The 55285-nt window shown below is 70.4% G+C and carries 57 protein-coding genes (2 of these 57 cut by a window edge); 37 read left to right on the forward strand and 20 right to left on the reverse strand.

Features of this window, described 5'->3' with window-relative positions; genetic code table 11:
• The 19 genes from ABZ098_RS10360 to ABZ098_RS10450 all read left to right on the forward strand — a co-directional run.
• Positions 1-1421: the 3' portion of a trypsin-like serine protease gene (locus ABZ098_RS10360; protein ID WP_356589409.1), read on the forward strand. 376 nt of this gene lie to the left of the window's left edge; 1421 of the gene's 1797 nt are visible here — the last part of the coding sequence; its start codon lies beyond the left edge, outside the window; it ends in the stop codon at positions 1419-1421.
• Positions 1422-1628: 207 nt separating this feature from the next.
• On the forward strand, positions 1629-2735 hold the full coding sequence (locus tag ABZ098_RS10365; protein WP_356589152.1) for an LCP family protein: 1107 nt from the start codon (positions 1629-1631) through the stop codon (positions 2733-2735).
• A 139-nt stretch (positions 2736-2874) separates the two neighbouring features.
• Positions 2875-3093, forward strand: coding sequence for a 50S ribosomal protein L31 (gene rpmE / locus ABZ098_RS10370; protein WP_356589154.1), 219 nt, complete (start codon positions 2875-2877; stop codon positions 3091-3093).
• 103 nt (positions 3094-3196) lie between these two features.
• Positions 3197-4273, forward strand: coding sequence for a peptide chain release factor 1 (gene prfA, locus ABZ098_RS10375; protein WP_356589156.1), 1077 nt, complete (start codon positions 3197-3199; stop codon positions 4271-4273).
• Positions 4274-4314: 41 nt separating this feature from the next.
• Positions 4315-5160: a peptide chain release factor N(5)-glutamine methyltransferase gene (prmC, locus tag ABZ098_RS10380; RefSeq protein WP_356589158.1), complete on the forward strand. Its 846-nt coding sequence runs from the start codon at positions 4315-4317 to the stop codon at positions 5158-5160.
• A 52-nt stretch (positions 5161-5212) separates the two neighbouring features.
• Positions 5213-5860: an L-threonylcarbamoyladenylate synthase gene (locus ABZ098_RS10385; protein ID WP_356589160.1), complete on the forward strand. Its 648-nt coding sequence runs from the start codon at positions 5213-5215 to the stop codon at positions 5858-5860.
• A complete protein-coding gene (locus ABZ098_RS10390; protein WP_356589162.1) occupies positions 5857-6528 on the forward strand; it encodes a protein-tyrosine-phosphatase in 672 nt (223 codons plus the stop codon). The genes ABZ098_RS10385 and ABZ098_RS10390 overlap by 4 nt, the downstream gene beginning before the upstream one ends.
• 112 nt (positions 6529-6640) lie before the next feature.
• Positions 6641-7882, forward strand: coding sequence for a serine hydroxymethyltransferase (gene glyA, locus ABZ098_RS10395; RefSeq protein ID WP_356589164.1), 1242 nt, complete (start codon positions 6641-6643; stop codon positions 7880-7882).
• A 129-nt stretch (positions 7883-8011) separates the two neighbouring features.
• Entirely contained in the window at positions 8012-9319 is a 1308-nt protein-coding gene (locus ABZ098_RS10400) for an MraY family glycosyltransferase (protein ID WP_356589166.1), read from the forward strand.
• Positions 9320-9626: 307 nt separating this feature from the next.
• Positions 9627-10040 (forward strand): hypothetical protein, encoded by a 414-nt coding sequence (locus tag ABZ098_RS10405; protein WP_356589168.1) that lies wholly within the window; start codon positions 9627-9629, stop codon positions 10038-10040.
• A 225-nt stretch (positions 10041-10265) separates the two neighbouring features.
• On the forward strand, positions 10266-11096 hold the full coding sequence (gene atpB / locus ABZ098_RS10410) for a F0F1 ATP synthase subunit A (RefSeq protein ID WP_356589170.1): 831 nt from the start codon (positions 10266-10268) through the stop codon (positions 11094-11096).
• Positions 11097-11170: 74 nt separating this feature from the next.
• Complete coding sequence (gene atpE / locus ABZ098_RS10415) at positions 11171-11395, forward strand: ATP synthase F0 subunit C (protein WP_030545783.1); 225 nt, start codon at positions 11171-11173, stop codon at positions 11393-11395.
• A gap of 42 nt (positions 11396-11437) precedes the next feature.
• Positions 11438-11977 (forward strand): F0F1 ATP synthase subunit B, encoded by a 540-nt coding sequence (locus ABZ098_RS10420; RefSeq protein WP_356589172.1) that lies wholly within the window; start codon positions 11438-11440, stop codon positions 11975-11977.
• Positions 11974-12789 carry a F0F1 ATP synthase subunit delta gene (locus ABZ098_RS10425; protein WP_356589174.1) on the forward strand — a complete coding sequence of 272 codons (816 nt, stop codon included), beginning with the start codon at positions 11974-11976 and terminating at the stop codon, positions 12787-12789. Before ABZ098_RS10420 ends, ABZ098_RS10425 begins: the two co-directional genes overlap by 4 nt.
• A 125-nt stretch (positions 12790-12914) precedes the next feature.
• Positions 12915-14504: a F0F1 ATP synthase subunit alpha gene (atpA, locus tag ABZ098_RS10430; RefSeq protein ID WP_125189021.1), complete on the forward strand. Its 1590-nt coding sequence runs from the start codon at positions 12915-12917 to the stop codon at positions 14502-14504.
• Between the two features lie 21 nt (positions 14505-14525).
• Positions 14526-15443, forward strand: coding sequence for a F0F1 ATP synthase subunit gamma (locus ABZ098_RS10435; protein WP_356589176.1), 918 nt, complete (start codon positions 14526-14528; stop codon positions 15441-15443).
• Complete coding sequence (gene atpD / locus ABZ098_RS10440) at positions 15443-16879, forward strand: F0F1 ATP synthase subunit beta (RefSeq protein WP_356589178.1); 1437 nt, start codon at positions 15443-15445, stop codon at positions 16877-16879. Before ABZ098_RS10435 ends, atpD begins: the two co-directional genes overlap by 1 nt.
• Positions 16880-17012: 133 nt before the next feature.
• Entirely contained in the window at positions 17013-17387 is a 375-nt protein-coding gene (locus ABZ098_RS10445; RefSeq protein WP_007384727.1) for a F0F1 ATP synthase subunit epsilon, read from the forward strand.
• Positions 17388-17529: 142 nt separating this feature from the next.
• Complete coding sequence (locus ABZ098_RS10450) at positions 17530-17976, forward strand: DUF2550 domain-containing protein (protein WP_037721461.1); 447 nt, start codon at positions 17530-17532, stop codon at positions 17974-17976.
• Positions 17977-17993: 17 nt separating this feature from the next.
• On the opposite strand, the gene ABZ098_RS10455 is transcribed toward ABZ098_RS10450, so the two are convergent.
• The 3 genes from ABZ098_RS10455 to ABZ098_RS10465 all read right to left on the reverse strand — a co-directional run bounded on the left by ABZ098_RS10455 (position 17994) and on the right by ABZ098_RS10465 (position 21750).
• On the reverse strand, positions 17994-19820 hold the full coding sequence (locus ABZ098_RS10455; RefSeq protein WP_356589181.1) for a glycoside hydrolase family 18 chitinase: 1827 nt from the start codon (positions 19818-19820) through the stop codon (positions 17994-17996).
• Between the two features lie 119 nt (positions 19821-19939).
• On the reverse strand, positions 19940-20590 hold the full coding sequence (locus ABZ098_RS10460; RefSeq protein ID WP_356589183.1) for a response regulator transcription factor: 651 nt from the start codon (positions 20588-20590) through the stop codon (positions 19940-19942).
• The gene (locus tag ABZ098_RS10465) at positions 20587-21750 is read right to left on the reverse strand and encodes a histidine kinase (RefSeq protein WP_356589185.1); all 1164 of its coding nucleotides are present in this window, start codon (positions 21748-21750) and stop codon (positions 20587-20589) included. Before ABZ098_RS10465 ends, ABZ098_RS10460 begins: the two co-directional genes overlap by 4 nt.
• Before the next feature lie 150 nt (positions 21751-21900).
• On the opposite strand from ABZ098_RS10465, the gene ABZ098_RS10470 reads away from it, so the two are divergent.
• Positions 21901-22431 carry a hypothetical protein gene (locus ABZ098_RS10470; RefSeq protein WP_356589187.1) on the forward strand — a complete coding sequence of 177 codons (531 nt, stop codon included), beginning with the start codon at positions 21901-21903 and terminating at the stop codon, positions 22429-22431.
• Here ABZ098_RS10470 and ABZ098_RS10475 read toward each other — a convergent pair.
• From ABZ098_RS10475 to ABZ098_RS10485, 3 genes are read right to left on the reverse strand one after another with little or no spacing between them, the layout of a single operon-like run.
• The gene (locus tag ABZ098_RS10475; RefSeq protein WP_356589189.1) at positions 22428-23000 is read right to left on the reverse strand and encodes a cob(I)yrinic acid a,c-diamide adenosyltransferase; all 573 of its coding nucleotides are present in this window, start codon (positions 22998-23000) and stop codon (positions 22428-22430) included. The genes ABZ098_RS10470 and ABZ098_RS10475 overlap by 4 nt on opposite strands.
• Positions 23001-23013: 13 nt before the next feature.
• Positions 23014-23763: an ABC transporter permease gene (locus tag ABZ098_RS10480; RefSeq protein ID WP_356589191.1), complete on the reverse strand. Its 750-nt coding sequence runs from the start codon at positions 23761-23763 to the stop codon at positions 23014-23016.
• 7 nt (positions 23764-23770) lie between these two features.
• Positions 23771-24556, reverse strand: coding sequence for an ATP-binding cassette domain-containing protein (locus tag ABZ098_RS10485; protein WP_356589193.1), 786 nt, complete (start codon positions 24554-24556; stop codon positions 23771-23773).
• Positions 24557-24637: 81 nt separating this feature from the next.
• Between ABZ098_RS10485 and ABZ098_RS10490 the strand changes: the two genes are divergently transcribed.
• The 4 genes from ABZ098_RS10490 to ABZ098_RS10505 all read left to right on the forward strand — a co-directional run bounded on the left by ABZ098_RS10490 (position 24638) and on the right by ABZ098_RS10505 (position 29547).
• Positions 24638-25276, forward strand: coding sequence for a TetR/AcrR family transcriptional regulator (locus ABZ098_RS10490; RefSeq protein ID WP_356589195.1), 639 nt, complete (start codon positions 24638-24640; stop codon positions 25274-25276).
• A 140-nt stretch (positions 25277-25416) separates the two neighbouring features.
• Positions 25417-26265 (forward strand): 3-hydroxyacyl-CoA dehydrogenase family protein, encoded by an 849-nt coding sequence (locus ABZ098_RS10495; protein ID WP_356589197.1) that lies wholly within the window; start codon positions 25417-25419, stop codon positions 26263-26265.
• Positions 26266-26470: 205 nt separating this feature from the next.
• Complete coding sequence (locus ABZ098_RS10500) at positions 26471-26794, forward strand: STAS domain-containing protein (protein ID WP_031040714.1); 324 nt, start codon at positions 26471-26473, stop codon at positions 26792-26794.
• 230 nt (positions 26795-27024) lie between these two features.
• Positions 27025-29547 carry an ATP-binding protein gene (locus ABZ098_RS10505; protein WP_356589199.1) on the forward strand — a complete coding sequence of 841 codons (2523 nt, stop codon included), beginning with the start codon at positions 27025-27027 and terminating at the stop codon, positions 29545-29547.
• Positions 29548-29617: 70 nt separating this feature from the next.
• Here the strand turns inward: ABZ098_RS10505 and nucS are convergent, their stop codons facing one another.
• Entirely contained in the window at positions 29618-30289 is a 672-nt protein-coding gene (nucS, locus tag ABZ098_RS10510; protein WP_356589201.1) for an endonuclease NucS, read from the reverse strand.
• 255 nt (positions 30290-30544) lie between these two features.
• Here nucS and ABZ098_RS10515 point away from each other — a divergent pair, with 255 nt between their 5' ends.
• The gene (locus ABZ098_RS10515; RefSeq protein WP_123763098.1) at positions 30545-30937 is read left to right on the forward strand and encodes an SCO5389 family protein; all 393 of its coding nucleotides are present in this window, start codon (positions 30545-30547) and stop codon (positions 30935-30937) included.
• 85 nt (positions 30938-31022) lie between these two features.
• On the opposite strand, the gene ABZ098_RS10520 is transcribed toward ABZ098_RS10515, so the two are convergent.
• On the reverse strand, positions 31023-32051 hold the full coding sequence (locus ABZ098_RS10520; RefSeq protein WP_356589203.1) for an LLM class flavin-dependent oxidoreductase: 1029 nt from the start codon (positions 32049-32051) through the stop codon (positions 31023-31025).
• A 222-nt stretch (positions 32052-32273) separates the two neighbouring features.
• On the opposite strand from ABZ098_RS10520, the gene ABZ098_RS10525 reads away from it, so the two are divergent.
• Positions 32274-32615, forward strand: coding sequence for an ATP/GTP-binding protein (locus ABZ098_RS10525; RefSeq protein WP_356589205.1), 342 nt, complete (start codon positions 32274-32276; stop codon positions 32613-32615).
• Between the two features lie 4 nt (positions 32616-32619).
• Here ABZ098_RS10525 and ABZ098_RS10530 read toward each other — a convergent pair whose 3' ends face one another.
• The 7 genes from ABZ098_RS10530 to mce all read right to left on the reverse strand — a co-directional run bounded on the left by ABZ098_RS10530 (position 32620) and on the right by mce (position 42407).
• Entirely contained in the window at positions 32620-33498 is an 879-nt protein-coding gene (locus ABZ098_RS10530) for an ABC transporter permease subunit (RefSeq protein WP_356589207.1), read from the reverse strand.
• Positions 33495-34727: an ATP-binding cassette domain-containing protein gene (locus ABZ098_RS10535; protein ID WP_356589209.1), complete on the reverse strand. Its 1233-nt coding sequence runs from the start codon at positions 34725-34727 to the stop codon at positions 33495-33497. Before ABZ098_RS10535 ends, ABZ098_RS10530 begins: the two co-directional genes overlap by 4 nt.
• Before the next feature lie 112 nt (positions 34728-34839).
• Positions 34840-35610 carry an ABC transporter permease gene (locus tag ABZ098_RS10540; protein WP_356589211.1) on the reverse strand — a complete coding sequence of 257 codons (771 nt, stop codon included), beginning with the start codon at positions 35608-35610 and terminating at the stop codon, positions 34840-34842.
• Between the two features lie 2 nt (positions 35611-35612).
• The gene (locus ABZ098_RS10545; protein ID WP_356589213.1) at positions 35613-36572 is read right to left on the reverse strand and encodes an ABC transporter ATP-binding protein; all 960 of its coding nucleotides are present in this window, start codon (positions 36570-36572) and stop codon (positions 35613-35615) included.
• 154 nt (positions 36573-36726) lie between these two features.
• Positions 36727-37662 (reverse strand): cellulose-binding protein, encoded by a 936-nt coding sequence (locus tag ABZ098_RS10550; RefSeq protein ID WP_280849270.1) that lies wholly within the window; start codon positions 37660-37662, stop codon positions 36727-36729.
• Between the two features lie 183 nt (positions 37663-37845).
• Complete coding sequence (gene scy, locus ABZ098_RS10555) at positions 37846-41757, reverse strand: polarized growth protein Scy (protein ID WP_356589215.1); 3912 nt, start codon at positions 41755-41757, stop codon at positions 37846-37848.
• Positions 41758-41966: 209 nt separating this feature from the next.
• Positions 41967-42407, reverse strand: coding sequence for a methylmalonyl-CoA epimerase (mce, locus tag ABZ098_RS10560; protein ID WP_356589217.1), 441 nt, complete (start codon positions 42405-42407; stop codon positions 41967-41969).
• Positions 42408-42556: 149 nt separating this feature from the next.
• Here mce and ABZ098_RS10565 point away from each other — a divergent pair, with 149 nt between their 5' ends.
• The 3 genes from ABZ098_RS10565 to ABZ098_RS10575 all read left to right on the forward strand — a co-directional run bounded on the left by ABZ098_RS10565 (position 42557) and on the right by ABZ098_RS10575 (position 46101).
• Positions 42557-43759 (forward strand): acetyl-CoA C-acetyltransferase, encoded by a 1203-nt coding sequence (locus ABZ098_RS10565; RefSeq protein ID WP_356589219.1) that lies wholly within the window; start codon positions 42557-42559, stop codon positions 43757-43759.
• A 34-nt stretch (positions 43760-43793) separates the two neighbouring features.
• On the forward strand, positions 43794-44750 hold the full coding sequence (gene meaB / locus ABZ098_RS10570; protein ID WP_356589221.1) for a methylmalonyl Co-A mutase-associated GTPase MeaB: 957 nt from the start codon (positions 43794-43796) through the stop codon (positions 44748-44750).
• A gap of 124 nt (positions 44751-44874) precedes the next feature.
• Positions 44875-46101 (forward strand): MFS transporter, encoded by a 1227-nt coding sequence (locus ABZ098_RS10575; protein ID WP_356589223.1) that lies wholly within the window; start codon positions 44875-44877, stop codon positions 46099-46101.
• 8 nt (positions 46102-46109) lie between these two features.
• On the opposite strand, the gene ABZ098_RS10580 is transcribed toward ABZ098_RS10575, so the two are convergent.
• Positions 46110-46742 carry a PepSY domain-containing protein gene (locus ABZ098_RS10580; protein ID WP_356589225.1) on the reverse strand — a complete coding sequence of 211 codons (633 nt, stop codon included), beginning with the start codon at positions 46740-46742 and terminating at the stop codon, positions 46110-46112.
• Between the two features lie 198 nt (positions 46743-46940).
• Between ABZ098_RS10580 and ABZ098_RS10585 the strand changes: the two genes are divergently transcribed.
• Positions 46941-47600 (forward strand): response regulator transcription factor, encoded by a 660-nt coding sequence (locus ABZ098_RS10585; protein WP_356589227.1) that lies wholly within the window; start codon positions 46941-46943, stop codon positions 47598-47600.
• Positions 47597-49045, forward strand: a complete 1449-nt coding sequence (locus tag ABZ098_RS10590; protein WP_356589229.1) for a HAMP domain-containing sensor histidine kinase — start codon at positions 47597-47599, stop codon at positions 49043-49045. The genes ABZ098_RS10585 and ABZ098_RS10590 overlap by 4 nt, the downstream gene beginning before the upstream one ends.
• 13 nt (positions 49046-49058) lie before the next feature.
• On the opposite strand, the gene ABZ098_RS10595 is transcribed toward ABZ098_RS10590, so the two are convergent.
• The 4 genes from ABZ098_RS10595 to ABZ098_RS10610 all read right to left on the reverse strand — a co-directional run bounded on the left by ABZ098_RS10595 (position 49059) and on the right by ABZ098_RS10610 (position 51706).
• On the reverse strand, positions 49059-49535 hold the full coding sequence (locus tag ABZ098_RS10595; protein WP_356589231.1) for a MarR family transcriptional regulator: 477 nt from the start codon (positions 49533-49535) through the stop codon (positions 49059-49061).
• Positions 49536-49627: 92 nt separating this feature from the next.
• Positions 49628-50425: an AIM24 family protein gene (locus tag ABZ098_RS10600; protein WP_356589233.1), complete on the reverse strand. Its 798-nt coding sequence runs from the start codon at positions 50423-50425 to the stop codon at positions 49628-49630.
• Positions 50422-51072, reverse strand: a complete 651-nt coding sequence (locus ABZ098_RS10605; protein WP_356589235.1) for an AIM24 family protein — start codon at positions 51070-51072, stop codon at positions 50422-50424. The genes ABZ098_RS10600 and ABZ098_RS10605 overlap by 4 nt, the downstream gene beginning before the upstream one ends.
• 1 nt (position 51073) lies before the next feature.
• Entirely contained in the window at positions 51074-51706 is a 633-nt protein-coding gene (locus ABZ098_RS10610; protein WP_356589237.1) for an AIM24 family protein, read from the reverse strand.
• 286 nt (positions 51707-51992) lie between these two features.
• On the opposite strand from ABZ098_RS10610, the gene ABZ098_RS10615 reads away from it, so the two are divergent.
• The 6 genes from ABZ098_RS10615 to ABZ098_RS10640 all read left to right on the forward strand — a co-directional run.
• Positions 51993-52337, forward strand: coding sequence for a DUF3817 domain-containing protein (locus ABZ098_RS10615; RefSeq protein ID WP_356589239.1), 345 nt, complete (start codon positions 51993-51995; stop codon positions 52335-52337).
• Positions 52334-52627 (forward strand): MTH1187 family thiamine-binding protein, encoded by a 294-nt coding sequence (locus tag ABZ098_RS10620; RefSeq protein ID WP_053847384.1) that lies wholly within the window; start codon positions 52334-52336, stop codon positions 52625-52627. The genes ABZ098_RS10615 and ABZ098_RS10620 overlap by 4 nt, the downstream gene beginning before the upstream one ends.
• 168 nt (positions 52628-52795) lie before the next feature.
• A complete protein-coding gene (locus ABZ098_RS10625; RefSeq protein ID WP_356589241.1) occupies positions 52796-53548 on the forward strand; it encodes a hypothetical protein in 753 nt (250 codons plus the stop codon).
• A 5-nt stretch (positions 53549-53553) separates the two neighbouring features.
• Positions 53554-54270 (forward strand): DUF4166 domain-containing protein, encoded by a 717-nt coding sequence (locus ABZ098_RS10630; protein ID WP_356589411.1) that lies wholly within the window; start codon positions 53554-53556, stop codon positions 54268-54270.
• Positions 54267-54920: a TetR/AcrR family transcriptional regulator gene (locus ABZ098_RS10635; RefSeq protein WP_356589243.1), complete on the forward strand. Its 654-nt coding sequence runs from the start codon at positions 54267-54269 to the stop codon at positions 54918-54920. Before ABZ098_RS10630 ends, ABZ098_RS10635 begins: the two co-directional genes overlap by 4 nt.
• A gap of 35 nt (positions 54921-54955) precedes the next feature.
• Positions 54956-55285, forward strand: partial view of an SMP-30/gluconolactonase/LRE family protein gene (locus ABZ098_RS10640; RefSeq protein WP_356589245.1) — the 5' portion only. It continues 570 nt past the right edge of the window; only the first 330 of its 900 coding nucleotides appear in the window; the start codon lies at positions 54956-54958; the stop codon falls past the right edge of the window.

Raw genomic sequence — 55285 nt, forward strand, 5'->3', positions numbered from 1 at the left:
GCGGCGGCGCGGTCGTCGCGCCGACGAAGATCCTCACCGCCGCGCACTGCGTCAAGGGCGCCAACTGGGCCAAGGGCGGCTCCGTGGTGACCGGGGCCACCCAGCTGCTCTCCGAGGACGGCGACCTGCACGGCGGCACCGCCACGGCTGTCCTGCGGCAGTGGAACCACCCCTTGTACAACGAGGACACCATCGACAACGACATCGCGGTCCTGACCCTGGCGAACCCCGTCAAGGCCACCCCGATCCGCATGACGACGTCCACGGACACCGCCTCGTACGACCCCTCGACGACCGGCGCCAAGACCGCCAAGGTCTACGGCTGGGGACGTACCAGCTCCACCAGCCAGGCCATCTCCGAGACGCTGAAGACGGCCACGCTGCCCATCAAGTCGGACACGACCTGCGCCGCGGCCTACGGCTCCTGGTTCATCAAGGGGCACATGACCTGCGCAGGCCCGCCCGCCAGCGGCCGCGACTCCGGTACGACCGCCATCTGCAGCGGTGACTCCGGCGGCCCCCTCGTCGTGAACGGCCGGATCGTCGGCGTCGTCTCCTGGAACGTCACCGACTGCGTCGCCAAGGGCGCCTACAGCGTCTTCACGAAGGTCAGCAAGTACGTCGGCGCCGCCTACCCGCGCGTCGACGACAGCAACCTGAACCTCGACCACAAGGCCGACCTGTGGGTGCGCAAGTCCTCCGACAAGGTGGGCTACGAGCTGGACTCCAAGGGCACGACCCTCGGCACCCGGCGGCAGTCCTCGGTCGACGCGAGCGGGTGGAACCTCGTCCGGCAGACCGACCTCGACCGGGACGGCCACCAGGACCTCATGTACCGCGTCTCCGCCACCGGCGACGTCTACTGGCTGCGCGGTCTGTCCACACCCGGCACCTGGGCCGCCCCCAAGAAGGTCTTCACCGACTGGCGGACCCGCACCCGGATCGTCACCCCCGGCGACGTCACCGGCGACTACAAGCCCGACCTGCTCTCGGTCGACTCCGCGGGCGTCCTGTGGATCTACCCGGGCAAGGGCGACGGCGGCTTCGCGGCCCGGGTCAGGGTCGGCGGCGGCTGGAGCCAGTACAACCAGCTGCTCGGCCACGGCGACCTCACCGGCGACGGCAAGGCGGACGTGCTCGCCCGCAACAAGAGCACCGGCGACCTCTACCTGTACAAGGGCACCGGCAAGTCCGGCACGGGCGTCTTCGCGGCCCGCGTCAAGGTGCGCACGAACTGGAGCGGCTACAACGCCTTCGCCGCCGTCGGCGACATCACCGGCGACGGCAGGGCCGACCTGCTGGCCCGTACCGCGGGCGGCACGCTCTACCTGTACAAGGGCACCGGCAAGGCGACGAGCGAGATCTTTGCCACAAGGATCACCGTTGGTACCGGTTTCCAGCAGTACGACATCTTTGGCTGAAACCGCTGGTGAACGGGGCTCGCCCCGAGTCTCCTGTCACGTGCTGTGACCGCTGCTTCACGTGGTGGTCACAGCACGTTGTGCAACCCTTTCTCGAGTTTCGCCGTCTGACCAGGCGGAGCGACCATGGTGCGGTACGGGTCTTCAAGTGACCACGTCTGACCCTGAAAACAGGGGGTAACCGACCGGACGAGATTCGAGGAGCACATGTCAGCCGAGAGCACGCCGATACCCGGGAGTCCGGGTGGCAAGGGACGCCGCCGAAAGCCCCGCAGCAAGGGCAGCAAGGGCCTGCTGATCACGGCCTGGGTCGCCGCGGGGATCGTCGTGGTGGGCGGCACCGGCGCCGGCTACGTGTACTTCAAGCTCAACGGCAACCTCAAGAGCGTCGACATCGACCAGGTCCTCGGCAGCGAGCGCCCCGAGAAGGTCGACAACGGCTCCGAGAACATCCTCGTCCTGGGCTCGGACACCCGCTCCGGCTCCAACAAGGAGCTCGGCGGCGGCACCGACGACGGCAGCGCCCGCTCCGACACCGCGATGATCATCCACGTGTACGAGGGCCACAAGAAGGCCACCGTGGTCTCCATCCCGCGCGACACCCTGATCGATCGCCCGGAGTGCACCGACACCGACGGCAAGGAGCACGACGCCGCGTCCGACGTCATGTTCAACACCGCGTACACGACCGGCGGCGCGGCCTGTGCCGTCAAGACCGTCGAGACCATGACCGACATCCGCATGGACCACTACCTGGAGGTCGACTTCAGCGGCTTCGAGAAGCTGGTCGACGAACTCGGCGGGGTCACGGTCACCACGACCAGGAACATCAAGGACACCGACAGCCACCTGGACCTCAAGGCCGGCACGCACGAGCTGACCGGCGCCCAGGCCCTCGGTCTCGTCCGCACCCGGCACGGCGTCGGCGACGGCTCCGACCTCGGGCGTATCCAGCTCCAGCAGGCCTTCATCAAGGCACTGGTCAAGCAGGTCAAGAGCGTCGGCGTGCTGACCAACCCCAAGAAGCTGTACGACCTCGCCGACACCGCCACCAAGGCCGTCACCACCGACTCCGACCTCGGCTCGGTCAACTCCCTGGTCTCCTTCGCGAGCGGCCTCAAGGGCATCAGCCCCTCGGACATGACCATGGTCACCATGCCGGTCCGCTACGACCCGGCGAACCCGAACCGCGTGCTCGTGCAGGAGACCAAGGCCCAGCAGATCTGGACGGCCCTGGAGAACGACCGGGCGATCCCGAGGTCGGCCACGGAAGGCACCGCGACGGGCCAGGCCAAGGGCGTCGTGACCTCCTGAGGCTCCTGAGGAATAGATCGCGGCCACCCCTCGTTTTGGGGGATGCGGCCAGTGCTGGCAGACTGGTACGTCGGCCCCGGTTCACGCCCCCGCAGCCCGCGGACGGCGACCCGGCGCCCTCCCGAAACTAGGAGACACCTTGAAGCGCGACATCCACCCCGAGTACGTCGAGACGCAGGTCAGCTGCACCTGTGGCGCGTCGTTCACCACCCGCAGCACGATCTCCAGCGGCTCCATCCGTGCCGAGGTCTGCTCCGAGTGCCACCCGTTCTACACGGGCAAGCAGAAGATCCTCGACACCGGTGGCCGTGTGGCCCGCTTCGAGGCCCGCTTCGGCAAGGCTGCTGCCAAGAAGTAGCGAGCCACCAGCGCCGGTCCACGCCGCACTCCTCGGAGTGCGCCGGGACCGGCGTTTTTGGTCGCCCGCCCGCCCTCTTTCTTACGCAGTTCAGGAGCCCAAGATGTTCGAGGCCGTCGAGGAACTCGTCGGTGAGCACGCCGACCTGGAGAAGAAGCTCGCCGACCCGTCGGTCCACTCCGACCAGGCCAACGCGCGCAAGCTGAACAAGCGCTACGCCGAGCTCACCCCGATCGTCGCCACGTACCGCTCCTGGAAGCAGACCGGCGACGACATCGAGACCGCGCGCGAACTGGGCGCCGACGACCCGGAGTTCGCCGCCGAGGTCAAGGAGCTGGAGAAGGCCCGCGACGAGCTGACGGAGAAGCTGCGGCTGCTCCTCGTCCCGCGCGACCCCAGCGACGACAAGGACGTCATCCTCGAGATCAAGGCGGGCGCGGGCGGCGACGAGTCCGCGCTGTTCGCCGGCGACCTGCTGCGCATGTACCTGCGCTACGCCGAGCGGGTCGGCTGGAAGACCGAGATCATCGACGCCACCGAGTCCGAGCTGGGCGGCTACAAGGACGTCCAGGTCGCGGTGAAGACCAAGGGCGGCAACGGCGCCACCGAGCCCGGCCAGGGTGTCTGGGCCCGTCTGAAGTACGAGGGCGGTGTGCACCGGGTGCAGCGCGTCCCGGCGACCGAGTCCCAGGGCCGTATCCACACCTCCGCGGCCGGCGTGCTGGTCACGCCCGAGGCGGAGGAGGTCGACGTCGAGATCAACCCCAACGACCTGCGCATCGACGTCTACCGCTCCTCGGGGCCCGGCGGGCAGTCCGTCAACACGACCGACTCCGCCGTGCGCATCACGCACATCCCCACCGGAGTCGTCGCCTCCTGCCAGAACGAGAAGAGCCAGTTGCAGAACAAGGAGCAGGCCTTGCGTATCCTGCGCTCCAGGCTGCTCGCGGCGGCGCAGGAGGAGGCGGAGAGGAACGCCGCCGACGCCCGGCGCAGCCAGGTCCGCACCGTCGACCGCTCCGAGAAGATCCGCACGTACAACTACCCGGAGAACCGCATCTCGGACCACCGCGTCGGCTTCAAGTCGTACAACCTGGACCAGGTCCTGGACGGCGACCTCGACGCGGTGATCCAGGCCTGCGTCGACGCGGACTCGGCAGCGAAGCTGGCAGCCGCCTGACAGGCACGTACGCACGACCGAGTACGACACGGAGGACTTGCGTGAACCTGCTGCTCGCAGAGGTGGCCCAGGCCACCCAGCGGCTGGCCGACGCCGGCGTGCCCTCGCCGCGCAACGACGCGGAGGAGCTCGCCGCGTTCGTGCACGGCGTGAAGCGGGGCGAGCTGCACTCCGTGAAGGACGCGGACTTCGACGCCCGCTACTGGGAGACCATCGCGCGCCGTGAGCAGCGCGAGCCGCTCCAGCACATCACCGGCCTCGCCTACTTCCGCTACCTCGAACTCCAGGTGGGCCCCGGGGTGTTCGTGCCGCGCCCCGAGACCGAGTCCGTGGTCGGGTGGGCCATAGACGCCGTCCGCGCGATGGACGTCGTCGAGCCGTGCATCGTCGACCTGTGCACCGGCTCCGGCGCCATCGCGCTCGCCCTCGCCCAGGAGGTCCCGCGCTCCCGCGTGCACGCCGTGGAGCTGTCCGAGGAAGCGCTCCGGTGGACCCGTAAGAACGTCGAGGGCTCCCGCGTCGACCTGCGTCAGGGCAACGCCCTGGACGCCTTCCCCGACCTCGACGGCCATGTCGACCTCGTCATCTCCAACCCGCCCTACATCCCGCTCACCGAGTGGGAGTACGTCGCCCCCGAGGCGCGGGACTACGACCCCGAACTCGCCCTGTTCTCCGGCGAGGACGGCCTCGACCTCATCCGCGGTCTGGAACGGACCGCACACCGGCTCCTGCGCCCCGGCGGTGTCGTCGTCATCGAGCACGCCGACACCCAGGGCGGCCAGGTGCCGTGGATCTTCACCGAGGAGCGGGGCTGGGCCGACGCGGCCGACCACCCCGACCTCAACAACCGCCCCCGGTTCGCCACCGCCCGCAAGGCGATGCCGTGAGCCACTTCCCCAAGACTTCAGTGCAGTACGTGTACGAGGAGGCCCGCTAGATATGGCACGGCGATACGACACCAACGACGCGACCGACCGCACGACCGGTCTGCGCGAAGCCGCGTCCGCCGTCCGCCGTGGCGAGCTCGTGGTCCTCCCGACCGACACGGTGTACGGCATCGGCGCCGACGCGTTCTCCTCCGAGGCCGTCCAGGACCTCCTGGAGGCCAAGGGCCGCGGCCGCAACATGCCCACCCCCGTGCTGATCGGCTCCCCGAACACCCTCCACGGTCTCGTCACCGACTTCTCCGAGCTGGCCTGGGAACTCGTCGACGCCTTCTGGCCGGGCGCGCTCACGCTCGTCGCCAAGCACCAGCCGTCCCTGCAGTGGGACCTGGGCGACACGAGGGGCACGGTGGCCGTCCGGATGCCGCTGCACCCCGTCGCCATCGAGCTGCTGACCGAGGTCGGCCCCATGGCGGTCTCCTCCGCCAACCTGACCGGTCACCCGTCGCCGGAGACCTGCGACGCCGCGCAGGAGATGCTCGGCGACTCGGTCTCCGTCTACCTCGACGGCGGCCCGACCCCCGGCAACGTCCCCTCCTCCATCGTCGACGTCACCCGCGAGGTGCCCCTGCTGCTGCGCGCGGGCGCGATCTCCGCGGACGAGCTCAGGAAGGTCGTACCCGACCTCGAGGTGGCGAATTGACGGCCCCTGACGCGGGGCGTGGCATATGGGACGGGGAAGAGACGCGGACCTTCACAGGGCTCCCGCATGACAGCTTCCGCATCCTCCATGTCAGCACCGGCAACGTCTGCCGCTCGCCGATCACCGAGCGGCTGACCCGGCATGCCCTGGCGGACCGGCTCGGCGACCCGCTGTGGGGCGGTCTGGTCGTGGAGAGCGCGGGGACCTGGGGCCACGAGGGCGCGCCCATGGAGGCCAACGCGGAGACCGTCCTCGCCGAGTTCGGCGCGGACCCCTCCGGCTTCACCGGACGGGAACTGCTGGACGAGCACGTGATCATGGCGGACCTGGTCCTGACCGCCACCCGCGACCACCGCCAGCAGGTGATCTCCATGGGCCACTCGGCGGGCCTGCGCACCTTCACCCTGAAGGAGTTCACCCGTCTGGTGAAGGCGATAGACCCGGCGACCCTGCCGCCCCTGGAGGACGGCCTGGTGACCCGCGCACGCGCCCTGGTCCGCGCGGCAGCTGCTCTACGCGGGTGGCTCCTGGCCCCGACCGCCGAGGCCGACGAGGTCTTCGACCCGTACGGAGCACCGCTGACCTTCTTCCGCTCGATCGGGGACGAGATACACGAGGCGCTGGATCCGGTGGTGACGGCGCTGACGGGGGTTCCCGCGCGCACCTGACGCAGGCGGCACCGCGCTCACCGGTGCACCCGCAAGGACGTGACGACCGGGCACCCCACCCGCCCCGGGCCTACATTGGACGTACGTCACCGTCGACGCCCCGGAGCCCACCATGTCGGTCACCCATGCGCCCCAGACCGCCGACCTCCTCGCACGGCAGGACCCCGAGCTGGCCGAGATCCTGGTCGGGGAGCTCGACCGGCAGTCGTCGACGCTCCAGTTGATCGCGGCCGAGAACTTCTGCTCGCCGGCCGTGCTGGCCGCGCTCGGCTCCCCGCTGGCCAACAAGTACGCCGAGGGCTATCCGGGCGCCCGTCACCACGGCGGCTGCGAGATCGTCGACGTCGCCGAGCGGCTCGCCGTGGAGCGCGCGAAGGCACTCTTCGGCGCCGAACACGCCAACGTGCAGTCCCACTCCGGCTCTTCGGCGGTCCTCGCCGCCTACGCCGCGCTGCTGCGCCCCGGCGACACCGTCCTCGCCCTCGGCCTGCCCTACGGCGGCCACCTCACCCACGGCTCGCCCGCCAACTTCTCGGGCCGCTGGTTCGACTTCGTCCCCTACGGCGTCGACGCCGAGACCGGGCTCATCGACCACGACCAGGTCCGCACGCTGGCCCTGAGCCACCGGCCCAAGGCCATCGTCTGCGGCTCCATCGCCTACCCGCGGCACATCGACTACGCCTACTTCCGCGAGGTCGCCGACGAGGTGGGCGCGTACCTCATCGCCGACGCGGCCCACCCCATCGGGCTCGTCGCCGGGGGAGCGGCGCCCAGTCCGGTGCCGTACGCCGACGTCGTCTGCGCCACCACGCACAAGGTGCTGCGGGGCCCCCGCGGCGGGATGATCCTCTGCGGGAGCGAACTGGCCGAGCGGGTCGACCGGGCCGTCTTCCCCTTCACGCAGGGCGGCGCGCAGATGCACACCATCGCCGCGAAGGCGGTCGCGTTCGGCGAGGCGGCGTCACCGGCGTTCAGCGCGTACGCCCATCAGGTGGTCGCGAACGCGCGGGTCCTGGCGGCCCGACTGGCCGACGAGGGGCTCGTGGTGACCACCGGCGGGACCGACACCCACCTCGTGACGGCCGATCCGGCGCCGCTCGGCGTCGACGGGCGCACGGCCAGGGGACGGCTCGCGGCCGCCGGGATGGTGCTCGACTGCTGTGCGCTGCCTCACGCGGACGCCCGCGGACTGCGCCTCGGCACCGCCGCCGTCACCACCCAGGGCATGGCCGAGAAGGAGATGTCGAGGATCGCCGCCCTGATCGCGGGGGTGGTGCGCGGCGAGGTCGAGGGCGTACGGGCACGTGAAGAAGTGCGGGACCTGGTCGGCGGATTTCCGCCGTATCCGGCCTGAGCGGGGGTATCCGCACCTGCGTGCACAGCCGCACGTGCAACCATCGGCTCTACCCGGAAGTCCACAACCATATGCGTGCGTCGCTAGGGTGTGGGGCTGAGATGGCCAGCGAGACCTGTGGGGAAGCCTGTGCGTGAATACCTGCTGACGCTCTGCATCACGGCCGCGGTGACGTATCTGCTGACAGGGCCGGTACGGAAGTTCGCGATCGTGGCCGGAGCGATGCCGGAGATCCGGGCCCGTGACGTGCACCGGGAACCGACTCCGCGGCTCGGCGGTATCGCCATGTTCTTCGGACTGTGCGCGGGCCTGCTGGTCGCCGACCACCTGACCAACCTCAGCGAGGTCTTCGAGAAGTCGAACGAACCGCGCGCGCTGCTCTCCGGCGCCGCGCTGATCTGGCTGATCGGCGTCCTGGACGACAAGTTCGAGATCGACGCCCTGATCAAGCTGGGCGGCCAGATGATCGCCGCGGGCGTGATGGTCATGCAGGGTCTGACGATCCTGTGGCTGCCCATCCCCAGCGTCGGCTCGGTCGCACTGACCCAGTGGCAGGGCACCCTGCTGACGGTCGCGCTCGTCGTCATCACCATCAACGCGGTGAACTTCGTCGACGGCCTCGACGGTCTCGCGGCCGGCATGGTCTGCATCGCGGCGGCGGCGTTCTTCCTGTACGCCTACCGGATCTGGTACTCGTACGGCATCGAGGCGGCCGCCCCGGCGACGCTCTTCTCGGCGATCCTGATGGGCATGTGCATCGGCTTCCTGCCGCACAACATGCACCCTGCGCGGATCTTCATGGGCGACTCCGGCTCGATGCTCATCGGGCTGGTGCTGGCCGCGGGCGCGATCTCCATCACCGGGCAGATCGACCCGGACGCCCTGAAGCTGTTCGCCGGATCGGAGAAGGCGGCCGTGCACCAGACGGTCCCCGTCTACATCCCGCTGCTGCTGCCGCTGACCATCATCGCGGTGCCGGCCGCCGACCTGATCTCGGCGATCGTGCGCCGCACCTGGCGCGGTCAGTCGCCGTTCGCCGCCGACCGCGGGCATCTGCACCACCGGCTCCTGGAGATCGGCCACTCGCACAGCCGCGCGGTGTGGATCATGTACTTCTGGTCCGCGCTGATCGCGTTCGGCTCGCTCGCCTACTCGGTGAACTCCGCGTCCATGTGGATCGTGCTCGGCGTCGTGTTCCTCAGCGCGATCGGTCTGGTGCTGCTCCTGCTGCCGCGCTTCACCCCGCGCGCCCCGATGTGGGCCCAGCACATCGTGCCGCCGCGCTACCGCCGCCGCCGGCGGGACGTGGTCGCCGAGGCCGCGGAGGTGGAGCAGCGGGCTCCGGTCGCCGTGGGAGTGGCGGGTGTCAACGGCGCGACCGCGCTGAGCGCTCGTACGCACGTCCCCGAGAGGCCCAAGGCCGAGACGTCGCGCTGACGCTCAAGGTAAGAATCTGACTAAAGCATTGCCAACGCGTGGGAGTTCCCCGGGGCGACAAATCGCCCTTATATCAGACAACTCGGCCGCGTTTCTGCACAGACGCGCAGCTTCACTCTCATGTGTGACACCTGGCACACCTTCTAGGTAAAGACCGCATCAAATAGTTTGTGATACGGTTCACGAGAACCCGGGACAGAGCCGAAGGACCCTAGTGCGACGGTCCCTTGGCGTGAGGGTCACTCTCAGCCCGGGACTACGCTCGTCCATGACGACACACCCCCCCTTTGAAAGCGGAGTTGCCGCCATGCCGTCCAACGACGTCCGGATCCTGGCTCAGGCCGCCGTGCCCACGGCTGCCGTCGGCGCGGTCGCCGCCGTCGTCAGCGGCTTGGTCGTCGGTGGCAAGGGTGCGATCGGGTCGGCCGTCGCGACGGTGATCGTGATCCTGTTCATGGGTCTCGGTCTGTACATCCTGCAGCGCACTGCCAAATCGCTTCCGCACCTGTTCCAGGCGATGGGCCTCATGCTGTACGCGGCGCAGATCCTGCTGCTGTTCGTCTTCTTGGCCGCGTTCAAGAACACCACGCTCTTCCACCCCAAGGCCTTCGCGTTCACGCTGGTCGCCGGCACCCTCGCGTGGATCGCCGCGCAGACCCGTGCGCACATGAAGTCCAAGATCCTTTACGTCGAGCCCGACAAGACGGGGCACTCGTCGTGAGGGGTAGGGCCGGGATAAAGGGGTGTGAGATCTCCTGCTATCGTCCGGTGCCAACTGCGGCATCGCGGGCGCGGGCATCCGAGCTGACGCCTGCTCGAACGCGAGGCTCGATGCCCCACAGCCGCCCCCACATCCGTAACACCAGTCCAGTGCCGAACCGCGGCTGTGCGCCGCGCCGACACAACGAGGTTGCCGTACCTATGCGCCACGCTGAAGGAGCCCGCGGTGAGTGCTGACCCGACGCAGGTGCTCGCCTTCGAGACCGACTGCCATCTCTTCGACGGGTGTGGCTTCGACAAGGTTTCCCCGGGCCTGCACTCGTTCCTGTTCGAACCGCTCATGGGTGACGCGGACGGCAACGGCTTCTACTTCAACAAGCCGATGCTCCTCGCCCTGCTGGGTTCCATCATCGTGGTCGGCTTCTTCTGGACCGCGTTCCGCAGGCCGAGCGTCGTCCCCGGCAAGCTCCAGATGGTCGCCGAGGCCGGCTACGACTTCGTACGCCGCGGCATCGTCTACGAGACGATCGGAAAGAAGGAAGGCGAGAAGTACGTCCCGCTCGTCGTCTCGCTGTTCTTCTTCGTGTGGATGATGAACCTCTGGTCGGTCATCCCGGTCGCCCAGTTCCCGGTGACGTCGATCATCGCCTACCCGGCCGTCCTGGCCCTGATCGTCTACGTCTTGTGGGTCTCGTTGACCTTCAAGCGGCACGGTTTCGTGGGTGCCTGGAAGAACATCACCGGCTACGACAAGTCGCTCGGCGCGGTGCTGCCGCTGGCCATGACCATCGAGTTCTTCTCGAACCTGATCGTCCGCCCGTTCACCCACGCCGTCCGACTCTTCGCGAACATGTTCGCCGGTCACACACTGCTGGTGCTCTTCACCGTCGCCAGCTGGTACATGCTGAACGGCATCGGCATCGCCTACGCCGGTGTCTCGTTCGTGATGACCATCGTCATGACCGCTTTCGAGCTCTTCATCCAGGCTGTCCAGGCGTACGTCTTCGTCCTGCTGACCTGCTCCTACATCCAGGGCGCGCTCGCCGAGCACCACTGAGCTCCCCGGTTACCCACCCCCTAGCCGTCCGGTGGCCAACCCCCACCGGTCCGTACAGAGAAGGAAGAACTGGCATGTCCCAGACCCTTGCTGCCGTCGAAGGTTCCCTCAGCTCCGTCGGTTACGGCCTGGCGGCCATTGGCCCCGGCGTCGGCGTCGGCATCATCTTCGGCAACGGCACCCAGGCCCTCGCCCGCCAGCCCGAGGCTGCCGGTCTGATCCGCGCCAACCAGATCCTGGGCTTCGCCTTCTGTGAGGCGCTCGCCCTCATCGGTCTGGTCATGCCGTTCGTCTACTAAGACGAACCTGACGACCAGCCGTATTCGACGAAAGGCACTGATGTGAACCTCCTGGTTCTGGCGGCCGAGAAGGAGAACCCTCTCGTTCCGCCGTGGCCCGAGCTTGTCATCGGCCTGATCGCCTTCGTCATCGTCTTCGGCTTCCTCGCCAAGAAGCTCCTCCCGAACATCAACAAGGTTCTGGAAGAGCGTCGCGAGGCCATCGAGGGCGGTATCGAGAAGGCCGAGGCCGCGCAGACCGAGGCCCAGAGCGTCCTCGAGCAGTACAAGGCCCAGCTCGCCGAGGCCCGCCACGAGGCCGCGCGCCTGCGCCAGGAGGCTCAGGAGCAGGGCGCCACGCTCATCGCCGAGATGCGCGCGGAAGGCCAGCGGCAGCGCGAGGAGATCGTCGCCGCCGGTCACGCGCAGATCGAGGCGGACCGCAAGGCCGCGTCCTCCGCGCTTCGCCAGGACGTCGGCAAGCTCGCCACCGACCTGGCCGGCAAGCTCGTCGGCGAGTCCCTCGAGGACCACGCCCGGCAGAGCCGCGTGATCGACCGCTTCCTCGACGACCTCGAGGAGAAGGCCGAGGCCGCGCGATGAACGGAGCGAGCCGCGAGGCCCTGGCAGCCGCACGCGAGCGTCTCGACGCGCTGACGGACAACACGTCCGTGGACGCCGGCTCGCTCGCCGACGAGCTGGCCGCCGTCACCGCGCTGCTCGACCGCGAGGTGTCGCTGCGTCGGGTCCTGACCGACCCGGCGCAGGCCGGCGAGGCCAAGGCCGAACTGGCCCAGCGCCTGATCGGCACCCAGGTCGGCGGCCCCGCCACGGACCTGGTGTCCGGCATGGTGCGCTCCCGCTGGTCGCGCTCGCGCGATCTGGTGGACGCGCTGGAGGAGCTGGCCGACGCCGCCGACCTCACCGCCGCGCAGCAGCGGGGCACGCTCGACAACGTCGAGGACGAGCTGTTCCGGTTCGGCCGGATCGTCGCCTCGAACACCGAGCTGCGCGCCGCGCTGACCGACCGCGCCGCCACGGCCGCGGCCAAGCGCGAGCTGCTCCGCAGCCTGCTCGGTGGCCGCGCCGAAGCGACGACCGAGCGTCTGGTGACGCGCCTTGTGGCCGCGCCCCGGGGACGTAGCCTGGAGTCGGGACTCGAGTCCCTGTCCAAGCTCGCCGCCGATCGCCGAAACCGCATGGTGGCCGTCGTCACCTCGGCGGTTCCGCTGAGCGACCAGCAGAAGCAGCGTCTGGGCGGTGCCCTGGCGAAGCTCTACGGCCGTCAGATGCACCTCAACCTCGACGTGGACCCCGAGGTCCTCGGCGGGATCCGGGTGCAGGTCGGCGACGAGGTCATCAACGGCTCGATCGCGGACCGCATCGAGGACGCCGGCCGCCGCCTGGCGGGCTAGCAGCAACTTCATAGCAGTACCTACGGACGACGGCCCTGGTTGGGCCGTACATGAAGAATCCTGGGGGTCGCCCCCAGACCCCCAAAGTGAAACTTCGGGCCCAACAAGGAGAGCAGGGAACCCAGATGGCGGAGCTCACGATCCGGCCGGAGGAGATCCGGGACGCGCTGGAGAACTTCGTCCAGTCGTACAAGCCGGACGCGGCCTCGCGCGAGGAGGTCGGTACGGTCACCCTTGCCGGCGACGGCATCGCGAAGGTCGAGGGTCTGCCCTCGGCCATGGCCAACGAACTGCTGAAGTTCGAGGACGGCACCCTCGGCCTCGCGCTCAACCTGGAAGAGCGCGAGATCGGCGCCATCGTCCTCGGTGAGTTCAGCGGCATCGAGGAGGGTCAGCCGGTCTCCCGTACCGGTGAGGTCCTCTCCGTGGCCGTCGGCGAGGGCTACCTCGGCCGCGTCGTCGACCCGCTCGGCAACCCGATCGACGGCCTCGGCGAGATCGAGACCAGCGGTCGCCGCGCCCTTGAGCTGCAGGCTCCGGGCGTCATGGCCCGTAAGTCGGTGCACGAGCCGATGGAGACCGGCTACAAGGCCGTCGACGCGATGACCCCGATCGGCCGTGGCCAGCGTCAGCTGATCATCGGTGACCGTCAGACCGGCAAGACCGCCCTGGCCGTCGACACGATCATCAACCAGCGTGACAACTGGCGCTCCGGCGACCCGAAGAAGCAGGTCCGCTGCGTCTACGTCGCCATCGGCCAGAAGGGCTCGACCATCGCCTCCGTGCGTGGCGCCCTCGAAGAGGCCGGCGCGCTGGAGTACACGACCATCGTCGCCGCCCCCGCGTCCGACCCGGCCGGCTTCAAGTACCTGGCGCCGTACACCGGTTCGGCCATCGGCCAGCAGTGGATGTACGAGGGCAAGCACGTCCTCATCATCTTCGACGACCTCTCGAAGCAGGCCGACGCCTACCGCGCCGTGTCCCTGCTGCTGCGCCGCCCGCCGGGGCGCGAGGCCTACCCGGGTGACGTCTTCTACCTGCACTCCCGTCTGCTGGAGCGCTGCGCGAAGCTCTCCGACGAGATGGGCGCGGGCTCGATGACCGGTCTCCCGATCGTCGAGACCAAGGCCAACGACGTCTCGGCGTTCATCCCGACCAACGTCATCTCCATCACCGACGGCCAGTGCTTCCTGGAGTCGGACCTGTTCAACGCCGGTCAGCGCCCCGCGCTGAACGTCGGTATCTCCGTCTCCCGAGTCGGTGGTTCCGCGCAGCACAAGGCGATGAAGCAGGTCTCCGGTCGTCTGCGCGTGGACCTCGCCCAGTTCCGTGAGCTGGAGGCGTTCGCCGCCTTCGGTTCCGACCTGGACGCCGCGTCGAAGGCGCAGCTGGAGCGCGGCCAGCGCATGGTCGAGCTGCTGAAGCAGGCCCAGTACCAGCCGATGGCGACCGAGGACCAGGTCGTCTCCGTCTGGGCCGGCACCACCGGCAAGATGGACGACGTCCCGGTCAACGACATCCGCCGCTTCGAGAAGGAGCTCCTGGAGTACCTGCACCGCAAGGAGCAGGGCCTCATGACCTCCATCAAGGAGGGCGGCAAGATGTCGGACGACACCCTCACCGCTGTTGCCGACGCGATCGCCGACTTCAAGAAGCAGTTCGAGACCTCGGACGGCAAGCTTCTCGGCGAGGACGCCCCGGCCGCGGCCAAGTGACGTAAGGAAGGGACCTGACTCATGGGAGCCCAGCTCCGGGTCTACAAGCGTCGCATCCGATCCGTCACCGCGACCAAGAAGATCACCAAGGCGATGGAGATGATCGCCGCCTCGCGCGTCATCAAGGCGCAGCGCAAGGTGGCGGCCTCCACGCCCTACGCGACCGAGCTCACCCGCGCGGTCACGGCGGTCGGCACCGGTTCGAACACCAGGCACCCGCTGACCACGCAGGCCGAGACGGTCACGCGGTCCGCGGTGCTGCTCCTGACGAGCGACCGCGGTCTCGCGGGCGCCTTCAACTCCAACGCCATCAAGCAGGCGGAGCGGCTCACCGAGCGGCTGGAGCGCGAGGGCCAGGAGGTCGAGATCTACATCGTCGGCCGCCGCGGTGTCGCGCACTTCAACTTCCGTGAGCGCAAGATCGCTCAGTCGTGGAGCGGCTTCACCGACGAGCCCACGTACGCGGACGCCAAGAAGGTCGCGGCCCCGCTGATCGAGGCCATCGAGAAGGACACGGCCGACGGTGGCGTGGACGAACTCCACATCGTCTTCACCGAGTTCGTCTCGATGATGACGCAGACGGCGCTCGACGACCGTCTGCTGCCGCTCAGCCTCGAAGAGGTGGCGAAGGAGTCGAAGCCGCAGGGCGAGATCCTTCCGCTCTACGACTTCGAGCCCTCGGCGGAGGACGTCCTCGACGCCCTGCTGCCGCGCTACGTGGAGAGCCGCATCTACAACGCGCTGCTCCAGTCGGCCGCCTCCAAGCACGCCGCCACGCGGCGCGCGATGAAGTCGGCCACCGACAACGCGGGAGAGCTCATCACCACGCTCTCCCGACTTGCCAACGCGGCCCGCCAGGCCGAAATCACCCAGGAAATCAGCGAGATCGTCGGTGGCTCCGCAGCCCTGGCCGACGCGTCCGCGGGGAGTGACAGGTAATGACGACGACAGTTGAGACGGCCGTTGCCACGGGCCGCGTCGCCCGGGTCATCGGCCCGGTCGTCGACGTGGAGTTCCCCGTCGACGCGATGCCGGAGATCTACAACGCCCTTCACGTCGAGGTGGCCGACCCGGCCAAGGACGGCGAGAAGAAGACGCTGACCCTGGAGGTCGCCCAGCACCTGGGTGACGGCCTGGTCCGCACCATCTCCATGCAGCCCACCGACGGTCTGGTCCGCCAGGCCGCCGTCACCGACACCGGCACGGGCATCACCGTCCCGGTCGGCGACTTCACCAAGGGCAAGGTGTTCAACACCCTCGGTGAGGTGCTGAACGTCGACGAGCAGTACGAGGGCGAGCGCTGGTCCATCCACCGCAAGGCCCCGAACTTCGACGAGCTCGAGTCGAAGACCGAGATGTTCGAGACCGGCGTCAAGGTCATCGACCTTCTCACCCCGTACGTCAAGGGTGGAAAGATCGGTCTGTTCGGTGGTGCCGGCGTCGGCAAGACGGTGCTCATCCAGGAGATGATCTACCGCGTCGCCAACAACCACGACGGTGTCTCCGTGTTCGCCGGTGTCGGTGAGCGCACCCGTGAGGGCAACGACCTCATCGAGGAGATGTCCGACTCGGGCGTCATCGACAAGACCGCGCTGGTCTTCGGCCAGATGGACGAGCCCCCGGGCACCCGTCTGCGCGTGGCCCTCGCCGGTCTGACCATGGCGGAGTACTTCCGCGATGTGCAGAAGCAGGACGTGCTGTTCTTCATCGACAACATCTTCCGCTTCACGCAGGCCGGTTCCGAGGTCTCGACCCTGCTCGGCCGCATGCCCTCCGCAGTGGGCTACCAGCCGAACCTGGCCGACGAGATGGGTCTCCTCCAGGAGCGCATCACCTCGACCCGTGGTCACTCGATCACCTCGATGCAGGCGATCTACGTCCCCGCGGACGACCTGACCGACCCGGCCCCGGCCACCACCTTCGCCCACCTCGACGCGACGACGGTTCTGTCCCGTCCGATCTCCGAGAAGGGCATCTACCCGGCCGTGGACCCGCTGGACTCCACGTCCCGGATCCTGGACCCGCGCTACATCGCGCAGGACCACTACGAGACCGCCATGCGCGTCAAGGGGATCCTCCAGAAGTACAAGGACCTCCAGGACATCATCGCGATCCTCGGCATCGACGAGCTCAGCGAGGAGGACAAGCTGGTCGTCCAGCGTGCCCGCCGCGTCGAGCGCTTCCTGTCGCAGAACACCCACGTCGCCAAGCAGTTCACCGGCGTCGACGGTTCGGACGTGCCGCTGGACGAGTCGATCACCGCGTTCAACGCGATCTGTGACGGCGAGTTCGACCACTTCCCGGAGCAGGCGTTCTTCATGTGCGGTGGCCTGGAGGACCTCAAGGCCAACGCCAAGGAGCTCGGCGTCTCCTGAACTGCCTGAGTTCTGAGTGAACCCTGTGGTTCACACGTGAGGGGGCGGGGCACGTCCCGCCCCCTCATTCACGCCCACTAGACTTGTAACCAACACCCGGCAGACCCGCCGGGTGGTGACCCGAGGAGCCACCTTGGCTGCTGAGCTGCACGTCGCGCTGGTCGCGGCCGACCGAGAGGTCTGGTCCGGCGAGGCCACCCTGGTCGTCGCGCGCACCACGTCCGGCGACATCGGCGTCATGCCCGGTCACCAGCCGCTGCTCGGTGTGCTGGAGTCGGGCCCGGTGACCATCCGTACGAGCGATGGCGGGACGGTCGTCGCCGCGGTGCACGGCGGTTTCATCTCGTTCGCCGACAACAAGCTGTCGCTGCTGGCCGAGATCGCCGAGCTGTCGGACGAGATCGACGTCCAGCGCGCGGAGCGGGAGCTGGAGCGCGCGAAGGCGGAGGGCGACGCCGCCGCCGAGCGTCGCGCGGACGTACGACTGCGCGCGGCGACTGCGCGCTGAACCAGCGCGGAGCCGTATGACGTCACTCAGCCGCGGCCGGCACCGGAGCGATCCGGAGCCGGTCGCGGCTGAGGCAGATCTGGATGTTTTTTCCGTTCCGTTACCTATTGAAGGTACCTAGGAGACGAGGAGGTCGGTGTCGATGGTCCTCGCTCTGACTGTGTGCGGAATCGTCGTGGCCCTGGTGGTACTGGGGCTTTTCGTCTTCGGCCTGCGCCGCAGGCTCATCCAGCGCTCCGGCGGCACCTTCGACTGTTCCCTGCGCTGGGACGTCCCGGAGAAACCCGACACCAGCGGCAAAGGCTGGAGCTACGGCGTCGCCCGCTACAACGGCGACCGTGTCGAGTGGTACCGCGTCTTCTCCTACGCCTACCGCCCGCGCCGCGTCCTGGAGCGGGCCGCGATCGAGGTCGCCGGCCGCCGTCTCCCCGACGGGGAGGAGGAGATGGCCCTCCTCTCCGACGCCGTGATCCTGACCTGTCTGCACCGGGGAACCCGGCTCGAACTCGCGATGAGCGAAGACGCGCTGACCGGTTTCCTCGCGTGGCTGGAGGCAGCCCCGCCCGGTCAGCGCGTCAATGTCGCCTAGCTCTTTCGGGTGCTTTCCTAGGACAGTCCGCTGTTGATGGCGCTCACCAGCTCGCCGCCCGTGGTGTCGCCGCTGAACTCCCAGAAGAACGCTCCGCCCAGGCCCTGGTTCTTGGCCCACGTCATCTTCCCGGCGATCGTCGCGGGGGTGTCGTAGGACCACCAGTTGGTGCCGCAGTACGCGTACGCCGTGCCGGCGATGGTGCCGGTGGCCGGGCAGGACGTCTTGAGGACCTTGTAGTCCTCGATGCCCGCCTCGTAGGTGCCGGGTGCCGCGCCGGTCGCCGTGCCACCGGGGGCGGCCTGGGTGACGCCGGTCCAGCCGCGGCCGTAGAAGCCGATGCCGAGCAGCAGCTTCTTCGAGGCGACGCCCTTCGACTTCAGCTTGGCTATGGCGTCGGCGGAGTTGAAGCCCGCCTGCGGGATGCCGGAGTACGAGGTCAGCGGCGAGTGCGGGGCGGTCGGGCCCTGCGCGTTGAAGGAGCCGAAGTAGTCGTACGTCATCACGTTGTACCAGTCGACAAAGGCCGAGGCGCCGCCGTAGTCGGCCGCGTCGATCTTGCCGCCGTTGGAGCCGTCGGCCGTGATGGCCGCGGTGACCAGGTAGTTCGAGCCGAACTCGGTGCGCAGCGCGGACATCAGGTTCTTGAAGGCCGCGGCGCCCGAGGTGTCACAGGTCAGACCACAGGCGTTCGGGTACTCCCAGTCGATGTCGATGCCGTCGAAGACATCGGCCCAGCGGGGGTCCTCCACGACCGCCTTGCAGGACTTGGCGAACGCGGCCGGGTTCTGCGCCGCCTGGCCGAAGCCGCCGGAGTAGGTCCAGCCGCCGAAGGAGTACAGCACCTTGATGTGCGGGTACTTGGCCTTCAGCTGGCGCAGCTGGTTGAAGTTGCCGCGCAGCGGCTGGTCCCAGGTGTCGGCGGTGCCGCTGACGGACTGGTCGGCGGTGTAGGCCTTGTCGTAGGCGGCGTAGGTGTCGTCGACGGTGCACTGACCGTTCTTGACGTTGCCGAACGCGTAGTTGATGTGGGTGATCTTCGAGGCGGAGCCCGAGGTCACCAGGTTCTTGACGTGGTAGTTGCGGCCGTAGACGCCCCACTCGGTGAAGTAGCCGAGCTTGACTTTGTCGCCGGTGGGCGGAGGCTCGGTGGTGCCGCCGGTGGTGCGCACCGAGCGGGCGCCGCTGACCGGGCCGGTCTGGTCGGCGGTGTCGCGGGCCTGGACGCTGTAGGAGTAGTCGGTTCCGGCGGTGAGGCCGGAGTCGCTGTACGAGGTCGTCGTCACGGTCGCGACCCTGGTGCCGTCGCGCAGGACGTCGTAGTTCTTGATGCCCTTGTCGTCGGTGGCCGCGCTCCAGGAGAGCTTCACCGAGGTGTTGGTGATGTCGGAGGCGGTGGGAGTGCCCGGGGCGCTCGGCGCGCTGTCGCCGGGGTTCGTGGTGCCGCCGTCACAACTGCCGCCGTTCAGCTTGCAGTTGGCGGGGGAGCCGGAGCCGCTGCCGTTGAAGCCGAAGGAGACGGAGGCGCCGGGGGCGAGGGTGCCGTTCCAGGACTTGTTCTTGGCGGTCCAGTGGGAGCCGGAGGAGGTGACGTCGGCGTCCCAGGCGGAGCTGACGGAGGTGCCGGAGGGGAAGTCCCACTCGACGGTCCAGGAACTGAGGCTGGTGGTACCGGTGTTCTTCACCGTCCACTTGCCTTCGAAGCCGGTGCCCCAGTCCTGGGTCTTGGCGTAGGTCGCGGTGGCGGAGGTCGCGGCCTGGGCGGGGCTCGCGAGGCCGACCAGGCCGGCGAAGGGGAGCAACAGCGTCGCGAACCCTGCCGCGGCTCTGTGTCTGAAGCGCATGGTGCGCCTCCTAGGGGAGTTGGGGGCGTGACTGAGCCTTCACACCCACGGTGCCGCGAGAATAGAAAGGTCTGGACCACGGGTCAATAGGTCTGGACCACTCTCGTGCAGGCGCCCTTCTAAACCCCCAACTCCTGCGCCAGTACGGCCGCTTGCACCCGGCTGCGCAGCTCCAACTTCCCCAGCAGGCGGCTGACGTGCGTCTTCACGGTCGTCTCCGCCATGTCGAGACGGCCGGCGATCTCGGCGTTGGACAGCCCCTCGCCGAGGCAGGAGAGCACCTCGCGCTCCCGCCGGGTGAGGGTGGCGAGGACGGCCGGATCGGTGCCCGCACCGCGGACCGGCCCGGCGGCGAACTCGGCGATCAGACGCCGGGTGACGGCCGGGGCGACGATGCCCTCGCCCCGCGCCACCGTGCGCACGGCCGTGATGAGGTCCTTCGCCTCCGTGTTCTTCAGCAGGAATCCGGCGGCACCGGCCCGCAGGGCCCCGAACACGTACTCGTCGAGGTCGAAGGTGGTCAGCACGAGGACGTCCGCGAGCCCTTCCCCGACGACCTGGCGGGTCGCCGCCACCCCGTCGAGCCGTGGCATCTGTACGTCCATCAGCACCAGATCGGGCCGCAACTGCCGGGCCAGCGCGACCGCTTGCTCACCGTCCGCCGCCTCACCGACCACCTCGATGCCGGGGGCGCTGCGCAGGATGAGGACGAGCCCGGCGCGGACGGCGGACTGGTCCTCGGCGACGAGAACCCTGACGGCGGGGCTCATTCGGGGACTCCTTCATCCAGGGGCAGAGTGGCGCGTACGGTCCAGTGCGTCCCGTCGGGGCCGGCGTCGAACGTGCCGCCCAGCAGCGCGGCCCGCTCCCGCATCCCGACCAGTCCGGCGCCGGAGCCGGGGGCGCGGGGCCCGTCCCGGTCGCCGTACGGACTGCTCACCGCGACGGTCAGCTCACCGTCCCGCTGGGCGAGGCTCACCGTGACCCGGCCGGGGCACGCGTGCTTGAGGGCGTTGGTCAGGGACTCCTGGACGATCCGGTAGGCGGCGAGTCCGACGGGGGCGGGCACGGCGCTGTGCCGGCCGGCGTCCAGGGTGACGTCGAGGCCGTTGGCGCGGGCTCCGTCGACGAGGGCGGTGAGGCCGTCGAGGGTGGGGACGGCGGACGGTTCGTGGTCGCCGTCGCGCAGGATGCCGATCAACCGGCGCATCTCGGCGAGCCCGTCGACGCTGTTCTCCCGGATCACCGCGAGGGCCTCGCGGGAGGTGGCGGGATCGTCGATCGACAGCGCGGCCGTGGAGTGGATGGCGATCGCGGAGAGGTGGTTGGCGACCATGTCGTGCAACTCCCGTGCCATCCGGGCGCGTTCGGCGGTGACGGCCTGGGCGCGGTCCATCTCGGCGAGCAGCGCGGTCTGTTCGGCGCGCAGCCGGGCGGCCTCGGCGGCGTCCCGGTGGTTGCGCACGATCCAGCCGGTGGCTGCGGGCCCGTACGCCACGACCCCCACGACCACGCCGATCAGCAGCGCCTCCGGCACCCGCCACACCGCGAACGGCACCAGCGTCCCGGCCACCGTGAGCAGCCCGGTGATCCACTGGACGCGGCGGGCCGAGGCGAGCGGGCCGTAGAGCACGGCCGCGTAGACGACGTCGGTGAACATCAGGAGCGTGGCGAGGTTGCCCTGGGTCACGAGGTCGGCGCAGATCGCGCCGGTGCCGGTGAGCAGGGCCGTGCGGGGGGCCGTGCGGCGCAGCAGCTCGCAGCCGGCCAACACGGTGAGCGGTACGAGGACCGGCCAGGGGCCGTCGAAGAGGGTGATCGGGTCGTCGGCGGGCCGGGTGCCCAGCCCGATGGCCGCCAGCAGCAGCCCGCCGAGCAGCCCGCCGGCCGCGATGTACACGTCGAAGCGGTGCGGGCGGGGGATGGCCATGGCTCCATCCAACACGGTGTCCGCGCCCCGCGCCTGATGCCCAGGAACGGTCCTGGACTGCATCTTTCGATGTACGGCGGTTTCGTCACCGCCGACGACGCGAGGTGCCGCGCACGTCGGGAGCCTGGAGGGGAGACGAAGGGAGCGGTCGTGGTCGTCGGACTGATCGTCGTGTGCGAGGTGGCCTTCTGGGTGCTGCTGGCAGCGGGACTGGCCTTCCGCTACGGGCTGCGCATGCCGCGGGTCGGACTGGCTCTGCTGCTGTGTGAGCCGCTGCTGGAGCTGGTGCTGTTCACGGTCACCGCGATCGACCTGAGGAACGGTGCCGAGCCCGACTGGAAGCACGGTCTGGCCGCCGTCTACATCGGCTTCACGGTGGGTCTGGGCCACTCGACCGTCAAGTGGGCGGACGCCCGGGTCGCCCACCGGTTCGCGGGCGGCCCGCCACCGGTGCGGCCGCCGAAGTACGGCACGACCCGCGCCGTCCACGAGTGGAAGGTCGCGGGCCGCTGGATCCTCGCCGCGGTGGTCGCCATCGTCCTGCTCCAGGCAGCGGTCTGGTACGTCGGCGACGGTCGCACCGAATCGCTGCACGCCTGGCAGCAGCGCATGCTGTGGCTGATCGGCATCAACCTGATCATCGCCGGGAGCTACACGCTGTTCCCCAAGCAGAAGCGCTAGCGTTCGCCGCCGGGCACCCACAGGACGTCGCCGACGTCCTTGTTCGCCGTGCGCGCCAGGATGAAGAGCAGGTCCGAGAGCCGGTTCAGATAGGTCGCGGTGAGCGGGTTCATCGTCTCGCCGTGGACCTCCAGCGCCGCCCACGTCGAGCGCTCGGCCCGGCGTACGACCGTGCAGGCCTGGTGGAGCAGCGCGGCGCCCGGGGTGCCGCCGGGGAGGATGAACGAGCGGAGCTTCTCCAGCCGCTCGTTGAAGCGGTCGCAGTCCGCCTCCAGTTTGTCGACGTAGAACTGCTCGACCCGCAGGGGCGGGAACTGCGGGTTCTCGACCACGGGCGTGGACAGGTCGGCTCCGACGTCGAAGAGGTCGTTCTGCACCCGGGTCAGGACCGCGACGACCTCCTCGTCGAGCCCGCCCAGCGCGATCGCGGTGCCGATCACCGCGTTCGCCTCGTTGGCGTCCGCGTACGCGGAGATCCGCAGATCGGTCTTGGCGACCCGGCTCATGTCGCCGAGGGCGGTGCTGCCCTGGTCGCCGGTCCTGGTGTAGATGCGCGTCAGATTGACCATGGGGCCAGCGTAATTACGCCCCGGCCGTGCGGAACACGCGTGTGCCCACCGTCACCGCCAGGACCGCGAGGCCGACGGCGACCAGGACGCCGTACAGCATGTGGTCCGTCGTGTACGAGCCGACGTACGCGTCCCGCATGGCGTCGACCAGGTAGCGGAACGGCATGAAGTGCGAGAGGACGTCCAGCCAGGCCGGTCCCAGGGTCATCGGGAGCATCAGGCCGGACAGCAGCATGGACGGCATGCTGACGGCGTTGATCAGCGGCCCGAACTCCTGGGGCGTACGGACCTTCATCGCCACCGCGTACGACAGCGAGGCCAGCGAGACGGTCAGCAGGGCGACGAACCCGAAGCCGATCAGGATCCCGGCCAGCGGCGCCCTCAGCCCCATCGCCACGGCGGCCAGCACCAGCAGCACCGCTTGGAAGACGAAGACCGTGGCGTCCCGCAGCACCCTGCCCAGCAGCAGGGCGAGCCGGCTGACCGGCGTGACCCGCATGCGATCCAGGATGCCCTGACCCTTCTCCAGGATGATCATGAAGCCCGAGAACAGCGCCCCGAACAGCCCGAGTTGCAGCAGCAGTCCCGGTACCAGCACCTGCCAGGAACTGCCGCGCCCGCCGAGCGGGAGGCCGGTGAGCAGCGGCCCGAAGAACACCAGGTACAGCAGCGGCATCAGGACCCCGAACAGCAGCGCGAAGCGGGAGCGCAGGGACTGGCGCAGGTAGCGGCCGTAGACGAGCGCGGTGTCGTGAAGAAGCATGGCTTTCCTATACGGCTACGGGGGCGGCGTCGGCCGGGGAGGGACCGCGGCCGGTGACGGCGAGGAACGTGTCCTGGAGCGGGGCGTCGATCGAGCCGCCGTACTCCAGCTTCAGGGCGCTCGGCGTGCCCTCGGCCGCCACCACGCCCTTGTCGACGATCACGAGGCGGTCCGAGAGGGCGTCGGCCTCGTCGAGGTAGTGGGTGGTCAGGAGGACGGTCGTGCCGTGCTCGGCGCGCAGCCGGCGGATCAGCTCCCACAGGTCGGCGCGGCTGCCGGGGTCGAGTCCCGTCGTCGGCTCGTCGAGGAACAGCACCTCGGGCCGGTGCGTGAGCGCCATCGCGATGTCGAGGCGGCGGCGCTGACCGCCGGAGAGCGTGCCGCACCTGCGGTCGAGCAGCTCGGTGAGGTCCAGGTCGCGGGCCAGCTCCTCGGCGCGGGCGGCGGCCCGGGGTCCGGCCAGGCGGTAGAGGCGGCCCTGGGTGACCAGTTCCTCCCGCACGGAGATCTGCGGATCGACCCCGCTCGACTGGGCCACGTACCCGCACGCCCGCCGCACCCCCGCGGCGTCGGTCGCGAGGTCGTGCCCGGCGACGGTGGCGGTCCCGCCGGTGGGGGCCAGGAGAGTCGTGAGCATCCGGAGCGTGGTGGTCTTGCCGGCGCCGTTCGGGCCGAGGAAGCCGAGGATCTCCCCTCTGTGGACGGTGAGGTCGACGCCGCGGACGGCCTCGACGGGCCCGTGCTTGGTCTGGAAGGTGCGGGCCAGTCCGGCCGCGCTGACGACTGCTGTCATGGCACCCAGAAAAACAGAGTCCCTGAAATTTTGCAATGACTCCAAAAATCAATCGCGCCCAGGAACGTCTACGATGCGGACATGGCAGAGGGGCTCAGGGAGCGGAAGAAACGGCAGACCCGGCAGTACATCTCGGACGTCGCCACGGCCCTGTTCATCGAGCGCGGGTTCGACGCGGTGACCGTCGCCGAGATCGCCGACGCCGCGGACGTCTCCGTCAACACCGTCTACAACTACTTCCCGGCCAAGGAGGACCTCTTCCTCGACCGCAGCAAGGGCGTCGTCGACCGGCTCTCGCGCTGGGTGCGCGGACGTGACGCGGGGGAGTCGGCGGCCGCGGCCGTCCTGCGGGAACTGCGCGACGAGGTCGAGGCGGTCTCGCCGCGGGTCGGCCTGCTGAAGGGCTACGACCGCTTCATGCGGGTCATCCAGGACGCGCCCGCGCTCCGCTCCCGGCTGTGGAGCATCCAGCAGGAGGTCCAGGAGAACCTGGAGGAGACCCTGCGCGAGGAGACCGGCGCCGAGCCCGGCGATCCGCTGCCCGCCCTGATCGCCGGTCAGATCAACTGGCTCCACCACACGGTCATGGGCTCCATCGGGCGCGAGATGGTCGCGGGGCGCGAACCGGACGAAGTGTCACGGGAGACGCTCGTGCTTCTCGACCGCATGGAGGAGTTGTTGAGCGATAAGGTGCTCAACTACGCCGTACGAGACCACTAGTGACAGCTACCGGTGTGATGTCCGTCAGATGAGACGTGACGCGCGTTACTAACCGGTCACACAGCCCTTCACGAGCGCTAGTGTCCGCCGCAGAGGCAACGTAAACAGGGCGTAAGGCGTTTCAAAGGGGAGTCGCAACAGTGGCACGGAAGCTTGCCGTCATCGGCGCCGGCTTGATGGGTTCCGGTATCGCCCAGGTCTCCGCCCAGGCGGGCTGGGACGTGGTCCTGAGGGACGTCACCGACGAGGCGCTCAGGCGCGGCACCGACGGAATCAAGGCTTCGTACGACAAGTTCGTGAGCAAGGGCAAGCTGGAGGCGCACGACGCCGACGCGGCCCTCGCCCGGATCACCGCGACCACCGACCTGGACGCGGCCGCCGACGCCGACATCGTCGTCGAGGCCGTCTTCGAGAAGCTCGAAGTCAAGCACGAGATCTTCCGCACGTTGGACAAGATCGTCCGCGAGGACGCCGTACTGGCCTCCAACACCTCCGCGATCCCGATCACCAAGATCGCGGCGGCCACCGAGCGCCCGGAGCGGGTCGTCGGCGTGCACTTCTTCTCGCCGGTGCCGATGATGCAGCTCGTCGAGCTGGTCCGCGGCTACAAGACGAGCGACCAAACCCTCGCCACCGCGCGGGAGTTCGCCGAGTCCGTCGGCAAGACCTGCATCGTCGTCAACCGGGACGTGGCGGGGTTCGTGACCACCCGTCTCATCTCCGCCCTCGTCGTCGAGGCGACCAAGCTCTACGAGTCGGGCGTGGCGACCGCCGAGGACATCGACCTCGCCTGCAAGCTGGGCTTCGGTCACGCCATGGGCCCGCTCGCCACGGCGGACCTGACCGGCGTCGACATCCTCCTGCACGCCACCAGCAACATCTACACCGAGTCCCAGGACGAGAAGTTCGCCCCGCCGGAGCTGATGCGCCGGATGGTGGACGCCGGTGACATCGGACGCAAGAGCGGGCAAGGCTTCTACAAGCACTGAGCCTCTACAGGCACGGAAGCCTCTACAGGCACGGGCGGCTTTTTCCGCCGCCGTAACCGCACAAGCCCCTCGGGTTTCACACTCTGGGGTGAATTCGGTATCGGTTCGCTTACAGACGGCAACCTCCGACCGCCCCGCGCAGTCAGAGGTGTCATCACTGGACATCAGATTCGTGGAGCACTGAACGCACTCTCGGGGAGCGCATATGTACATCAGGGGCGACCACGCCGAGCTGGTCGTCGGGGGCCGCCTCGACGTCCGCAGCGCGGCGGACGCCCGTACGGTCCTGCACTCGGCCGTCGACGACGGAGTCGGCGACCTGGTGCTCGACCTGTCCGAGCTGGATTCCTGGGACGCCACCGGTCTCGGGGTGATCATGGGGGCCCACCGCAGGGCCGGCCGCTGCGGCCGCCGGCTCGTGCTGCGCGACGTACCGCCGCAGATGCAGCGCCTCCTGGTCGCCACCCGGCTGCACCGGATCCTGGCGATCGAGGGCGGCATCGGCGTGGAGTCCCTGCCCCGCGTCTGAGCGGGCCGCCGTGGTGAAACGCATGTCCCGCGCAATCCTCATGAGACTGTGACGTCTCGGACGGCGCGGTACCCCGGGCTGTCGTAGATACTGTGCGAAGGTTTAGGGTTCGGTCGCCCGCTGTCTGCATCCCTTCCAGCGGGCCCGGACCAGAAGCGACAGCGCGGTGTGCTGCAAGGCCGGGAGGGGCCACTGACGGCACACGAGACGCTTTTGGGGGGCTTGAACCTATGGACCCGAACAACCGGGGACCCGAGGAGTACGGCCATGACGACGATGGCGGCTCGCCACGTCAGCGGCCTCCCAGGGACTCCCTCACATCCGACTTCGGCCAGCACTCGCCCGCGCTCGCCCGCACCGTGCAGCTCGTCGCCGGCGACTTCCTGCTCACCGTCAACCCCGTCGACGGCAGCGAGATAGAGGCCTGCCCGCCCGGCGAGCGGCCCGGACGGCCGCAGAAGTTCGGCGCCGCGGAACGTGCCGAGGTGGACCGTGCGGCCCGCCCGCCCGTCCCGCCCGGACCCACCCGCACCGCGCTGCCACTGCTGGCCCGCCAGGACGAGCGCGAGCGACTGGTACGGCTGCTCGCCCGCGGCCGCTCGGTACGCCTGACCGGCCCCGCCGGCTCCGGCCGCACCAGCCTCCTCGACGTCGTCGCCGAGGACTGCTCGGACCTCGCCCCCGACGGCGTGGTCCGCCTCACCGGCTTCAACCGCACGGCGAGCGAGCTGCTGTACGACCTCTACTACGCCGTCTTCGACTCGCCCCTGCACCGCCCCGACCGGGACGAGCTGCTCTCCTGCGTCCGGGAGATCGGCGCGGTCGTCGTCCTCGACGACATCGAGTTCGGCGGCGCGGCCCTCGACGAACTGCTCGACGCCACCCCCGAGTGCGCCTTCGTGATCGGCGCGACGCCCGACGTGCCCGCGCCCTCGGCCGACTCCGCGATCGAGGAGGTCTTCCTCAGCGGCCTGGAGCGAGCCGACGGCGTGGAGCTCCTGGAGCGTTCCGTCGGCCGGGTGCTGACGGAGGAGGAGTCGAACTGGGCGGGCGACCTCTGGTTCGAGTCCGAGGGCCTGCCCCTGCGCTTCGTCCAGGCCGGCGCCCTGCTCCGGCAGCGCGACCGGCTGCGCGCCGGGGCGAACGCCGTCGACGAGTTCGGCGTCTTCGCGGACGCGGCCCCGATCGACACCCCGTTCGCCTCCGACGAGGGCGAGGAGATACCGCTGCCCGCGCTCGGCGAGGCCGCCGCCCCCGCCCCGCTGCTCGCCTCCCGGCTGAGCGAGTCGGCGCGCGCCACCCTACGGTTCGCCGTCGCGCTCGGCGGCGAGGTGCCCCACCAGGCGCACCTGCCCGCACTGATCGGCGACACCCACGCGGACGCCGCCCTCGGCGAGCTCGCGGACTGCGGCCTGGTCTCCCCGGTCGGCTCCCGCTACCGGCTCGCCGCCGGAGTCCTCACCCAGCTCGAAGCCGCCGGATACGGCGACGACACCGAGAGCCGCGCCCTCACCGCAGCCCAGCACTACGGCTGGTGGGCCGGCCACCCCTCGGTCACCCCCGAGCGGGTGTGCGCGGAGGCCGACGCCCTGCTCGCCGCCCTCGCCGTCCTGGTCCCGGCCACCACCGCGCCCGACGAGGGCGAGGAGGCCGCCACCGTGCGGCTTGCCCGCACTGCGGCCCCCGCGTTCGCCGCCGGCGGTCACTGGGGCGCCTGGGAGCGTTCGCTGCGGGCCGGTTCCGAGGCCTCCCGGCTCGCCGGTGAGGTGTCCGAACAGGCCTACTTCCACCACGAGCTCGGCATCCTCGCGCTCTGCGGCGGACAGCTCGACCGGGCCCGCGCCGAACTGGAGGCCTCCATCGGCCTGCGCGGCGCCCTCGCCGACAAGCGCGGCACCGTCGCGGGCCGCCGCGCCCTCACCCTGGTCTCCGACCGGGACGGCAGCGCGCCCGGCCTGGCCGTCGGCCTCGGCGCCACGGCGGGCGAGGAGGTGCCCGACGCCCGCTACGACGAGTCCGCCTCACCGCCCGGGGGAGTCCCCGCGGCCTTCCCGCCGCTCCAGCCGCCGGCCGACTCGCAGACGATCGTCGTGAACCGCTCGCCCGGCACGCCCGCGCCCTCGCGCAAGGCCCGGGGCGGCCTCAAGGGCCTCGCCAAGCGCAACCTCGTCGCGGCCGGCGCGGGCGCGCTGCTGGTCGCGGTGCTCGGCACGGTCGTGACCCTGGGCGCCACCTCCGACAACGACCCGAACGCCCCCTCCGACCAGGTCGGCGTCAACCCGTCGGCCAGCGTCGGCATCGACGACGGCAACCTCGGCGCGGACGTCCCGAACAACGACGACGGCAAGGGCGACACGGGTACGGCGACGTCCCGTCCGACCGACCCGGGGCCCGACGGGACCTACGGGACTTCGGACGATCCGACACCCACGGGTACGGCGACTCCGTCCGACGATCCGAGCGGGACGAAGGGGACGGGGAGCACGCCGAGTTCTCCGAAGCCGACGACGCCCAGGCCCTCGACGTCTAAGCCGTCGACACCGTCGACGCCGACGGGTTCCGGAACTCCGTCCTCGACGCCGACCGGGCCGACGGGCACGCCGAGTCCGACGCCCACGCCGCCCCCGACCGACACCACCCCGAGCAACTCCACTTCGGCCAGCGGCCCCGCCTCCTCCGCCCCGGTGGAGACCAGTTCCGCCAGTGCCCCGGAGAGCAGCACCGTGAGCTCGCCGAGCGGCTCGGTCATCTAGGACACCGCACGCACAAGGGGGCCGGGTCCGTCACACGGACCCGGCCCTCGTCGTCGTGGAAGAAAAGGCGTCAGAACAGCCGCAGCTTGTCGTCCTCGATGCCCCGCAGCGCGTTGTAGTCCAGCACGGCGCAGCCGATGCCGCGGTCCGTGGCCAGGACGCGGGCCTGGGGCTTGATCTCCTGGGCGGCGAAGATGCCGCGGACCGGGGCGAGATGGGGGTCGCGGTTCAACAGGTCCAGGTAGCGCGTGAGTTGCTCGACGCCGTCGATCTCGCCGCGCCGCTTGATCTCCACCGCGACCGTCTGGCCCTCGGCGTCCCGGCACAGGATGTCGACCGGGCCGATGGCCGTCATGTACTCGCGGCGGATCAGGGTGTAGCCGTCGCCGAGCGTTTCGATGCGGTCGGCGAGCAGTTCCTGAAGGTGTGCTTCCACGCCGTCCTTGATCAGGCCCGGATCCACGCCCAGTTCGTGCGAGGAGTCGTGGAGAATCTCCTCCATCGTGATGATGAGCTTCTCGCCCGCCTTGTTGATGACGGTCCAGACGCCTTCCTCGTCGCCGGTCCCCTCCTTCAACGTGCAGGGCGGCGACATCCAGTTCAGGGGCTTGTAGGCCCGGTCGTCGGCGTGGATGGAGACGCTGCCGTCGGCCTTCACCAGGATCAGACGGGGGGCCGAGGGCAGGTGGGCGGTGAGCCGGCCCGCGTAGTCGACGGAACACCGGGCAATGACGAGACGCATGGTCGGCAACGCTACTCGACGGGCGCATGTCCACGCGATTCGGCCCGTAAGGCTGTGAAGGAACCCTGTTCACTTGTGGCCGATTGTGGGCCTGTTGGGAGTGCTCTTTGTTCGCATTCTCCTGGTGCCGTCACCTTCCGTTGCCTACCGTAGTAAACGGGAGGTCGCGAGGCGTGTACTGAGCGTGTCCGGCAGCGCGAACTCCCTCATCTGTCCGGCAACCTCTGAGGATTCAGGGGTGCGAGAGGAGAACCCATGTCGCTCGACGTCTCACCGGCCCTACTCGAGAAGGCCGAGCGAGGCGAGGTCGACGAAGCCGAATTCGTCGACTGCGTCCGGACCTCCCTGCCCTACGCATGGGAGATGATCAGCTCCCTGGTGGCCCAGCTGAAGGTCGACGGCGGCAACTTCGCCGACAACCAGACGCCCCCGCCGGACGAGCAGGCACGCGGTCAGCTGCTGCGTGCGCTTGCGAGTGACGCGATACGCGGCGCGCTTCAGCGGCACTTCGGTGTGCGGCTGGCCTTCCAGAACTGCCACCGGGTGGCGGTGTTCCCGTTGGACTCCTCTGTCGACGAGACGCTTTCCCGTTTCACCTCGGTGCGCAGTCAGCTGCTGAACCAGTCTCCGGAGTTCCGGGACTGCTGACGCGGCGCCGCTCGCTTGCCGCTCCGTACGCGGGAGGTGCATCAGTACCGGGGCGGCAAGCTCCCGCCGGACAGGTTGTTCCGATTCAGGTCAGATGCGGCAGCACCTCCGCACCCAGCCGCCGTACGTTCTCCTCGGTGGCCGCCAGGTCGCCCGAGCCCTCGACGAGCAGGGCGAAGCGGGAGACGCCCGTCCGTTCGCTGGTCGCCGCGAGGCGGTCGGCGGCGAGGCGCGGGGTGCCCACCGGGTGCAGTCCGCAGAGCAGTTCGGTGTAGGCCACCGGATCCCGCATCTGCCGTGCGCGGCCGTCGACCGTGATGTGGGCGCCCAGTCCCTGCCTGAGCCAGCCCGGCATCGCCTTCACCAGAGCCTCCACCGCGTCCGTACGCCGGTCCGCGAGCTGGCAGACACCGGCCGACACGTGGGGCGCGTCCAGGACCTTCTCCGGCGCGTGGCCCGCCGCGCGCGCCTGCCTGCGCCACAGTGCGACCATCTCCGCCTTCTCCTCGTCCCCGACATGCATCCCGAGCAGCATCGGCAGCCCGCGCTCGGCCGCCAGCCGGACACTCGCCGGGGAGGTGCAGGCGACGATCACCTCGGGACCGTCCACCTCCGTGAGCGCCTCCGACGGCCGCGGGACGACCGGCACTTCGCGGAAGCGGAACCGCTCGCCGTCCGCCCCGACGGACGGTTCGCGCAGCCAGCGCACCAGCAGATCGAGTGATTCCGGGAACCCCTTCTCGTACGCCTCGAGGCCCGACCCGAACACCTCCAGGTCGACCCAGGGGCCGCCGCGCCCCACGCCCAGCGAGAAGCGCCCGCCGCTCGTCATGTGCAGCAGCGCGGCCTGCTCCCCGAGGGCCACGGGGTGCACCGTGGGCAGCACGCTCACGGCGGTGCCGACACGGATACGGCGGGTGCGGCCCAGCAGTAAGGCGGCGAGCGTGATCGCGGACGGACAGGTGCCGTACGGCACGAAGTGGTGTTCTGCCAGCCAGACCGCGTCGAGTCCGGCCTCCTCCGCGACCTCGGCCGAGCGGACCGCGCGGTGCAGCGCCTCCCCCTGGCCCTGCCCCGGGAACTGGGCCGCCAACACGAAACTTCCAACGTGCATGTGCTTTTCCTGCTTCCTTGGCTCCGACACGGAGCTCCCCCACCCGGCATAACCGCCTGACACGTGCCGAGGACACGGCCTGGCGAAGAGATTTGCGGATTGTCTGCAGAATCGCCGCCCCGGAGGGGGACTTGTGGGGGTTGGTGCCCTACGCCTACCCAGCCGCGTCCCGCGTAGGCTGGACGCGGTCCCTGCTCCCTGTATAGCCCCGTGAGGTGTCCTGTGTCCCCGCGTCGCAACCGGCCCAAGGGTTCCGGTTCCTCGGACTCGGCCGGCCGGAGTGCCGACGACGACCGGTCCGGCCGTTACGGCGGCTTCCAGTCCTCGACGCACTGGCAGGGCGAGGACTGGAACGTCCGGCATGTGGCGGGGGCGAGCGCGCAGGGCAAGACGTACCGCTGCCCGGGCTGCGACCAGATGATCCCGGACGGCGTCCCGCACGTGGTGGCCTGGCCGGACCACTCGGGTGTCGACGAGCGCAGACACTGGCACAAGGCCTGCTGGAACGCGCGGGACCGCCGCACCACGCGGGTGCAGCGGTCCCGTAACGCGCCGAGATTCTAGCGGATCACACGTCCCGCTTCTCCAGCAGGGCGAACGCGACGGCGAACACGGCGGCCGTCACGCCGAGCACGATCCACAGCGGGTCCCAGCCCGAAGGGCCGGACTCGGAGAGCGGGTTGGAGTAGAACACGCTGAGCTGGCTCGGGATGGAGTACTCGAACAGCGCCTCGCGCAGGCCCTCCAGGGACTTCGAGAACATGAACAGCGCGATGACCAGCGGGGCCAGCAGGACACCGATCATGAGGGTGATCGCGCCCGCCGAGTGCCGGATGATCGAGCCGACGATCAGCGAGAGCAGACCGAGCAGCGCGATGTAGAGCGAGATGCCGACGGTGCCCTTCAGCCACTCCTGGCCGGTCGGCGTGCGGGCCCCGTCCAGCAGGGCCACGTCCGCGAGGGCGACGACGAGGACCGAGACGAGGGTGGTCACGAAGGCGACGGCGAAGAACACGACCGCCTTCGCCGCGAGGACCCGGCCGCGCGAGGGGCAGGCGACCATCGTCGTACGGATCATTCCGGTGCCGTACTCCGAGGCCGTGGTCAGCACGCCGAGCGTGATGACGCACATGCTGCCGAGCAGCACACCGAAGAAGCCGAACGACAGCGGGTTCTCGTCCCGCATGCTCTCCGGCGAGGCGTTGGCCGCGATCAGCGCGGCGGCCCCCAGCCCGATCCCGATGACGAGCAGCACGAACACGCCCAGCGTCCACATCGTCGACCGCACCGACCGGATCTTCGTCCACTCCGACGCGATGGCGTTCCCGAGATGGGTGCGCACGACGGGGATCGGCGAGGTGTAGCCGGGGTACGACGGCCCACCCGCCGCCTGCCGGTTCGGTACGGCGGCCTGGGCCTGCGGCATCGAAGGCTGCGGGGTGCTCATCGGGCGTCCTCGGGCTCGGTCGGGGTTGCGGGGGCGGATGCGTGCGGCGCCGGAGCCGCGGCGGGGGCCTGCGCAGGCGGCTGGGGGAGGCCCTGGGGGGCCGCCGGGCCCGCCTGGGCGTACGGATTGGGCGTGCCCGCGCCGGGACCGCCGTACGGGCCCGTCTGCGGCTGTCCCTGGGGGACCGCGAACGGCTGCCCGCCCTGCTGGGGCGGCGGCGGGGCGTACCAGCCCGGCTGGCCCTGGCCGGGGACCGGCATGGGGGGCTGCGCGCCCGGCGGGAGGGGCTGCATCAGGCCCGCCTTCTGGTCGGCGGTCGAGCGGTAGTCCACCGCGCCCTGCGTCATCCGCATGTACGCCTCCTCCAGCGAGGCCTGGTGCGGTGACAGCTCCCACAGGCGTACGTCCGCGTCGTGCGCGATGTCGCTGATGCGGGGGAGGGGCAGCCCCGTCACCCGCAGCGCGCCGTCCTGCTCGGGCATGACGTGCCCGCCCGCCTCGGTGATCGCGGCCGACAGCTTCTCGCGGAGCTGCGGCTCGGTGTCCGGGGTGCGCACGCGCGCGAAGCCCGCGGAGTTGGCCGCGATGAAGTCCTGGATGCTCATGTCGGCCAGGAGCTGCCCGCGTCCGATGACGATGAGATGGTCCGCGGTCAGCGCCATCTCGCTCATCAGGTGCGAGGAGACGAAGACCGTACGGCCCTCCGCGGCCAGCGCCTTCATCAGGTTGCGCACCCACAGGATGCCCTCGGGGTCGAGCCCGTTGACCGGCTCGTCGAAGAGCAGCACCTGCGGGTCGCCGAGCAGCGCGGCCGCGATGCCGAGCCGCTGGCCCATGCCGAGCGAGAAGCCCTTGGAGCGCTTCCTGGCCACGTCCTGGAGCCCGACCACGCCCAGCACCTCGTCCACCCGGCGGGCCGGGATCCCGGAGAGCTGGGCCAGGCACAGCAGGTGGTTACGGGCCGACCGCCCGCCGTGCACCGCCTTGGCGTCGATCAGCGCGCCGACCTGCCGGGCCGCGTTGGGCAGCCTGCGGTACGGGTAGCCGCCGATCGTCACCTGCCCCGAGGTGGGATTGTCGAGGCCCAGGATCATGCGCATGGTCGTCGACTTGCCCGAGCCGTTGGGGCCCAGGAAGCCGGTGACGGTGCCGGGACGCACCTGGAAGGAAAGGTTGTACACAGCGGTCTTGTCGCCGTAGCGCTTGGTCAGGCCGACTGCCTCGATCATGCTCCGCACCCATCGCAAGGTTCAGGACAGCGGGGCACACGCCCCCCGTAAGGGTTAGGAGCTTATCGGGGCGCTGACGGTTCCGCTCAAATGAAAGCAAAGGCTCCTCGCGTCACGCGTCCCGCTTCTTCAACAGGACATACCCGCCGATCAGGGCGGCCGCCACCCACAGCGCCATGATCCCGAGCCCGCCCCAGGGGCCGTAGGGAGTGTCGTCGTCGATCGGGGTGACCACCTGCATGATCTTGCTGCCGGCCTGGTCGGGCAGGAACTGGCCGATCTTCTTCGTCGCCGAGACATTGCCGAGGATGTTGGAGATCAGGAAGAAGAACGGCATCAGGATGCCCAGCGACAGCATCGGCGAGCGCAGCATCGCGGCGACACCCATCGAGAACATCGCGATGAGGGTCATGTAGACACCGCCGCCGATGACCGCGCGCAGCACGCCCGGGTCACCGATCTCCGCCCGGTGGGAGCCGAGCATCGCCTGTCCGAGGAAGAACGTCACGAAGCTGGTGACCAGGCCCACGACGAGGCAGAGCCCGGTCGCCACCGCGATCTTGCTGACCAGGAAGGTGGCGCGCTGCGGGACCGCGGCCAGTGAGGTGCGGATCATGCCGGTGCTGTACTCGTTCGACACGACGAGCACCCCGAACACGATCATCGCGAGCTGTCCGAGACTCATCCCGGCGAAGCTGATGAAGGTCGGGTCGAAGGAGAGCTTGTCCTCGCGGCTCATGTTGTCGAACTCGCTCTTCGACAGGGCCGAGATCAGGATGCCGAGCCCGATGGTGACGACCACGGCGAGGGAGAGCGTCCACACCGTGGAGGCCACCGAACGGATCTTGGTCCACTCGGAGCGGATGACCTGGGTCGCCGCCATGGTCACTTCCCCTTCCAGTCGTCGCCCCACTGCTGGGCCGGTACGTCGACGGGCGCGTCGCTGTGGGCGTGGTACTCGACCGACTCCGCGGTCAGCTGCATGAACGCCTCCTCCAGGGAGGCCTGTTGCGGGCTCAGCTCGTGCAGCACGATCTGGTGCTGGGCGGCCAGCTCGCCGATGTACTCGGACTTGCTGCCGTCCACCTCCAGCGTGCCGTTGCCGGTCTCCACGACGGTGACCCCGGCCGCGTGCAGCACGTCGAGCAGCCGCTCGCGCTGCGGGGTGCGGATGCGGACGTACGACCGCGAGTTCTGCGCGATGAAGTCCGCCATGGAGGTGTCGGCGAGCAGCCGCCCCTGGCCGATGACGACGAGGTGGTCGGCGGTCAGCGCCATCTCGCTCATGAGGTGGGAGGAGACGAAGACCGTACGGCCCTGCGCGGCAAGGGACTTCATCAGGTTGCGGATCCAGTGGATGCCCTCGGGGTCGAGCCCGTTGACCGGCTCGTCGAACATCAGGATCCGGGGGTCGCCGAGCAACGCGCCCGCGATGCCCAGCCGTTGGCCCATGCCCAGCGAGAAGCCCTTGGCCTTCTTCCGCGCGACGGCGGTGAGACCGACCGTGTCGAGGACCTCGTCCACCCGCTTCCTGGGGATGCCGTTGCTCTGCGCGAGGCACAGCAGGTGGTTGAAGGCGCTGCGCCCGCCGTGCATCGCCTTGGCGTCCAGCAGGGCGCCGATGTACTTGAGCGGGTCCTTGAGCTGGTCGTAGTGCTTGCCGTCGATGCGGACGTCCCCGGCGGTGGGCCGGTCCAGGCCCAGCATCATGCGCATGGTGGTCGACTTGCCGGCGCCGTTGGGGCCGAGGAAGCCCGTCACGATGCCGGGTCTGACGGTGAAGGTCAGATTGTTGACCGCCACCTTCTCGCCGTACCGCTTCGTCAGGCCCGCTAGCTCGATCATGGGGACCACGCTAGGTGCGCGCCGGAGCAGATGCCACTCCTATGGGCAAACGGAGACCGACGGATGCGGTAAGAAACCCGAACGCCCCCGGGTACGCCGAAGGCCCGCACCTGTCGGGGGAGAAGGTGCGGGCCCTTGCTGCCGTCAGGCGGTGTTACCGGGACTGCTGGGCCGGAACCCCACGGGAGATCGGCTCGTCGTCGGCCGGGGAACCGGCGGCGGCCACCGCGGCGCCCGTGAGCGTGGCGAGCATCTCGCGCACGTTCGTGAGCTGGGCGTTGATCGAGTCGCGACGGTTCGTCAGAGCCGCCAGCTCGCGCTCGGATTCCGAACGGATGCGGTCGGCCTTGGCGTTGGCGTCGGCCACGATGTCCTCTGCCTGGCGCTGCGCGGTCTCCACCGTCTGGCGGGCGCGGCGCTCGGCGTCGGTGCGCAGCTTCTCGGCCTCCAGGCGCAGCTGCTCCGCCCGGTGCTCGATCTCCGCGAGACGCTTCTCCGCCTTCTGCTGACGCGAGGCCAGGTCGCGCTCGGACTGCTCCCGGCGCTTGGCGAGGTTCGTCTCGAAGTCGGCGGCGGCCTGCGCGGCCTTGGCGCGGGTCTCCTCGAAGAGGGCGTCCGCCTCCTCACGCTTGGACTGCGCGTCCTTCTGCGCCTCGGAACGCAGCTGCGACGCGTCGCTCTTGGCCTTCTCGACGATCCGGACGCCCTCGTCCTCCGCCTTGGCCTTGCGCTCCGCAGCGAACGATTCTGCGTCGTTGCGGACCTGCTGGGCCGCCGACTCGGCGAGCTCGCGGTGCTGCTCGGCCGCGCGACGGGCCTCCTCGCGCAGATCCTTGGCCTCCTCCTCGGCGAGGCGGAGGATCTTCTCGACACGCGCGCCGAGACCGGCGTACGACGGCTCGGCGTCGCTTACCTGGGCCTGGGCGTTCTGCGTCTCGAGGTGGAGCTCCTCGATGCGCTTCTCCAGGGCGGTGATGCGGGAGAGAGCGCTGTCACGGTCGGAGACGAGCTTGGAGATCCGTTCGTCCACCTGAGCGCGGTCGTACCCACGCCGCACAAGCTCGAAGCCGTAGGGGGAAGTGTCGCTCATGGGGTTCCTGTCAAATGAGACCGGTGAGGTGATAGGGGGAATCCTAGGGGCCGAAGCGGTGTGTCATCGAGCGGATACGTGTTTGATCTGGAGAATGACACCCCTTTTGAGTGGCTAACCCCTGGACGGCTTGCCAAAAACTTGGTCAAAGGCCCCAGACGGCACCGGATTCCGACCAGTCGGTCAGCCGTCCGACGGCTTACCCGAACGAGGGGCGCCGACCGCGGCGCCCGCCTTGACGCCACCGTCCTTGCCCGCCGACGGGGCCTCGAAGGATTCCAACGCCTCCAGGACGTCCTGGACACGGGAGATCTCCGTGTTGATGTCCTCACGGCGACGGACCAGGACCTCCAGCTCGCGCTTGCCCTCCTCGACCGTGCGCTTGGCCTCGCGGATCGCCTCGGCCTTGAGCTCCTCGGCCTCCCGGACCAGCGTGGCCTTCTTCTGCTCGGCCTCCTTGAGGAGCCCCTCGGCCTTCTTGACCGCGGCGATGCGCACCTTGCCGGCCTCCGAATTGGCCTCCGAGACCAGCTCCTTGGCCTTCGCCTGCGCCTTCGCGAGCTGCTCCTCCGCGGCCTTGATGAGCGCGTCGCAGCGGTCGCCGGTCGACTTCATGGTCTCCGCGGCCTCACGGCGGGCCCGCTCGTGCAGCGCCTCGATCTCGCCCGTGATCCGGTCGCGCAGCTCCTCGGCGCGCTCCCTTATGGCGGTGGCGTCCCGGCGGGCCCCGACGAGCAGCTCGTCCGCGTCCGTACGGGCCTTCTCCACGCGTGAGTTGCCCTCGACCGTGGCCTCGGCCACCAGGCGGTCGGCCTCCTTGCGGGCCGCGCCCACCATGGTGTCGGCCTGCGCCTCCGCGTCCGCGGTGGTCTTGAGCGCCTGCTGCTGCGCCTCGGTGAGCAGCTTGTCCGCCTCGGCGGTGGTCTCCGTGATGAGCGTGTCGACCTGCTCGGCCGCCTCGGAACGCCGCTTGTTGGCGTCCTTGCGCGCCTCGTCGAGGGTGCGCTCGGCCTCCGCGCGCGCGGAGTTGACCAGCTCCTCGGCCGCGGCCGCCGCGTCCGCCCTGACCCGCTCGGCCTCGCTGCGGATCCGCTCCGCGTGCTGCTGCGCCTGACCGACCGTGTCGGCTGCCTCGGCCCGCAGCCGCTCCGCGTCCCCGGTGGCCTCCCCGATCAACTGCTCGGCCTGCGCGACCGATTCGGCCCGCACGCGCTCGGCCTCGGCGACCGACTCCGCGCGGACCCGCTCCGCCTCGGCGACCGTCTCCGTCCGCAGCCGGTCGGTGTCGGCGATGGTCTCCTCGGTGAGCCGCTCCGCCTCGCTGCGCGCCTCGGTGATGAGGGTGTCGGCCTGCCTCGCCGCGTCCGAGCGGATGCGGTTGGCGTCCTCGCGGGCGTCCGCCCGGGTGCGGGAGGCGTCCTGGTCGGCCTGGGCGACGGCGTCCGAGGCCTCGGTGCGCGCCCGCTGGGCGTACTCGGCCGACTCCGACCTGAGCCGCTCGGCCTCCGCGATCGCGTCGGAGACGGTGCGCTCGGCGAGGGCCTTGGCGGCGTCCGTCTCCTCGGCGGCCTCGCGCCGGATCCGGGCCGCGTCCTCGCTGGCCCGCTCCCGCTCGGAGTAGGCGTCCGAACGGACCCGGTCGGCCTCCTCCTGCGCCTCGCGCCGGGTGCGCTCGGCCGCGTGCTCGGCGGCGGAGCGCAGCCCGGTGATCTCCTCCTGCGCCTGCTCGTGCAGCCCGGCGACCGAGTCCCGCACCTGCTGGGCGTGCTGCTCGGCGGCCGACACCATCTCCGTGGCGCGCCGGTTTGCCTCCTCGACCAGGCGCACCGCCTCGGCCTGGGCCTCCTCCACGCGGTTGCGCGCCGAGGCCAGCAGCTCCTCGCTCTGCTCGCGGGCCCGCTCACGCTCCTGGTCGGCCTCCTGGCGGGCCGAGCCGAGGTACTCCTCGGCCTCGCGGCGGCGCCGGTTGGCCTCCTCCTGGGCGGCGGCCAGCGTCTCGGACGCCTCCGTGGCGATCCGCTCGGCGGCGGCCTGCGCCTCCGCCCGGACCCGGTCCGCGGTGTCCTGGGCCTCGGTCTTGAGCCGCTCCGCCTCGGCGGCGGCCTCGGAACGCAGCCGTACGGCGACGGCCTCGCCCTCGGCGCGGGAGGCGGACGCGTCGGACGCGGCCTCGGTGCGCAGCCGGTCGGCCTCCGCCTCGGCCTGCTGCTGGAGGGTGCGGATCCGCTCGGCGGCCTCGGTGCGCAGCCGGTCGGTCTCCTCGGCGGCCTCGCGGCGGATCCGCGCGGCCTCCTCACGGGCCTCGGTCAGGGCCTGCTCGGCGGTGGCGAGGCGCTCCTCGGCCTCGGTGCTCAGCCGGGTCAGTTCCTCGGCGGCCTCGGCACGGCGTGCCTCTATGGCCCGCTCGGTCTCCTCGCGCAGCTCGCTCGCGGCCCGCTCGGCGGCGGCGGTGATCTCCTCGGACAGCTCGACGGCCTCGGCACGCTGCCGCTCGGCCTCGTTGCGGGTGCGCTCCAGGGTCTCCTCGGCCTGCCGGCGCAGCGTGGTGGCGCGCTCGATGGCCTCGGTGCGGACCTTCTCGCTGTCCGCGGTGGCACTCTGGCGCAGCTCGTCGGCGTCCGCCTTGGCCTTGGAGAGCAGCTCCTCGGCGGTCTTGGCCGCCTCCTCGATCTGCTGGACGGCCTCCTTGCGGGCCTCCGCGCGGATCTTCTCGCCCTCGGCGACCGCGTCGGCGCGCAATTGCTCGGCCTCGCCGCGCAGCCGACGGGCCTCCTCCTGGAGCTCGACCGTCTTGGCGCGGTACTCCTTGGTGTCGTCCTTCGCCGTGCCCTTGAGCTGCTCGGCGATGTCGTGCGCCTCGGCGCGCAGCCGGTCCGCCTCGGCCTCCGCCTCGCGGCGGATCCGCTCGGCCTCCTCGGCGGCGGCCTTGGTGGTCTTGCGCGCGTCCTCCTGCGCCTTGTTGAGGACGTCCTCGGCGGTCTTGGCCGCCTTGGAGAGCTGGGTGGCGCTCTCCTCGGCGGTGAGCGTACGGGCCTTCTCGGCGGCCTCGGTGACGATCTTCTCGGCCTCGGCGCGGGCGTCCGCGACGATCTGCTCGGCGGCCTCCTTGGTCGCCTCGGCCTCCTGGCTGGCCTCGGTGACCAGCCGGGCGACCTGCTCCTTGGCCGTACGCGTGCGCTGTTCGTTGGCCGACTCCGCGCTCGCGAGCGTCTTCTCGGCGGCCGACTTCGCCTCGGTGAGGACCTTCTCGGCCTCGGCCTGCGCCTTGCGCAGCGCCTCCTCGGCCTCCGCCATCCGCTGTTCGGCGGCCCGGCTCAGCTCGGTGGCCTGGCGGCGGGCGCTGTCCGACTCGGTCGCGGTGGAGGTGCGCAACTGCTCGGCGTGCTCGGTGGCCTCCTGGGCCTGCGTGGAGGCGCTCTCCAGCAGCCGCTCGGCGTCCGCGCGGGCGCGCCGCAGCAGTTGTTCGGCCTCCGCGCGGGCCGCCTCGGCCTCGCTCTGCAGGCGCTGGCGGGCCTCGGTGGTGACCCGCTCGGCCTCGGCGCGGGCGGCCGCCATGGCCTGCTCGGCCTCGGCGCGGGACTCCTCCAGGAGGCGTCGGGCCTGCGACTCGCTGCGGGCGCGCAGCTGCTCGGCCCACGCCACGTTCTCGTTGACGTGCGACTCGACGGTCTGCCGGCGCTCGGCCAGCTCCTGGTCGAGCTGCTGCCGACGGGTGACGGCCTCCTGGTGCAGCTCCGCCTGAAGGCGCGCGGCCTGCTCGGCGTGCTCCTGGAGGATGCGCTGGGTCTGGGCGCGGACCTGGCTCAGTTCGCGCTCGGCGTCCTGGCGCAACTGGTCGGCCTGGATCTGCGCGTTCCGCAGCAACTGCTCGGCCTGGTAGCCGATGTCACCGCCGCCGAATTCGGGCCGGGACATGAGGGTGCGCCGCGCCTCGTGCAACTTGGCGCGCAGCACCTCGACCTGGTAGCCGAGGTCCTCGGCGTGCTGGATCGCCTTTTCCCGCTCGGTCTTCAGCCGATCCATCTCGGCCTCGAACCGAGAGAGGTGGTCGACGTCAGCCGCCGGCTCTCGCTCCTGGCGTTCGTAGCCCCGCACTGCGCGGTCCCATCCGTCCCCTGGTCGCAAGTCTCTCCGAACGAGCCCCGTCCATCCGCCGAACGGGGCCCCCGGGGAATGGTGTCAGATCAGCGACGGAGCATGGACTGCTGCCCGCCGCTCGTCCCCCGAAACCCGGACCCCGGAAAGCGGCCACCCCCCTTCCGGGAGCGACCGCCCCCAACCCTACCGGCCCATATGTACGAGGGTCAGTGCTCAGGTGACTCAACAGGCGCCGAAGTGACCAGTTCTGTCAGTACGCCGTGGCAATCCTTGGGGTGCAGGAAGGTGATCCGTGACCCCATGGAGCCGCGTCGCGGCTCCTCGTACAGGACGCGTACGCCCTTGCCCTTGATGTCCGCGGCCTCGGTGTCGACATCCGCCGTACCGAAAGCGATGTGGTGGACGCCCTCGCCGTTCTTGTCCAGCCACTTGGCGACGGTGGAGTCGGGGCGGGTCGGCTCCAGAAGCTGCAGGTAGGAGGCGCCGCCGTCGGACGTCTCGTTGATCTTGAGCATGGCCTCGCGCACGCCCTGCTCCTCGTTGACCTCGGAGTGGAACACCTCGAAGCCGTACGTGGCCCGGTAGAACTCGACGGTCTTGTCGAGGTCGAAACAGGCGATCCCGATGTGGTCGATTCGCGTCAGCATGTAGTCAGTGCAGCGCTCGCGAAACGGTTACGCAACGTGCGCGCGATCACACCGACGGCCGGGTGACGGCACGGAGTGCCACTCAGTACATTCGAAGTAAACCCTCGTTCACACTCCTCGGCAGTGCAGCCGAAAGGGGATCGCAGCTCATGTCTGGATCGAACAGCACGACCTCGGTGATCGTCGCGGGCGCTCGTACGCCCATGGGGCGGTTGCTGGGCTCGCTGAAGTCCTTCTCGGGAGCCGACCTCGGCGGCTTCGCGATCAAGGCCGCCCTCGACCGTGCGGGGATCGGTGGCGACCAGGTGCAGTACGTCATCATGGGCCAGGTCCTCCAGGCCGGCGCGGGCCAGATCCCGGCCCGCCAGGCCGCGGTCAAGGCCGGCATCCCGATGAACGTCCCGGCGCTCACCATCAACAAGGTGTGCCTGTCCGGCCTCGACGCGATCGCGCTGGCCGACCAGCTCATCCGCGCCGGCGAGTTCGACGTGATCGTCGCGGGCGGCCAGGAGTCCATGACCAACGCCCCCCACCTGCTCCCGAAGTCCCGCGAGGGCTTCAAGTACGGGGCGATCGAGATGCTCGACGCCATGGCCCACGACGGCCTGACCGACCCGTGGGAGAACATCCCGATGGGCCAGTCGACGGAGAAGCACAACACCCGCCTCGGCATCCAGCGCCCCGAGCAGGACGAGTTCTCCGCCCTGTCCCACCAGCGGGCCGCTGCCGCGCAGAAGAACGGCCTCTTCGAGGCCGAGATCACCCCGGTCGAGATCCCGCAGCGCAAGGGCGAGCCGGTCGTCTTCAGCAAGGACGAGGGCATCCGCGCCGACACCACCGCGGAGTCACTGGGCAAGCTGCGCCCCGCGTTCACCAAGGACGGCACCATCACCGCCGGCAGCGCCTCGCAGATCTCCGACGGCGCCGCGGCCGTGGTCGTGATGAGCAAGGCCAAGGCGCAGGAGCTGGGCCTGGAGTGGATCGCCGAGATCGGCGCCCACGGCAATGTGGCGGGCCCGGACAACTCCCTCCAGTCCCAGCCGTCCAACGCGATCCTGCACGCCCTCAAGAAGGAGGGCCTGGAGGTCTCCGACCTCGACCTGATCGAGATCAACGAGGCCTTCGCCGCGGTCGCCGTCCAGTCGATGAAGGACCTCGGCGTGTCCACCGAAAAGGTGAACGTGAACGGCGGCGCGATCGCCCTGGGCCACCCCATCGGCATGTCCGGCGCCCGGCTCGTCCTGCACCTCGCCCTGGAGCTCAAGCGGCGCGGCGGCGGGGTCGGCGCGGCCGCCCTGTGCGGCGGCGGCGGTCAGGGTGACGCGCTCGTCGTCCGGGTACCCAAGGCCTGAGCGCTCGTACGTCGTCCCTGTGAACGGAGCTGTGATGCAGGACGTCTCCACCCTGGTGGCCCAGGCCAGGGAAGGCCGACCGCGGGCCGTGGCCCGGCTGATCTCCCTCGTGGAGGGGGCGTCCCCGCAGCTCAGGGAGGTCATGGCGACGCTGGCCCCGCTCACGGGCAACGCGTACGTGGTGGGCCTGACGGGCTCGCCCGGGGTGGGCAAGTCGACGTCCACCTCGGCCCTGGTGACCGCCTACCGCAAGCAGGGCAGGCGGGTCGGCGTCCTGGCCGTCGACCCGTCCTCGCCGTTCTCCGGCGGCGCCCTGCTCGGCGACCGGGTGCGCATGTCGGAGCACGCCTCCGACCCCGGCGTCTACATCCGCTCCATGGCGACCCGCGGCCACCTCGGCGGCCTCGCCTGGGCGGCACCGCAGGCCATCCGGGTGCTGGACGCGGCCGGCTGCGACGTGATCCTGGTCGAGACGGTCGGCGTCGGCCAGTCGGAGGTGGAGATCGCCTCCCAGGCCGACACCTCCGTGGTCCTGCTCGCCCCGGGCATGGGCGACGGCATCCAGGCCGCCAAGGCCGGAATCCTGGAGATCGGCGACGTCTACGTCGTCAACAAGGCCGACCGCGACGGCGCCGACGCCACCGCCCGCGAGCTCAACCACATGCTGGGCCTCGGCGAGTCGCGCAAGCCCGGCGACTGGCGTCCGCCGATCGTCAAGACGGTCGCCGCCCGCGCTCAGGGCGTCGACGAGGTCGTGGAAGCCCTGGAGAAGCACCGCGCCTGGATGGAGGAGCACGGCGTCCTCGCCGAGCGCCGCCGCGCCCGCGCCGCCCACGAGGTCGAGACGATCGCCGTCACCGCCCTGCGCGAACGCATCGGCGACCTCAGGGGGGACCGGCGCCTGGACGCCCTCGCGGAGAAGATCGTCGCCGGCGAACTGGACCCCTACCGGGCGGCGGACGAACTCGTGGAGGGCCTGACCCGGGCCTGAGCCCCCTGGTACGTTGACGGCCATGTTCCTCTCCTTGGCGTAGGGCAGACACCGGCCGCGGTCGAGCACACCGCTCCCGTGGCCCCTCGGTGTCCCCCTTCCGCCTCTCCACGAGGAACCCTCCATGTCCGCGTCCTACGCGCGCGTGCTGCGCCTTCCGCACGCCCGCCGCACCTTCGCCACCGCCCTGCTCGGCAGACTGTCCTACGGCGTCGTCCCGCTGTCCGTGATGCTCGCGGTGATCCGGGCCTCGGGCTCGTACCCGGTCGCCGGTGCCGTGATGGCGCTGTTCGGCGCCACGGTCGTCCTCCTGGCACCCGCGCGGGCCGCCCTGATCGACCGTCACGGTCCGCGCCGGGCGCTCGTGCCCCTGCTGGCCGCGTACACCGCGCTGCTGGGACTGCTGACGGCGGCCGTCTGGCGCCCCGGCGCACCTCCCGTGCTGCTCGGCACCCTCACCGCCCTCGCGGGAGCCTGCGTCCCGCCCCTCGGCCCGACCATGCGGACCGTGTGGTCGCGCCTAGCCCAGGGCGACAAGGCCCTGCTCCAGCGGGCGTACAGCCTGGACGGGGTGGCCGAGGAACTGCTCTTCGTCTCGGGCCCGCTGCTGGTGGGCGTCCTCGTGGGGGTCGCCGCGCCGACCGCGGGGATCGGCGTCGGCGCGGCCCTGATGGTGGCGGGGACGGCCGGGTTCGTACGGTCGCCGGCGGTGCGGGCGGTGCCTCCCGCCGCTTCTCGTCCCGTACGACGGGACAGGGGCGGTCGGCGGGTACTGCGCCGGATCGCCCGCCCCATGGGCGCCGCCGCGGCCGTCGGACTCGCGCTCGGCGTGCTCGACCTGCTCGTCGTGGTGTTCGCCGAGCGGCACCACCTCGGCGGCGCGAGCGTGGCCTGGGTGCTGGCCGCGCTGTCCGCCGGGAGCGCGGTCGGTGGGCTGCTCAACGGCGCGGTCGGCTGGCGCAGCCCCGCGCGGACCCGGCTCGCCCTGCTGACGGCCTGTCTGGGCCTGGCCCTCGCCGGCGCCGGACTCGCCCCCGGCCTCGGCACCCTCGCGTTGGTCATGGCGGGGGTCGGGCTCTTCGTGTCGCCGGCCGTCACCACGGCGTACCTCATCGCCGACGAGGAGGTCGCCCCCGAGGCCCGCACTCAGGCCGGGGCGTGGGTCAACACGGCCGTCAACGCGGGGAGCACCGGCGGTACGGCGCTGGCCGGCGTGGCGGCCGGGCAGGCGTCGGTGGCCGTGTGCTTCGCGGTGACGGGCGGGGTGCTGGCCCTGACGGCGGTGCTGGTCATGACGAAGGGCGCCCGGGGGAGGGGCGCCCTTCGAGACGGTGCGGCTGTCGTGCCGTGACGGCCAGGTCAGTCCTCGTCGCGGTCCTGGGTGACCTTGCCCGAGTCGAGTGCGACCTTCCACTCGCCCTGCTTGCCGTCCTTCACGGTGTCCACGCCCCAGGCCACGGTGCCGTTGTCGTCGTCGAGGCCGACCTCGGTCACCGTGCCCTTCGCGGCGGCGGCCAGCGCGGCCTCGCGGGCGTCGGTCCTCGCGTCCTTCACCGCGGCGAGCTCGGCCCGGTCGTCGGCGTCGTTGTCCTCGTCCGTGTCGCGCTGGGCACCGAGCACCTTGCCGGAGTCCGGGGCGACCCGCACGTCGTACTCGGTGCCGTCGCCCTTGACGACGGTCACCTCCCACGCGTCGGCGCCGTCGTCGTCGAGGTCGGAGGCCAGGGCGGTGCCCGGGGTGTGCTTGAGGGCGGCGGCGATGGCCTCGACCGCGGTGACCTTGGCGCCGGAGACCGCCGTACGGTCCTCGGAGGCGTCGTCGTCCCGGTCGTCGGCGGAGTCGTCGTCGCGGTCCGCGGCCTGCTGGGCGCTCGTGTTCGTCTGGCGCTGCGTCGCCGTCGCGTCGTCGTCCCCGGCCGCGAAGGCCGCGACGGTGCCGCCGGTGGCCAGGGCGGCGGCGGTGAGGGTGGCGATGACGATGTTGCGCTTCATGAGGATTCCTCCAGAGCGGTTCTGCTTCGTTCTGCTTCGTTCGCTTCCGACGACAACCAAGCTGCCCGAGAGGAGCTGAAGCGGGGCTGAAGCCCCCTGAAGGCGTCTTCAGGTTCGGTTTGCCACCCTGTACGCATGCGCCCGCCCGTCGCCCACCACCACCCTGCTCGAGACGCTTCGCGTCACCCCTTTCGATTCTTGATCGTCGAGGACGAAAAGCGACTAGCCCTGTCCCTCGCCAAGGGCCTGACGGCCGAGGGCTACGCCGTCGACGTCGTCCACGACGGCCGGGAGGGACTGCACCGGGCCACCGAGGGGTCGTACGACCTGGTGATCCTCGACATCATGCTGCCCGGCCTCAACGGCTACCGGGTCTGCGCCGCCCTGCGCGCCGCCGGCCACGAGGTGCCGATCCTGATGCTCACCGCCAAGGACGGCGAGTACGACGAGGCCGAGGGCCTGGACACCGGCGCCGACGACTACCTGACCAAGCCCTTCTCCTACGTCGTCCTCGTGGCCCGCATCAAGGCCCTGCTGCGGCGGCGCGGGAACGGGGCCGGGGCCTCACCGGTGCTGGAGACGGGGCCCTTGAGGATCGACACCGCCGCCCGCCGGGTCTTCCTCGACGGCACCGAGGTCACCCTCACCACCAAGGAGTTCTCGGTCCTGGAGCAGCTCGCGGTGCGGGCCGGCGAGGTGGTCTCCAAGGCGCAGATCCTTGAGCACGTCTGGGACTTCGCGTACGACGGCGACCCGAACATCGTCGAGGTGTACGTCAGCACCCTGCGCCGGAAGCTGGACGCGGGCCTCATCCGCACGGTCCGCGGGGCCGGGTACCGGCTGGAGGCCGGCAGATGAGGCGGCTGTTCGGCTCGGTCCGGGCGCGGGCCACGCTGGCCGCGACCCTGGTCGTCGCGGTTGCCCTGCTCGCCGCCGGGGCCGCCGTGCTGCTCTCCCTGCGCTCCAACCTGATCGACGAGGCGGGCACCCAGGCCGAGCGGGCCGCGCGGAACGTCGCCGCCGACCTCTCCGGCGGGACCCCGTACACGGGCCTGGAGCTGGACGATGACGACGAGCCGGTCCAGGTCGTCGACGCGCACGACCGGCTGGTCGCGGCCACCGAGCACCTGGAGCACATCAGCGGCACGGGGGTCACCGAGGTGAAGCCGCGGTCGCCCGAAGGTGGCACGGCGGGCACCGGGGGGACGGGCGATCCCGAGGACTCCGACGACGACGCGGCCGGGGACGATCCCGACGGCCCCTCCGCCCTCGAGCCCGGCGAGATCGCCGACGACGTGCGGCTCACGGACGGCTCCGCCACGATCGACGGGAAGTCCGCCGACTACCGCTTCGCCGCTGTGGAGGTCGAGGTCCCCGACAAGGGCACCCTCACCGTGTACGCGGGCGCCTCCCTGGACCCCGAACAGAGCGCGGTCGGGACCGCCCAGACCGTCATGCTGGTCGGCTTCCCGCTGCTGCTCGGTGTCGTCGCCGCCGTGACCTGGCTGGTCACCCGGCGGGCGCTGCGCCCGGTCGAGGGCATCCGCGCCGAGATGGCCGCGATCACCGCCTCCGAGGACCTCGCCCGTCGCGTCCCGGTGCCCGACACCCACGACGAGGTGGCCCGCCTCGCCCGCACCACCAACGAGACGCTGGCCGCGCTGGAGACCTCCGTCGAGCGCCAGCGCAGGTTCGTCGCCGACGCCTCGCACGAGCTGCGCAGCCCGATCGCCTCGCTGCGCACCCAGCTCGAAGTGGCCGCCGCACACCCGGAGCTGTTGGACCTGGACGGGGCGGTCGAGGACACCGTACGGCTCCAGCACCTCGCCGCGGACCTGCTGTTGCTGGCCCGTCTGGACGCGGGGGAGCGGGTCGCCGACGGGCGGGTCGAGCTGGGGGCGCTGGTGCGGGAGCGGGCCGCCGGGCGGGCCGGTGTGACGGTGCGCGCGGACGCCGTGGAAGTGACGGGATCCCGGGGGCAGTTGGAGCGTGTGCTCGACAACCTGCTGGACAACGCGCGGCGGCACGCACGCTCGGAGGTCGCCGTGACGGTACGACGGGACGGTGACCGCCGCGCCGTGGTCGAGGTCGCCGACGACGGGGACGGGGTGCCGCCCGGGGACCGGGAGCGGATCTTCGAGCGGTTCGTGCGGCTGGACGAGGCGCGGGCGCGGGACGACGGCGGGGCCGGGCTGGGGCTCGCCATCGCCCGGGACGTCGCCGCCCGCCACGGCGGCACGCTCACGGTCCGTGACGCGCCGACAGGCGGAGCCCTCTTCGAACTCCGCCTGCCGCTCGCCTAACCGTGCCCCGGTGTCAGGGACGCCCCCGCTGCCCCCGCAGATGCTCCGCGATCGGCTTCAGGGCCTTGCCCAGCTCCGTCAGCGACTCGGGCGGCACCAGGTCGATGAAGTGCCTGCGCACCGACGCCACGTGATGGGGCGCGACCTTCCGCATGGTCTCCATGCCGTGCTCGGTCAGGACCGCGTACAGGCCGCGGCGGTCGGACTCGCAGTTCTCGCGCCGGACCAGGTCCGCGTTCTCCATACGGGTGATCTGGTGCGAGAGCCGGCTCTTGGACTGGAGGGTGGCGGCCGCGAGGTCGCTCATCCGCATCCGTACGCCCTCCGACTCGGAGAGATTGACCAGGATCTCGTAGTCGTTCATCGTCAGGCCGAACGGCTGAAGGTCCCTTTCGAGCTGATACGTCAACAGCCTGTTGACCTCCAGGTGGGTGCGCCAGGCGCACTGCTCCGCATCGGTCAGCCAGCGCGTGGCCGTCTCGGTCTCCATGAATGAAGTCTACCTAAAAGGTTGAAAGGCGAACTAATGAGGGTGGTGTGACTGTGCGCACGCGTTCGATGTCACACTCCGCAGACTACCGCTCACAGCCCGAAGCGACGCTGGAGGTCCCCCAGCTGTCCGGGAAGGCGCGGTGCTCCCGGCTGCTGTGGCTGGCCTGTGGGTACCCCGTGACCGCCGGGCACGCCGGGCTCCTGCGGAACCACTCCGGTGGCCTGCTCGGCCATCAGCACCTCGGTCGACTGGAGCAGTACGGTGCCGGCCCCCACGAACTCGAACTGGTGCTCCTCGCCGGAGGCCCCGCCGAGGCCCGTCATCGCACGTAGACCGCCCATCAGACCGGTCATGTACCCGTGGTCGTAGTGGTGGCACGGGGAGGGGCAGTCGGCCCAGCCCACAAGCGCTTGCGGGTCCACCCGGATCGGGGGCTCCATGAACACCACCGGACCGTTGGACGCGGCCACGAACTTTCCGGTTCCGATGAGGGTCAGGAAGCCGGGCACGATCGACTGCTTCAGCGCGAGACTTGGCTGAAAAGCAAGCAGATTGCCCGAGCGAATGGTCAGGTTGCCGTCTTCGAGGTCGTAGGAGTTCACGTCGAAGGCCCGGTCGGCGAGGAGCATCTTGCCCGAGCCCTGCGCCACGACCCAGTCGCTCGCGTGCAGAGGCGAATGGAACGACGTGCGGACGAGACCGTCGAGTCGGCCGTGTCCGATGCCGTTGAAATCCATCTGCCCGTAGTAGGCGATCATCTTCCCCTTCTGCAGGAACCACTGGCTCCCCTTGAGCTCCACGCAGAAGGTGTAGTTGTTGACGTTGTCGTCCGACGGCAGCGTCATCGGGTCGTACACGGTGGGGCCCGCGCCCGGGTAGTGGCTCACAGCTTCTCCTCGGACGCCTGGACGTAGACCACGCCGTTCCCACTGAGCTCCAGCTGGAAGGCCTCGCCGGAGCCGCGGCCCACCATGTCGCGCCAGCCGAGCGCCGTCGACAGCTTGTTGCGGACGTCGCCGTGGTGGGCGACGTAGGCCTGCGGGTCGACGTGGACCGGGCGCTGCGGGGTGATCGGGACCTCGAAGACCCCGCCGTGGGCCATCACGGCCACCGAGCCGTGGCCCTTCAGCGTGGTCGTGAAGAGGCCCTGGCCGCTGATCTGGCCGCGCACCATGCCCATGACTCCGCCCTGCGAGCCCATGAACATGGTGCCCTGCTGGAGGGTGCCCTCGAAGGCGAGCAGGCGGTCCGCCTCGACGTACAGCGTGTCGCCGGTGAGGTTGATGACCGTGACGTGGTGGCCGCCGTGCCCGAACAGCACGGTGCCGCTGCCCTCGACGGTCATCAGGGGCGTGTCCTCGTTGGCCACCCGGCGGCCGATCATCGACATGACCCCGCCCTGGCCGCCCTGGATGTTCGGGGTGAAGGACACCTCGCCCTTGTACGCCAGCATCGCCCCGCGCTGACTGAACAGCCGCTGGCCCGGCAGGACCGTCGCTTCGACCATCTTGGAGTTGATCTCACGGAAGGGCATGTCACACATCCCCCGCGATCGTGTTGCGCTCGCTGGGCTGGACGTACACCAGGCCGTCGCCCTCGAAGCGGATCTGGAAGGCCTCGCCGCCGCCCTCGCCCATGAACGTGCGGAAGGTCACACCGGACTGGAAGGACTGGCTCAGGTTCCCCTGGTGCGCGATGTACGCGCCGGGGTCGACGGTCAGCGGGTACTGGCGGCTGACACGCAGGACCACCGCGGGGCCGTCGGACATGATCGCCGCCTGTCCGTGTCCCTCGACGGTGGTCGTGAAGAGCCCGTTGCCCTGTGAGGCGCCGCGCATGCCGGTGAAGCTGGTCCCGGTCCGCAGCCCCCCGTCGGTCGCGAGGAGGTTGCTGGACTCCACGAAGAGTTTGTCCCCCTGGAGGCTGACGAGGTTGATCTCCGAGGCCCGGTCCGCGAACCAGCACGTCCCGTGCCCCGACACCTCCATCACGGTCATCTGCTCGCCGGTGATGCGCCGGGTGACCATGCCCCGGATCCCCTCACCACCGCCGCTCATCTTCTTGAACGCCATGCGCCCGTCGTACGCCACCATCGAGCCGTTCTTCGCCTTCACGGCGTCCCCGGTCATGTCGACGGCGAGCACCTTGCTGCCTTGAAGTCGAAACATCGCCACGAGGTGAAGGTAGCTGGAGCAAGCCCTTGCCGACAGGTCCTGTGGGTGGAGGTCGACCCTGAAAGGCCCCTCAGGGCCCAGGTCATGGGCGCGAGCGGTACCGCCGCGGTGACCCGGCTGCGTCCTCTCCCAGCGGCGGGGACGTGAGCCGCCGTCTGCGGAGGGTGGGGCGAGGACCCCCGGCCCGGGGCGGCGGAACCGTTTGTCACAATGGAGGCACGCTTGTGCGCTCGTTCACAAACTGCCAGACCGTCGACGTACTTCCCACCGAAGGTGACCCGTGGACCTCAAGACAGCCTCCGCCATCCGACGCCTCCGCCTGGTCTCCGCTCCCGAGGCGATCTCGTTCCTGATCCTGCTCGTCTGCTCGGTGCTGAAGCGGACCACGGACTTCGATGCCGTGCGGCCGATGGGCATGCTCCACGGTGTCCTGTTCATCCTCTACGTGATCTTCTGGCTCGACGCCTGGAACCGCACCAAGTGGTCCGCGAAGACGGGGATCTGGTACTTCGTGCTCTCCGTGCTGCCCACCGGCGGCTTCTTCGCCGAGCGCAGGCTCAAGCGTGAGGCCGAGGACGCCGTCATCGCCTCCCGCGCCCGCCAGGAAGGGATCGTGAACGCATGATCGTCGCCTTCTCCGTGACCCCGCTCGGGGTCGGCGAGGACGTGGGGGAGTACGTCGCCGACGCGGTGCGGATCGTGCGGGAGTCGGGGCTGCCGAACCGCACCGACGCCATGTTCACCTCGATCGAGGGCGAGTGGGACGAGGTCATGGACGTCGTCAAGCGGGCCGTGGCCGCCGTGGAGGCACGGGCACCGCGTGTGTCGCTGGTGCTCAAGGCGGACATCCGGCCCGGCGTCACGGACGGCCTGACCTCCAAGGTGGAGACGGTGGAGCGGCACCTCGCCGGCTGATCGAGCCCCGCCCTGCGACAGGCGAACCCCGCCACCCCAGAAGAACCCCGGCCCGCGCGGGCCGGGGTTTTCTCGTGCCCGATGTTTGAGCGGTCGCTCAAAAGCGTGTACCTTCCCGTCCAGAGAGTTTGAGCGGTCGCTCAAACGGTGGGCTCACCTGGGGGAACGATGGGGCTCTACATAGAGGCACGTATCCGTGCCGATCTCGACGACCTCTGGGCCCGGACGCAGGAACCGTCCCAGCACCAGCGCTGGGACCTCCGCTTCACCCGGATCACCTACCTCCCGCGCGTGGAGGGCGAGCCGCAGCGCTTCCGCTACGCCACACGCGTGCTGCCCGGTCTCACCGTCGCCGGCACGGGCGTCGCCGCGGGTGAGCGGGAAAGGCCGGACGGCACCCGCACCTCCGCCCTGCGCTTCTCCTCCCCGCATCCGCTCTCGCTCCTGGCGGAGGGCAGCGGCTACTGGCGCTACGTCCCCGACGGCGACGGCGTCACCTTCCTCACCGGCTACGACTACCGCCCGCGCTGGGGACGCGCCGGCGCCGTTGCCGACCGCCTGCTCTTCCGCCCCCTGATCGGCTGGGCGACCGCCTGGTCCTTCGACCGGCTGCGGCTGTGGCTGGAGCGGGGCATCACCCCGGAGCGGGCGCTGCGGAACTGGCTGGCCGAGCTCCTGGTCCGCGCAATCGTCGTCCTGGCCGCCGGAACCGGTCTGGGCCTGGAGCGCTTCCTGCACCTCTTCGGCCCGCTCGCGGCGTCGATGGCCTACCTCTCCCCGCTCCTCCTCGCCCTCGCCATCTCCGTGGCCCTGTTCAAGTCGCCCCTGCCCTGCACCCCGGCCGCCCGCCGCTGTCTGCGCAGGCCGCCCACGCGCGTGCGTGCACCGCGTGTCCTTCGCACCCTGGAGACCCCGCGATGACCTCGATGCCCCGCACCTCGATGTCCCGCCCCTCGACGTTCCGCACCTCGATGTTCCGCACGGTGATGGGTGCCGACTTCGACCGCCTCCACCCCCGGCTCCAGCGCCGCTTCTCGGTCGGCCTGGAGTCCGGCGAGACCTGCACCGGCCGGGGCGTGATGGACCGCGTCTGGCACGGCGGGGCCTTCGTGAAGCCTTTCCTGGCCCTCGGCACGACCCGCAACATCCTGGTGCCGAGCCCGGGACGGAACGTGCCGTTCGTGATCGAGAACGTGCCCTACCTGGACACCTACGGCCGTGAGACGGTGACCTTCGTGCGCACCTTCCACCTGCCCGGCCGGCCCCGCCGCTTCGACGCCCAGATGGTGCTGAGCCCCAAGGGCGACCGCATCCTCGACTACCTCGGCACCCACCAGCACCTGGCCAGCGAGCTGCACTTCCGCGCCGAGCCCGACGGTTCGCTGCTGATCCGGTCCGGGGAGCACCGGTTCCGGGAGGGCGTGGTGGACGTCCGGGTGCCCGAGCTGATCGGCGCGAGGGCGGAGGTGCGGGAGTCGTACGACGACAGGACGGGCCGTTTCCGCATCGCGGTCCGGGTCGTGAACCGGTACTTCGGCCCGCTCTTCGGCTACGAGGGCTCCTTCGAGGCGACGTACGGCGACGTCACGGCCCGCGGAGTACGGCCGGGCCTGCGCCCCGTGCGCGAGGAGGCGCGCGCATGAGCCCCGAGTCCGCCAAGTCCCAGGAGACCAAGGCCAAACTCCTCGACGGCGCCCTGCGCACCCTCACCGAACAGGGCATCGCCAAGACCTCCGCCCGCACGGTCGCGGCGGCCGCGGGCGTCAACCAGGCCCTGGTCTTCTACCACTTCGGTACGGTCGACGAGCTCCTCGCCGCGGCCTGCCGTTACGGGGCGGAGCGGTCGGTGGCCCGCTACCGGGCCCGGCTGGCCGACGTGACCTCGCTGTCCGAGCTCCTCGCGGTGGGACGGCAGGTCCACGAGGAGGAGCGGGCCGGAGGACATGTGGCCCTCCTCGGCCAGCTCCTGGCCGGCGCCCAGACCCACGCCACCCTCGGCCCGGCCACGGCGGCGGGCCTGCACCTGTGGATCACCGAGATCGAGCAGGTCCTCACCCGGGTCCTCGCGGCCACCCCCTTCGGAGAGTTCGCCGATCCCGCCGGCCTGGCCCGGGCGGTGGCCGCCTCCTTCGTGGGCATCGAGCTGTACGAAGGGGTCGACGCGGCCGGCGCCACCTCGGCCCTGGACGCCCTGGAGCAGCTCGGCGTGCTGGTCGCCGCGCTGGAGGACCTGGGGCCGGTCGCCCAGCGCGCGGTGCGCCACCATCTGCGTAGGACCGGCGGCCGCCGCTGACCGCACGCGTCCCAACCCGACCCGAGAGGACCCCCATGCCCGACAGCCTCTACGAGATCCTCGACGACCGCTTCCGGCCCTGCACCAACGGCGACAGCAAGCTGGAGACCCTTTACGACGGCTGCCGCTGGGCCGAGGGGCCGCTGTACCTGCCCGCGTGGCGCCAGCTCGTCTGGAGCGACATCCCGAACGACCGCCTCCTGCGCTGGGACGAGGCCACCGGAACGGTCGGGGTCTTCCGCACCCCGGCGGGCAACACCAACGGCAACACCGTCGACCCCCAGGGCCGCCTCGTCAGCTGCGAACAGGGCAACCGCCGCGTCACCCGCACCGAGCCCGACGGCACGGTGACCGTCCTGGCCGAG

The sequence above is a fragment of the Streptomyces sp. NPDC006335 genome, from assembly GCF_040612795.1.
In the GTDB taxonomy this organism is placed as follows: domain Bacteria; phylum Actinomycetota; class Actinomycetes; order Streptomycetales; family Streptomycetaceae; genus Streptomyces.

What these genes read in the sequence shown, in the direction of transcription:
- ABZ098_RS10365 (WP_356589152.1), top strand. Translation starts at nt 1,629, where the DNA reads ATGTCAGCCGAGAGCACGCCGATACCCGGGAGTCCGGGTGGCAAGGGA.
- prfA (WP_356589156.1), top strand. Translation starts at nt 3,197, where the DNA reads ATGTTCGAGGCCGTCGAGGAACTCGTCGGTGAGCACGCCGACCTGGAG.
- ABZ098_RS10385 (WP_356589160.1), top strand. Translation starts at nt 5,213, where the DNA reads ATGGCACGGCGATACGACACCAACGACGCGACCGACCGCACGACCGGT.
- glyA (WP_356589164.1), top strand. Translation starts at nt 6,641, where the DNA reads ATGTCGGTCACCCATGCGCCCCAGACCGCCGACCTCCTCGCACGGCAG.
- ABZ098_RS10405 (WP_356589168.1), top strand. Translation starts at nt 9,627, where the DNA reads ATGCCGTCCAACGACGTCCGGATCCTGGCTCAGGCCGCCGTGCCCACG.
- atpE (WP_030545783.1), top strand. Translation starts at nt 11,171, where the DNA reads ATGTCCCAGACCCTTGCTGCCGTCGAAGGTTCCCTCAGCTCCGTCGGT.
- ABZ098_RS10425 (WP_356589174.1), top strand. Translation starts at nt 11,974, where the DNA reads ATGAACGGAGCGAGCCGCGAGGCCCTGGCAGCCGCACGCGAGCGTCTC.
- atpA (WP_125189021.1), top strand. Translation starts at nt 12,915, where the DNA reads ATGGCGGAGCTCACGATCCGGCCGGAGGAGATCCGGGACGCGCTGGAG.
- ABZ098_RS10435 (WP_356589176.1), top strand. Translation starts at nt 14,526, where the DNA reads ATGGGAGCCCAGCTCCGGGTCTACAAGCGTCGCATCCGATCCGTCACC.
- atpD (WP_356589178.1), top strand. Translation starts at nt 15,443, where the DNA reads ATGACGACGACAGTTGAGACGGCCGTTGCCACGGGCCGCGTCGCCCGG.
- ABZ098_RS10450 (WP_037721461.1), top strand. Translation starts at nt 17,530, where the DNA reads ATGGTCCTCGCTCTGACTGTGTGCGGAATCGTCGTGGCCCTGGTGGTA.
- ABZ098_RS10455 (WP_356589181.1), bottom strand. Translation starts at nt 19,820, where the DNA reads ATGCGCTTCAGACACAGAGCCGCGGCAGGGTTCGCGACGCTGTTGCTC.
- ABZ098_RS10460 (WP_356589183.1), bottom strand. Translation starts at nt 20,590, where the DNA reads ATGAGCCCCGCCGTCAGGGTTCTCGTCGCCGAGGACCAGTCCGCCGTC.
- ABZ098_RS10465 (WP_356589185.1), bottom strand. Translation starts at nt 21,750, where the DNA reads ATGGCCATCCCCCGCCCGCACCGCTTCGACGTGTACATCGCGGCCGGC.
- ABZ098_RS10475 (WP_356589189.1), bottom strand. Translation starts at nt 23,000, where the DNA reads ATGGTCAATCTGACGCGCATCTACACCAGGACCGGCGACCAGGGCAGC.
- ABZ098_RS10480 (WP_356589191.1), bottom strand. Translation starts at nt 23,763, where the DNA reads ATGCTTCTTCACGACACCGCGCTCGTCTACGGCCGCTACCTGCGCCAG.
- ABZ098_RS10485 (WP_356589193.1), bottom strand. Translation starts at nt 24,556, where the DNA reads ATGACAGCAGTCGTCAGCGCGGCCGGACTGGCCCGCACCTTCCAGACC.
- ABZ098_RS10490 (WP_356589195.1), top strand. Translation starts at nt 24,638, where the DNA reads ATGGCAGAGGGGCTCAGGGAGCGGAAGAAACGGCAGACCCGGCAGTAC.
- ABZ098_RS10500 (WP_031040714.1), top strand. Translation starts at nt 26,471, where the DNA reads ATGTACATCAGGGGCGACCACGCCGAGCTGGTCGTCGGGGGCCGCCTC.
- ABZ098_RS10505 (WP_356589199.1), top strand. Translation starts at nt 27,025, where the DNA reads ATGGACCCGAACAACCGGGGACCCGAGGAGTACGGCCATGACGACGAT.
- nucS (WP_356589201.1), bottom strand. Translation starts at nt 30,289, where the DNA reads ATGCGTCTCGTCATTGCCCGGTGTTCCGTCGACTACGCGGGCCGGCTC.
- ABZ098_RS10515 (WP_123763098.1), top strand. Translation starts at nt 30,545, where the DNA reads ATGTCGCTCGACGTCTCACCGGCCCTACTCGAGAAGGCCGAGCGAGGC.
- ABZ098_RS10520 (WP_356589203.1), bottom strand. Translation starts at nt 32,051, where the DNA reads ATGCACGTTGGAAGTTTCGTGTTGGCGGCCCAGTTCCCGGGGCAGGGC.
- ABZ098_RS10530 (WP_356589207.1), bottom strand. Translation starts at nt 33,498, where the DNA reads ATGAGCACCCCGCAGCCTTCGATGCCGCAGGCCCAGGCCGCCGTACCG.
- ABZ098_RS10535 (WP_356589209.1), bottom strand. Translation starts at nt 34,727, where the DNA reads ATGATCGAGGCAGTCGGCCTGACCAAGCGCTACGGCGACAAGACCGCT.
- ABZ098_RS10540 (WP_356589211.1), bottom strand. Translation starts at nt 35,610, where the DNA reads ATGGCGGCGACCCAGGTCATCCGCTCCGAGTGGACCAAGATCCGTTCG.
- ABZ098_RS10545 (WP_356589213.1), bottom strand. Translation starts at nt 36,572, where the DNA reads ATGATCGAGCTAGCGGGCCTGACGAAGCGGTACGGCGAGAAGGTGGCG.
- ABZ098_RS10550 (WP_280849270.1), bottom strand. Translation starts at nt 37,662, where the DNA reads ATGAGCGACACTTCCCCCTACGGCTTCGAGCTTGTGCGGCGTGGGTAC.
- mce (WP_356589217.1), bottom strand. Translation starts at nt 42,407, where the DNA reads ATGCTGACGCGAATCGACCACATCGGGATCGCCTGTTTCGACCTCGAC.
- ABZ098_RS10565 (WP_356589219.1), top strand. Translation starts at nt 42,557, where the DNA reads ATGTCTGGATCGAACAGCACGACCTCGGTGATCGTCGCGGGCGCTCGT.
- meaB (WP_356589221.1), top strand. Translation starts at nt 43,794, where the DNA reads ATGCAGGACGTCTCCACCCTGGTGGCCCAGGCCAGGGAAGGCCGACCG.
- ABZ098_RS10575 (WP_356589223.1), top strand. Translation starts at nt 44,875, where the DNA reads ATGTCCGCGTCCTACGCGCGCGTGCTGCGCCTTCCGCACGCCCGCCGC.
- ABZ098_RS10580 (WP_356589225.1), bottom strand. Translation starts at nt 46,742, where the DNA reads ATGAAGCGCAACATCGTCATCGCCACCCTCACCGCCGCCGCCCTGGCC.
- ABZ098_RS10590 (WP_356589229.1), top strand. Translation starts at nt 47,597, where the DNA reads ATGAGGCGGCTGTTCGGCTCGGTCCGGGCGCGGGCCACGCTGGCCGCG.
- ABZ098_RS10595 (WP_356589231.1), bottom strand. Translation starts at nt 49,535, where the DNA reads ATGGAGACCGAGACGGCCACGCGCTGGCTGACCGATGCGGAGCAGTGC.
- ABZ098_RS10605 (WP_356589235.1), bottom strand. Translation starts at nt 51,072, where the DNA reads ATGCCCTTCCGTGAGATCAACTCCAAGATGGTCGAAGCGACGGTCCTG.
- ABZ098_RS10610 (WP_356589237.1), bottom strand. Translation starts at nt 51,706, where the DNA reads ATGTTTCGACTTCAAGGCAGCAAGGTGCTCGCCGTCGACATGACCGGG.
- ABZ098_RS10620 (WP_053847384.1), top strand. Translation starts at nt 52,334, where the DNA reads ATGATCGTCGCCTTCTCCGTGACCCCGCTCGGGGTCGGCGAGGACGTG.
- ABZ098_RS10625 (WP_356589241.1), top strand. Translation starts at nt 52,796, where the DNA reads ATGGGGCTCTACATAGAGGCACGTATCCGTGCCGATCTCGACGACCTC.
- ABZ098_RS10630 (WP_356589411.1), top strand. Translation starts at nt 53,554, where the DNA reads ATGCCCCGCACCTCGATGTCCCGCCCCTCGACGTTCCGCACCTCGATG.
- ABZ098_RS10635 (WP_356589243.1), top strand. Translation starts at nt 54,267, where the DNA reads ATGAGCCCCGAGTCCGCCAAGTCCCAGGAGACCAAGGCCAAACTCCTC.